The sequence below is a fragment of the Achromobacter sp. GbtcB20 genome, assembly GCF_019091095.1.
GTDB classification, from domain to species: domain Bacteria; phylum Pseudomonadota; class Gammaproteobacteria; order Burkholderiales; family Burkholderiaceae_B; genus Achromobacter; species Achromobacter mucicolens.
The window spans coordinates 285,048-341,749 of record NZ_JAGXJZ010000004.1; the positions used below are offsets into that span (position 1 = coordinate 285,048).

Annotated in this window: 51 protein-coding genes and 1 pseudogene (2 of these 52 cut by a window edge); 23 read left to right on the forward strand and 29 right to left on the reverse strand. The window is 65.8% G+C overall.

What is annotated here, in order from left to right; genetic code table 11:
* On the reverse strand, positions 1–875 hold the 5' portion of the coding sequence (locus tag KVT32_RS08725) for a branched-chain amino acid ABC transporter substrate-binding protein (RefSeq protein ID WP_056317555.1). The gene continues 253 nt to the left of window position 1, outside the view; the window shows 875 of its 1,128 coding nt (coding positions 1–875); its start codon is at positions 873–875; its stop codon lies off the left edge, out of view.
* A gap of 269 nt (positions 876–1,144) precedes the next feature.
* Here KVT32_RS08725 and KVT32_RS08730 point away from each other — a divergent pair, with 269 nt between their 5' ends.
* Positions 1,145–1,738 (forward strand): alpha/beta hydrolase, encoded by a 594-nt coding sequence (locus KVT32_RS08730; protein ID WP_217618042.1) that lies wholly within the window; start codon positions 1,145–1,147, stop codon positions 1,736–1,738.
* A 103-nt stretch (positions 1,739–1,841) separates the two neighbouring features.
* Here the strand turns inward: KVT32_RS08730 and KVT32_RS08735 are convergent, their stop codons facing one another.
* From KVT32_RS08735 to KVT32_RS08755, 5 genes are all read right to left on the reverse strand, one after another.
* Positions 1,842–2,342 carry a Dps family protein gene (locus tag KVT32_RS08735; protein ID WP_063954941.1) on the reverse strand — a complete coding sequence of 167 codons (501 nt, stop codon included), beginning with the start codon at positions 2,340–2,342 and terminating at the stop codon, positions 1,842–1,844.
* A gap of 144 nt (positions 2,343–2,486) precedes the next feature.
* Entirely contained in the window at positions 2,487–3,437 is a 951-nt protein-coding gene (locus tag KVT32_RS08740; RefSeq protein ID WP_056317544.1) for a LysR substrate-binding domain-containing protein, read from the reverse strand.
* 78 nt (positions 3,438–3,515) lie between these two features.
* Positions 3,516–5,606, reverse strand: coding sequence for an ATP-dependent DNA helicase RecG (recG, locus tag KVT32_RS08745; protein ID WP_217618043.1), 2,091 nt, complete (start codon positions 5,604–5,606; stop codon positions 3,516–3,518).
* A 39-nt stretch (positions 5,607–5,645) separates the two neighbouring features.
* The gene (locus KVT32_RS08750; RefSeq protein ID WP_056317538.1) at positions 5,646–6,032 is read right to left on the reverse strand and encodes a Rid family detoxifying hydrolase; all 387 of its coding nucleotides are present in this window, start codon (positions 6,030–6,032) and stop codon (positions 5,646–5,648) included.
* A 96-nt stretch (positions 6,033–6,128) separates the two neighbouring features.
* Entirely contained in the window at positions 6,129–7,055 is a 927-nt protein-coding gene (locus KVT32_RS08755) for a LysR family transcriptional regulator (RefSeq protein ID WP_217618044.1), read from the reverse strand.
* A gap of 94 nt (positions 7,056–7,149) precedes the next feature.
* Here KVT32_RS08755 and KVT32_RS08760 point away from each other — a divergent pair, with 94 nt between their 5' ends.
* The 3 genes from KVT32_RS08760 to KVT32_RS08770 are packed head-to-tail and all read left to right on the forward strand — an operon-like array spanning position 7,150 to position 9,888.
* A complete protein-coding gene (locus KVT32_RS08760) occupies positions 7,150–8,508 on the forward strand; it encodes an acyclic terpene utilization AtuA family protein (protein WP_217618045.1) in 1,359 nt (452 codons plus the stop codon).
* Entirely contained in the window at positions 8,505–8,888 is a 384-nt protein-coding gene (locus tag KVT32_RS08765; RefSeq protein WP_152384372.1) for a hypothetical protein, read from the forward strand. Before KVT32_RS08760 ends, KVT32_RS08765 begins: the two co-directional genes overlap by 4 nt.
* A gap of 37 nt (positions 8,889–8,925) precedes the next feature.
* Positions 8,926–9,888: a tripartite tricarboxylate transporter substrate binding protein gene (locus tag KVT32_RS08770; protein WP_056317529.1), complete on the forward strand. Its 963-nt coding sequence runs from the start codon at positions 8,926–8,928 to the stop codon at positions 9,886–9,888.
* Positions 9,889–9,988: 100 nt separating this feature from the next.
* Here the strand turns inward: KVT32_RS08770 and KVT32_RS08775 are convergent, their stop codons facing one another.
* The gene (locus KVT32_RS08775) at positions 9,989–10,765 is read right to left on the reverse strand and encodes a ferredoxin--NADP reductase (protein WP_056317527.1); all 777 of its coding nucleotides are present in this window, start codon (positions 10,763–10,765) and stop codon (positions 9,989–9,991) included.
* 349 nt (positions 10,766–11,114) lie between these two features.
* Here KVT32_RS08775 and KVT32_RS08780 point away from each other — a divergent pair, with 349 nt between their 5' ends.
* From KVT32_RS08780 to KVT32_RS08790, 3 genes are all read left to right on the forward strand, one after another.
* Positions 11,115–12,158, forward strand: coding sequence for a Fe(3+) ABC transporter substrate-binding protein (locus KVT32_RS08780; RefSeq protein WP_217618046.1), 1,044 nt, complete (start codon positions 11,115–11,117; stop codon positions 12,156–12,158).
* A 144-nt stretch (positions 12,159–12,302) separates the two neighbouring features.
* Positions 12,303–13,973, forward strand: a complete 1,671-nt coding sequence (locus KVT32_RS08785; RefSeq protein ID WP_217618047.1) for an iron ABC transporter permease — start codon at positions 12,303–12,305, stop codon at positions 13,971–13,973.
* 5 nt (positions 13,974–13,978) lie between these two features.
* Positions 13,979–14,755 carry an ABC transporter ATP-binding protein gene (locus tag KVT32_RS08790; RefSeq protein WP_152384370.1) on the forward strand — a complete coding sequence of 259 codons (777 nt, stop codon included), beginning with the start codon at positions 13,979–13,981 and terminating at the stop codon, positions 14,753–14,755.
* A 52-nt stretch (positions 14,756–14,807) separates the two neighbouring features.
* On the opposite strand, the gene KVT32_RS08795 is transcribed toward KVT32_RS08790, so the two are convergent.
* Positions 14,808–15,785 (reverse strand): tripartite tricarboxylate transporter substrate binding protein, encoded by a 978-nt coding sequence (locus tag KVT32_RS08795; RefSeq protein WP_062841199.1) that lies wholly within the window; start codon positions 15,783–15,785, stop codon positions 14,808–14,810.
* Positions 15,786–15,992: 207 nt separating this feature from the next.
* On the opposite strand from KVT32_RS08795, the gene KVT32_RS08800 reads away from it, so the two are divergent.
* Together KVT32_RS08800 and KVT32_RS08805 are read left to right on the forward strand one after the other, a co-directional pair.
* Complete coding sequence (locus tag KVT32_RS08800) at positions 15,993–16,739, forward strand: SDR family NAD(P)-dependent oxidoreductase (RefSeq protein WP_217618048.1); 747 nt, start codon at positions 15,993–15,995, stop codon at positions 16,737–16,739.
* Positions 16,740–16,794: 55 nt separating this feature from the next.
* Complete coding sequence (locus tag KVT32_RS08805) at positions 16,795–17,259, forward strand: RidA family protein (protein ID WP_217618049.1); 465 nt, start codon at positions 16,795–16,797, stop codon at positions 17,257–17,259.
* A gap of 6 nt (positions 17,260–17,265) precedes the next feature.
* On the opposite strand, the gene KVT32_RS08810 is transcribed toward KVT32_RS08805, so the two are convergent.
* The 5 genes from KVT32_RS08810 to KVT32_RS08830 all read right to left on the reverse strand — a co-directional run bounded on the left by KVT32_RS08810 (position 17,266) and on the right by KVT32_RS08830 (position 21,680).
* Entirely contained in the window at positions 17,266–18,171 is a 906-nt protein-coding gene (locus tag KVT32_RS08810) for a LysR family transcriptional regulator (RefSeq protein WP_217618050.1), read from the reverse strand.
* 54 nt (positions 18,172–18,225) lie between these two features.
* Complete coding sequence (locus KVT32_RS08815) at positions 18,226–19,098, reverse strand: alpha/beta fold hydrolase (RefSeq protein ID WP_175155426.1); 873 nt, start codon at positions 19,096–19,098, stop codon at positions 18,226–18,228.
* Positions 19,099–19,269: 171 nt separating this feature from the next.
* Entirely contained in the window at positions 19,270–19,860 is a 591-nt protein-coding gene (locus KVT32_RS08820; RefSeq protein ID WP_062841144.1) for an ABATE domain-containing protein, read from the reverse strand.
* A gap of 103 nt (positions 19,861–19,963) precedes the next feature.
* Positions 19,964–20,869 carry a pirin family protein gene (locus tag KVT32_RS08825; RefSeq protein ID WP_063954930.1) on the reverse strand — a complete coding sequence of 302 codons (906 nt, stop codon included), beginning with the start codon at positions 20,867–20,869 and terminating at the stop codon, positions 19,964–19,966.
* A gap of 112 nt (positions 20,870–20,981) precedes the next feature.
* On the reverse strand, positions 20,982–21,680 hold the full coding sequence (locus KVT32_RS08830) for a pirin family protein (protein ID WP_062841145.1): 699 nt from the start codon (positions 21,678–21,680) through the stop codon (positions 20,982–20,984).
* Positions 21,681–21,861: 181 nt separating this feature from the next.
* Between KVT32_RS08830 and KVT32_RS08835 the strand changes: the two genes are divergently transcribed.
* On the forward strand, positions 21,862–22,773 hold the full coding sequence (locus tag KVT32_RS08835; RefSeq protein WP_152384368.1) for a LysR family transcriptional regulator: 912 nt from the start codon (positions 21,862–21,864) through the stop codon (positions 22,771–22,773).
* A 30-nt stretch (positions 22,774–22,803) separates the two neighbouring features.
* On the opposite strand, the gene ntrC is transcribed toward KVT32_RS08835, so the two are convergent.
* The 5 genes from ntrC to rdgB form a co-directional block, all read right to left on the reverse strand.
* On the reverse strand, positions 22,804–24,312 hold the full coding sequence (gene ntrC, locus KVT32_RS08840) for a nitrogen regulation protein NR(I) (protein WP_152384367.1): 1,509 nt from the start codon (positions 24,310–24,312) through the stop codon (positions 22,804–22,806).
* Entirely contained in the window at positions 24,312–25,376 is a 1,065-nt protein-coding gene (gene glnL / locus KVT32_RS08845) for a nitrogen regulation protein NR(II) (RefSeq protein ID WP_056317491.1), read from the reverse strand. Before glnL ends, ntrC begins: the two co-directional genes overlap by 1 nt.
* 187 nt (positions 25,377–25,563) lie before the next feature.
* Positions 25,564–26,976, reverse strand: coding sequence for a type I glutamate--ammonia ligase (gene glnA / locus KVT32_RS08850; RefSeq protein WP_056317488.1), 1,413 nt, complete (start codon positions 26,974–26,976; stop codon positions 25,564–25,566).
* A 183-nt stretch (positions 26,977–27,159) separates the two neighbouring features.
* Positions 27,160–28,380 (reverse strand): radical SAM family heme chaperone HemW, encoded by a 1,221-nt coding sequence (gene hemW, locus KVT32_RS08855; protein ID WP_152384366.1) that lies wholly within the window; start codon positions 28,378–28,380, stop codon positions 27,160–27,162.
* A 34-nt stretch (positions 28,381–28,414) separates the two neighbouring features.
* The gene (gene rdgB, locus KVT32_RS08860) at positions 28,415–29,038 is read right to left on the reverse strand and encodes an RdgB/HAM1 family non-canonical purine NTP pyrophosphatase (RefSeq protein ID WP_056317482.1); all 624 of its coding nucleotides are present in this window, start codon (positions 29,036–29,038) and stop codon (positions 28,415–28,417) included.
* Positions 29,039–29,241: 203 nt separating this feature from the next.
* Between rdgB and KVT32_RS08865 the strand changes: the two genes are divergently transcribed.
* Positions 29,242–31,095 carry an EAL domain-containing protein gene (locus tag KVT32_RS08865; protein ID WP_223575590.1) on the forward strand — a complete coding sequence of 618 codons (1,854 nt, stop codon included), beginning with the start codon at positions 29,242–29,244 and terminating at the stop codon, positions 31,093–31,095.
* 150 nt (positions 31,096–31,245) lie between these two features.
* Here KVT32_RS08865 and KVT32_RS08870 read toward each other — a convergent pair.
* Positions 31,246–32,685 (reverse strand): annotated as a pseudogene (locus KVT32_RS08870) (methyl-accepting chemotaxis protein); the annotation flags it as partial.
* 225 nt (positions 32,686–32,910) lie between these two features.
* Between KVT32_RS08870 and KVT32_RS08875 the strand changes: the two are divergent.
* Positions 32,911–34,071, forward strand: coding sequence for an acyl-CoA dehydrogenase family protein (locus KVT32_RS08875; RefSeq protein ID WP_152384365.1), 1,161 nt, complete (start codon positions 32,911–32,913; stop codon positions 34,069–34,071).
* Between the two features lie 16 nt (positions 34,072–34,087).
* Positions 34,088–35,461 carry an MmgE/PrpD family protein gene (locus KVT32_RS08880; RefSeq protein ID WP_175155423.1) on the forward strand — a complete coding sequence of 458 codons (1,374 nt, stop codon included), beginning with the start codon at positions 34,088–34,090 and terminating at the stop codon, positions 35,459–35,461.
* Positions 35,462–35,680: 219 nt separating this feature from the next.
* Here the strand turns inward: KVT32_RS08880 and rph are convergent, their stop codons facing one another.
* The gene (gene rph, locus KVT32_RS08885) at positions 35,681–36,415 is read right to left on the reverse strand and encodes a ribonuclease PH (RefSeq protein ID WP_056317474.1); all 735 of its coding nucleotides are present in this window, start codon (positions 36,413–36,415) and stop codon (positions 35,681–35,683) included.
* 184 nt (positions 36,416–36,599) lie between these two features.
* Between rph and KVT32_RS08890 the strand changes: the two genes are divergently transcribed.
* Positions 36,600–37,532: a YicC/YloC family endoribonuclease gene (locus tag KVT32_RS08890; RefSeq protein WP_056317471.1), complete on the forward strand. Its 933-nt coding sequence runs from the start codon at positions 36,600–36,602 to the stop codon at positions 37,530–37,532.
* A 20-nt stretch (positions 37,533–37,552) separates the two neighbouring features.
* Here the strand turns inward: KVT32_RS08890 and KVT32_RS08895 are convergent, their stop codons facing one another.
* Entirely contained in the window at positions 37,553–39,112 is a 1,560-nt protein-coding gene (locus KVT32_RS08895) for an amino acid permease (RefSeq protein ID WP_152384363.1), read from the reverse strand.
* A 157-nt stretch (positions 39,113–39,269) separates the two neighbouring features.
* Positions 39,270–40,769 (reverse strand): AMP nucleosidase, encoded by a 1,500-nt coding sequence (locus tag KVT32_RS08900; protein ID WP_369818494.1) that lies wholly within the window; start codon positions 40,767–40,769, stop codon positions 39,270–39,272.
* Between KVT32_RS08900 and KVT32_RS08905 the strand changes: the two genes are divergently transcribed.
* Positions 40,738–40,941, forward strand: coding sequence for a hypothetical protein (locus tag KVT32_RS08905; RefSeq protein ID WP_217618072.1), 204 nt, complete (start codon positions 40,738–40,740; stop codon positions 40,939–40,941). The two genes, KVT32_RS08900 and KVT32_RS08905, sit on opposite strands and share 32 nt — an antisense overlap.
* A 202-nt stretch (positions 40,942–41,143) precedes the next feature.
* On the forward strand, positions 41,144–41,740 hold the full coding sequence (locus KVT32_RS08910) for a C40 family peptidase (RefSeq protein WP_056317465.1): 597 nt from the start codon (positions 41,144–41,146) through the stop codon (positions 41,738–41,740).
* A 118-nt stretch (positions 41,741–41,858) separates the two neighbouring features.
* Here the strand turns inward: KVT32_RS08910 and KVT32_RS08915 are convergent, their stop codons facing one another.
* Entirely contained in the window at positions 41,859–42,629 is a 771-nt protein-coding gene (locus KVT32_RS08915) for an SDR family oxidoreductase (RefSeq protein WP_056317463.1), read from the reverse strand.
* A gap of 166 nt (positions 42,630–42,795) precedes the next feature.
* Here KVT32_RS08915 and gmk point away from each other — a divergent pair, with 166 nt between their 5' ends.
* Genes gmk through KVT32_RS08930 form a run of 3 tightly spaced genes read left to right on the forward strand, consistent with a single transcriptional unit; the run spans position 42,796 to position 45,993 of the window.
* On the forward strand, positions 42,796–43,428 hold the full coding sequence (gene gmk, locus KVT32_RS08920) for a guanylate kinase (RefSeq protein WP_081101052.1): 633 nt from the start codon (positions 42,796–42,798) through the stop codon (positions 43,426–43,428).
* A 44-nt stretch (positions 43,429–43,472) separates the two neighbouring features.
* Positions 43,473–43,676: a DNA-directed RNA polymerase subunit omega gene (rpoZ, locus tag KVT32_RS08925; RefSeq protein ID WP_006219679.1), complete on the forward strand. Its 204-nt coding sequence runs from the start codon at positions 43,473–43,475 to the stop codon at positions 43,674–43,676.
* Between the two features lie 22 nt (positions 43,677–43,698).
* Positions 43,699–45,993: a bifunctional (p)ppGpp synthetase/guanosine-3',5'-bis(diphosphate) 3'-pyrophosphohydrolase gene (locus KVT32_RS08930; protein WP_056317456.1), complete on the forward strand. Its 2,295-nt coding sequence runs from the start codon at positions 43,699–43,701 to the stop codon at positions 45,991–45,993.
* Between the two features lie 54 nt (positions 45,994–46,047).
* Here KVT32_RS08930 and glnQ read toward each other — a convergent pair whose 3' ends face one another.
* From glnQ to glnH, 3 genes are all read right to left on the reverse strand, one after another.
* Complete coding sequence (glnQ, locus tag KVT32_RS08935; protein WP_152384361.1) at positions 46,048–46,776, reverse strand: glutamine ABC transporter ATP-binding protein GlnQ; 729 nt, start codon at positions 46,774–46,776, stop codon at positions 46,048–46,050.
* The gene (glnP, locus tag KVT32_RS08940; protein ID WP_056317451.1) at positions 46,773–47,429 is read right to left on the reverse strand and encodes a glutamine ABC transporter permease GlnP; all 657 of its coding nucleotides are present in this window, start codon (positions 47,427–47,429) and stop codon (positions 46,773–46,775) included. The genes glnQ and glnP overlap by 4 nt, the downstream gene beginning before the upstream one ends.
* Before the next feature lie 134 nt (positions 47,430–47,563).
* Complete coding sequence (glnH, locus tag KVT32_RS08945) at positions 47,564–48,316, reverse strand: glutamine ABC transporter substrate-binding protein GlnH (protein ID WP_152384360.1); 753 nt, start codon at positions 48,314–48,316, stop codon at positions 47,564–47,566.
* A 168-nt stretch (positions 48,317–48,484) separates the two neighbouring features.
* Between glnH and KVT32_RS08950 the strand changes: the two genes are divergently transcribed.
* Complete coding sequence (locus tag KVT32_RS08950) at positions 48,485–49,519, forward strand: C45 family peptidase (protein ID WP_217618051.1); 1,035 nt, start codon at positions 48,485–48,487, stop codon at positions 49,517–49,519.
* A gap of 25 nt (positions 49,520–49,544) precedes the next feature.
* Here the strand turns inward: KVT32_RS08950 and KVT32_RS08955 are convergent, their stop codons facing one another.
* From KVT32_RS08955 to nudC, 3 genes are all read right to left on the reverse strand, one after another.
* Entirely contained in the window at positions 49,545–53,168 is a 3,624-nt protein-coding gene (locus tag KVT32_RS08955; RefSeq protein WP_217618052.1) for a hydantoinase B/oxoprolinase family protein, read from the reverse strand.
* An 88-nt stretch (positions 53,169–53,256) separates the two neighbouring features.
* A complete protein-coding gene (locus KVT32_RS08960) occupies positions 53,257–53,766 on the reverse strand; it encodes a winged helix DNA-binding protein (RefSeq protein WP_056317441.1) in 510 nt (169 codons plus the stop codon).
* Between the two features lie 136 nt (positions 53,767–53,902).
* Positions 53,903–54,673 carry an NAD(+) diphosphatase gene (nudC, locus tag KVT32_RS08965; protein WP_217618053.1) on the reverse strand — a complete coding sequence of 257 codons (771 nt, stop codon included), beginning with the start codon at positions 54,671–54,673 and terminating at the stop codon, positions 53,903–53,905.
* A 293-nt stretch (positions 54,674–54,966) separates the two neighbouring features.
* Between nudC and KVT32_RS08970 the strand changes: the two genes are divergently transcribed.
* The 3 genes in view from KVT32_RS08970 to KVT32_RS08980 are tightly spaced (at most 7 nt apart) and all read left to right on the forward strand, a layout consistent with a single transcriptional unit that may run on beyond the window.
* Complete coding sequence (locus KVT32_RS08970; protein WP_056317437.1) at positions 54,967–55,941, forward strand: TRAP transporter substrate-binding protein; 975 nt, start codon at positions 54,967–54,969, stop codon at positions 55,939–55,941.
* Positions 55,942–55,948: 7 nt separating this feature from the next.
* Positions 55,949–56,449, forward strand: a complete 501-nt coding sequence (locus KVT32_RS08975) for a TRAP transporter small permease (RefSeq protein WP_056317434.1) — start codon at positions 55,949–55,951, stop codon at positions 56,447–56,449.
* Positions 56,442–56,702, forward strand: partial view of a TRAP transporter large permease gene (locus tag KVT32_RS08980; RefSeq protein ID WP_217618054.1) — the beginning only. The gene runs 1,041 nt beyond the window's last position; only the first 261 of its 1,302 coding nucleotides appear in the window; the start codon lies at positions 56,442–56,444; the stop codon falls past the right edge of the window. The genes KVT32_RS08975 and KVT32_RS08980 overlap by 8 nt, the downstream gene beginning before the upstream one ends.

Genomic DNA, 56,702 nt, shown 5'->3' on the forward strand with positions numbered 1-56,702 from the left:
TTGACGATGTCGGCGTTGGCGGCGTTCTGCGTGAAGTCGGCCGGCAGCGTCAGCAGCATGCCTTCGACGGCGTCGCCCGCGATGGCGTTGATGTCCGGGTTGCCCGTGCCTTCCGGACCCATCCATTTGGCCTTCACGCCCTGCTCGGCCGCCTGGCGCAGCAGCAGGCCCATTTCGGGGTGGTAGCCGCCGTAATAGACGAAGTCCACGCCCTGGCTCTTGAGCTTGGTGATGACGGCCGAGTAGTCGCTGTCGCCGGCGTTGATGCCTTCAAACACGGCGACGGTCACGCCGCCCTTTTCCAGGTCGTTCTTGACCGCGGTGGCGATGCCCTGGCCATACGACTGCTTGTCGTGCAGCACGGCGACCTTCTTGGGCTTGATCTTGTCCAGGATGAACTTGGCGGCGGCGGGGCCCTGCTGGTCGTCGCGGCCGATGGTGCGGAAGATGAACTCGTAGTTCTTGCCGTCGGTCAGGGCCGGCGACGTGGCCGACGGGGTGACCATGACCACGCCTTCGTTGTTGTAGATGTCGGCAGCGGCGATGGTGGCGCCCGAGCACACGTGGCCCACGACGAAACCGATCTTGCTGTTGACGACGCGGTTGGCGGCGTTGGGACCCTGCTTGGGTTCGCAACCGTCGTCGATCACCACGGTTTCCAGCTTCTTGCCATTGACGCCGCCGGCGGCGTTGATGCGCTCGACCGCGGTATCGACCCCTTCACGGACCATATCGCCATACTGCGTGACCGCACCGGTGGTGGGGCCGACGACGCCGATCTTGATGGTCTGCGCGTGCGCGGCCGCGCCAAACGTCAAACCAGCGGCGACGCCCAGCGCTGCGATGACCGGGGTCAGACGGAATACTGGCTTCATGAGTGGACTCCTCGAATGACTTGTAATCGTTGATCCATCAACGGGCTGACGGCCGGATAACGTAGATGTCATGCCCGTTGGCGGGTGCATTTGCACGGCAAGCATACACTGAAATATCGCGGCTTTTGGCCGGGTTTGCGCAGGGTTTTCCGCGGTTTTGTGATGCACTGCGGCATGCTGCGGGGCACCTCGGCTTATTCCAAACGCCGTATATGCAAAAGACCATTAATTCGTTTGAGTTACTAACGCGCGGCGGCATCATGTGCCGCATGAGACTCCAACCGATAATCGTCCCGGGCTGGAAAAACTCCGGCCCCGATCACTGGCAATCCCGGTGGCAGGCCCTGTTGCCAAACGCCCGGCGGATCGAGCAGCACGACTGGGAAAACCCCTGCGCGGCCGATTGGATATCCCGTCTGACGGCCGAGGTGGACGAAGCCCGCAGTCCAGTCCTGCTCGTGGCCCACAGCCTGGGCTGCCTGATCAGCGCTTCGCTGCCGGTGCCGCTGCGCGCCAAGGTCGCCGGCGCGCTGCTGGTCGCGCCCGCCGACGTCGAACGCCCGGACACCCCGGCGTGCCTGCGCGGCTTCGCGCCCATCGCACGCCAGTCGCTCTCGTTTCAAAGCGTGGTCGTGGCCAGCGACAACGACCCCTATTGCACGCTGGAACGCGCGCATGCGTTCGCCGCGGACTGGGGCAGCCGCATCGTCGTGCTGGCTGGCGCGGGCCATATCAATGCCGAAAGCGGACTCGCCGACTGGCCGCAGGGCTTGAAGCTGCTCGGGGCGCTTCGACGCCGGGCATCCTGGCGGATTCCCCCGCCGCCCAAGCGCATTCCGCCCGTGCCGCTGTACGACTTCTGACGCAAACCGCGCAAGCAAAAAAATGGCCGCCCGATCAGGACGGCCAATATATTGGCGCGTATCGCGACGGCCGCCTCCCCGTGACGGGAAAACGGCCATCGGATTACTGCAGCAGGCTGCGCAGCATCCACGCATTCTTTTCGTGCACGTCCAGACGCTGCGTCAGCAGGTCGGCCGTGGGCTGGTCGTTGGCGGCGTCGGCCTTTTCAAAGGCGGCGCGCGCGGTCTTGGCGACCGATTCGTTGCCGTCGACCAGCAGGCGCACCATTTCCAGCGCGTCCGGCACCGAGTCCGGCTCGGCGATCGAGGAAAGCTTGGCGTATTCGCGGTACGTGCCCGGCGCGTAGTGGCCCAGCGCGCGGATGCGCTCGGCGATGCTGTCCAGCGCATTCCATTCTTCGGTGTACTGCGTCATGAACATCAGGTGCAGCGTGTTGAACATGGGCCCCGTGACGTTCCAGTGGAAGTTGTGCGTCATCAGGTACAGCGTGTACGAATCGGCCAGCAACTTGGACAGTTCACCGGCAACCGCGGCGCGGTCCTTGTCCGAAATACCGATGTTGATGCGCGGAACGCTCGAGGTCTTCTTGGTGGACTTGGCCATTGCTAGCTCCTATGGAAAAAGGCGGAAATAAGAATACCACTGCAAACACGACAGAACGGGTGTTGAGACAAAGCCGTTCTCAATATGGCCTGCGACCGATTGACGCGGCGCAAAGACGCGCCGCGCACCGGCGGCCGCGGCCGCTCAATCCTGCACCGCAGCCGCTTCGCCGGCCAGCATCTTCACGCCCGGCAGATCGCATTCATAGACGGCTTGCGCCAGCGCCTCGATCGCCGCCAGACGCGGGAAGCTGCGCCGCCAGGCGAGCACCACGCGGCGCTCGGGCACATGACCTTCGAACGGCAGGTAGCGCAACAGGCTGTTGGAGGGCGGGTTCTCGGGCACGGCGGTCACGGGCAGCACGGTGACGCCGATCCCGGCCGCGACCATGTGGCGAATGGTTTCGAGCGAAGAGCCTTCGAAGGTACGCTGGATGCCGTCGCTGGCCGCCGAGAAGCGCGACAGTTCGGGACAGACTTCAAGCACCTGATCGCGGAAGCAATGGCCGCTGCCCAAAAGCAGCATGGTCTGCTGCTTCAGATCCTGGGCATCGATGGCCTTGCGCTTGGCCAGTTCATGATCGTTGGGCACCGCCACGACGAAGGGCTCGTCGTAGAGCGGCTGCATGACCAGGCCGGCTTCGGGCAACGGCAAGGCCATGATGGCGCAATCGATTTCGCCCTGGCGCAGCAGTTCCACCAGCCGCACCGTGAAGTTTTCCTGCAGCAGCAGCGGCATCTGCGGCGTGCGGCCGATCTGCACGGGCACCAGCTTGGGCAGCAGGTACGGACCGATGGTGTGGATGACGCCAACGCGCAGCGGGCCGGCCAGCGGGTCGTGGCCTTGCCGGGCGATCTCCTTGATGCTGGCGCTTTCTTCCAGCACCTTCTGCGCCTGCGCGACGATGCGCTGGCCGATGGGCGTCACCCCGACCTCGGAGCCGCCGCGCTCGAACAGGGTCACGCCCAATTCGTCTTCCAGCTTGCGGATGGCCACGGACAGCGTCGGCTGGCTGACGAAACAGGCCTCGGCCGCGCGGCCAAAGTGCCGCTCGCGGGCGACGGCGACGATGTACTTCAGTTCGGTGAGAGTCATGGTGGACTACGCCCCCGGGGTTATGCGCCGACTCCGAGGCCGGCGGTAGAGGATTCAAGGTGACTGTCGGGCCGCATGTCAGGTCCGCAGGAAGTCTTCGCGGCCGCGCATCCAGCGGGCCAGATGAGCCTGGACGGCGTCTGGATCCTCGGCGCGCAGCCACACCGCGGCATCGCGCGCGTCTTCGGCAATCGCGGCGTCGGTCTCCAGATCCGCAAAGCGCAGGAGCGCCATGCCGGACTGGCGCGTTCCCAGAAATTCGCCGGGACCGCGCTGCTCAAGGTCGCGCCGCGCGATCTCAAAGCCGTCGGAGGTCTCGAACATGGCGCGCAGGCGTTCTCGCGCAACCTGGGACAGCGGCGTCTGGTAGAGCAATACGCAAACGGACTCGGCCGTGCCGCGCCCCACCCGCCCGCGCAGCTGATGCAGCTGGGCAAGGCCGAAGCGCTCGGCGTGTTCGATCACCATCAACGACGCATTGGGCACGTCGACCCCGACTTCGATGACGGTTGTGGCGACCAGCAGATCGATCTCGCCGTCGCGGAAAGCCTGCATCACCGACGCCTTCTCGGCTTGCGGCAGGCGGCCGTGCACCAGTCCGATCCGCAGGTCCGGCAGATCGGCGCGCATGCCCTCGTAGGTGTCGACGGCGGTCTGCAGCTCGAGGGCCTCGCTTTCCTCGACCAGCGGACAGACCCAATAGGCCTGCCGGCCGCCGCGCGCCGCCTGCGCGATATGGGCAATGACCTCTTCCCGGCGCGCGTCGGAGACCAGCTTGGTCACCACGGGACTGCGTCCGGGCGGCAGCTCGTCGATCACGGACACGTCCAGATCCGCGAAGAACGTCATGGCCAGCGTGCGGGGAATGGGCGTGGCGCTCATGTTGAGCTGATGCGGCACGATGCGGCCGCGCACGGTTTCGCCCTTGCGCGTGAGGGCAAGGCGCTGGCCCACGCCGAAGCGATGCTGCTCGTCGACGATGGACAGGCCCAACCGGTGGAATTCGACATGGTCCTGGATCAGCGCCTGCGTGCCGACGACAAGCTGCACGCTGCCGTCAGCTGCCGCAGCGGCGGCTTCCCGGCGGGCCTTGGCCGAAAGGCTGCCGCTCAGCCACGCGACATTCACGCCCAGCGGCTGCAGCCAGGACACCAGCTTGCGAAAGTGCTGCTCGGCCAGGATTTCCGTGGGCGCCATCAGCGCCACCTGCGCGCCTCCTGCAATGGCCTGCGCGGCCGCGATGGCGGCCACGACGGTCTTGCCGCTGCCCACGTCGCCCTGCAATAGGCGATGCATGGGATACGGCTTGGCAAGGTCCGCCGAAATCTCCTGCACGACACGCTGCTGCGCGCCAGTCAGCTTGAACGGCAGCGTTTCGTACAACCGGGCGACCAGCCCCCCTGCCCCGTTCTGCGCCGGCAGCGACTCGGCTTCCTTGATGCGGCGCGCCGCGCGGGCGGCAGCAAGCGACAGCTGCTGCGCCAGCAATTCGTCGAACTTGATCCGCCGCCACGCCGGGTGCACGCGATCCAGCAAGGCCTGTTCGGATTCGCCCTGCGCAGGCGTGTGCAGCGCACGGATGGCGGGCTCGAAGGGCGGCAGGTCGTAGCGGGCGCGCGCCTCATCCGGAAGGGTGTCGGACAGGTCCGCGGTATTGAGCGCCTGCGCGATGGCGCGCCGCAACGCCGGCTGCGGCAATCCTTCAGTGGTGGGGTAGACGGGCGTCAGGGCCGTCGGAAGGGGCGAATCGGCGTTGGTCAGCCGCGGATGCACCATCTCGCGTCCGAACAACCCGCCGCGCACTTCGCCCCGGGCGCGCAGCCGTTTGCCAACCGTGACTTGTTTCTGTTGGCTGGGGTAGAAGTTCAGCCAGCGCAATTGCAGTTCGCCGCTGTCGTCCGCCAAGGTCGCGGTCAGTTGGCGCCGCGGCCGGTACAGGACCTCGGATTTGGTGATCTCGCCTTCAACCTGGCCGGCAAAGCCCGGGCGAAGCGAACTGATCGGGATGACGCGCGTTTCGTCTTCGTAGCGCAGCGGCAGGTGCAGCACGAAATCCTCGGGCAGCACCAAGCCCAGGTTACGAAGCTTGCGCTCCGTATCCGTCATCGCCTTGCCGGCGCCGTTCTTGTCGGCGCCGGTACGTTTGGAGGCCACGGCTGCGGCCGGCATGTAGGAACGAACCCCTGGTATGAAACGTCCGGGCGCGCCTTACAGGACCATGATCGCTTCGACTTCGAACTGGGCGCCCTTGGGCAGGCTGGCCACGCCGATCGTCGAACGCGCCGGGAACGGCTGCGGGATGATCTCGGCCATGATGGCGTTGGCCGCCGTGAACTTGCCCAGGTCGGTCAGGAACAGCGTGAGCTTGACCACGTTGTCCAGCGTGCCGCCTGCAGCCTTGATGACTTCCTGCATGTTGGCAAACGCCTGACGCACCTGCGCGTCGAAGTTTTCAGAGACCAGGTCGCCGGTGCCGGGCTCCAGGCCGATCTGGCCCGAGAGGTAGACAGTCTTGGTGCCGCTGACGGCAACCGCTTGCGAGTAAGGGCCGACGGCGGCAGGCGCGCTGTCGGTATGGATGATTTGCTTGCTCATGGGCGGAATCCTTCTGGTGACGGATAGAAGCTACAACTATCGAAGTTTAATCAGCAATAGACGTTTGCGAAAGTGGCGGATTGCCGTAAAGATGGCCTAGGTCTGATCCAGCGCACCCGCCGGATGACCGGCGCCGCCGATATCGCCCCGATGCGCGATCAGCAGATCGGCCAGCGCCTGCGCGGCCACCGACAGGCTGCGGCCCTTGCGGCGCACCAGGTAAAGCGGCCGCGTCAACGCGCGGCCCGCCAGCGGCACGATACGCAGATCGGCGCTGCGGAAATGAAAAAGCGTCATGGCGGGTACGACCGATACGCCAAGTCCTGCGCGCACCAGGCCCGTGACGGTCGCCAGGTGTTCGACCTCGAAAACCGGCAACGGCGCCTCAGCGCCCAACGCTTCGTCCAGATGTTTGCGCACACTGCTGCCGCGCGCAAGCTGGATGATTGGATGGCGCAGCACGTCGCGCAGCCGCACGCGCGGCTGGCCAGCCAGGGGATGGTCCGCGCGGCATACCAGAAAGTAACGGTCCGCGTGCAGGAATTCGCTGTCCAGATCCGTCATGTCCGGCCGCCGCGAGGCCACGGCAAAATCGGCCACGCCGCTTTGCACCATGTCCAGGCACGGATCGAGCAAGGCATCGCGCAGATCCAGCACGATGCCCGGGTGATCCATCTGGAACCGCGCCAGCAGATCGGGCAGCCAACCCGCCGCCAGCGACGGCAGCGCGGCCAGTGTCACCCTGCCCCGGCGCCGGTCCGCCAGGTCGCGCAAGTCGCCCATTGCCAGGTCCATGTCCGCCAGCAGCCGGCGCGCGGTCGCATCCAGCACACGGCCTTCGGCAGTCAGCTCCACGTGCCGCGTGTTGCGGTCAAAGAGCCGCACACCGGCGGCGTCTTCCAGCGACCGGATCAGCGCGCTGAACGCGGGCTGCGTCAGGTGGCAGCGCTTCGCGGCGCGCGTGAAGTGCCGTTCATCGGCCAGGGCCACGAAGGCGCGCAATTGGCGGGACGATAGATTCATGGTTTTCTTGTATTAATCGATCCGATTTTTCTATTTTACGGATGATCGCGCCTTGCCTATAGTCGTTCCAACCCTGAACGCGCCTGGACTGCTCATGTCTCAAACTCCCTTGCTCATCGGCTGCGCCTCCGGATTTTCCGGCGACCGCAGCGATGGCGCCGCGGCCGTGGTCCGCACCCTGGCCGCGCAAGGCGGCGGCACGTTGATCTTCGAGACGCTGGCCGAACGCACCTTGGCATTGGCGCAGCTGGCTCGCAACGACGACCCGAACCGCGGCTATGAACCGCTGCTGGACGAGCTGGTGGGGCCGATCCTGGCCGATTGCCTGCGCCACGGCATCAACATCGTCAGCAATTTCGGCGCGGCCAATCCGCCCGCCGCCGCGCGGCGTATCGCCGAACTGGCGTGCGAACAGGGCCTGCCCGTGCCGCGTATCGCCGTCGTGCACGGCGACGCGCTCAATGGCGCCGAACACCGCGATTTGTTGGCGCAGCGCCTGGGTGCGGCGCTGGACGGCCTGGACATCGTCAGCGCCACCGCATACCTGGGCGCCACCGAAATCGCCGAGGCGCTGGCCGCCGGCGCGCAGATCGTGGTCGCCGGCCGCGTGGCGGACCCTTCGCTGACGCTCGGCCCGGCGCTGGCGCATTTCGGCTGGGATCCGGCCGACTGGCCGCGTCTGGGCCGCGCCACCATGGCGGGCCACATGCTGGAATGCGGACTGCAGGTCACCGGCGGCTACTTCTGCGTCCCGGGGCTGAAAGAGGTTCCCGACGTACACGCGGCCGGTTTCCCGATCGCCGAGATCCAGGCCGACGGCGAGTTCGTGATCGGCAAGGCCGACGGCACGGGCGGCGCGGTCGATGCGCGCACGGTGAAGGAACAACTGCTTTATGAAGTGCACGATCCGGCGCGCTACCTGACGCCCGACGTGGTGGCTGACCTGAGCCAGGCGCGCGTGGTCGAGCTGGGCGGCAATCGGGTCGCGGTTCACGGCATCACCGGCCACGCGCGGCCGCCGGAACTGAAGGTGAACGTCTGCTATCGCGGCGGCTGGCTGGCCGAAGCGGAAATCTCGTATGCAGGCGTGCAGGCCGAGGCGCGCGCCCGCTTGGCAGCCGACATCGTCCAGAAGCGCCTGGGCGCGGATTTCAAGCTGCGGGCGGACCTGATTGGCGCCATCAGCATCCTGGGCGACGACGCCGGGGAAATGCGCCGCGCGCTTGCCGATAGCCATGCCCGCGACGTGCGGCTGCGGCTGGCCACTGAAAACGCCGACCGCGCACAAGCCGAACGCGTGCTACGCGAAGTGACCGCGCTTTATACCTGCGGACCGGCGGGCGGCGGCGGCGTGCGCACCGCCCTGCGCCCGCGCCTGAACATGATGTCCTGCACCATTCCCCGCGAAGCCGTAAAGAGCGGCTGGACCTTCCTGGAGGAGATCGCGCCATGAACCAGCCCCTGCTCGCCGTGCCGCTGTACCGGCTGGCTCACAGCCGCTCCGGGGACAAGGGCGATATCTCGAACCTGAGCCTCATCGCCTGGGACCCCGAATGCTTTGACGTGCTGACCGCGCAAGTGACCGAATCGCGCGTGGCGCAATGGTTCGCTTACCGCCACCCGAAACGCGTGACGCGGTATGCGCTGCCGATGCTCAATGCCATGAACTTCGTGCTGGAGGGTGTGCTGGATGGCGGCGTCAACGACGCGCTGAACCTGGACACCCATGGCAAGAGCCTGTCTTTCAGATTGCTGGACATGACGGTGGAGGTCAGCCCCGAGCTGGCGAGCCGGCTGCCAGACATACCCGGCGACCGTCCCGCGGCCGCCTGATTTCAGTTCCGATAAAAAAACACCACAGGAGACATACATGCGCATCACTACCAAGGGCCGGCTGGCCCTGCTGCTGGCCGCCGCCCTGCCCTTCTCGGCCATGGCGCAATTTCCCGCCAAGCCCATCACTTTCATCGTGCCGTTCGCGGCCGGCAGCGCGACCGACCAGATCGGCCGGGCCATCGGCCAGGGCGTCACCGAGCAGACCGGACAGGCGGTCGTGATCGAGAACAAGCCCGGCGCCAGCGCCATGATCGGCGCGGCCGCCGGCGCCCGCGCCACGCCCGATGGCTATACCGTGCTCATCACCACCAACACCACGCACGCGGCCAACGAGCACCTGTACAAGTCGCTGACCTACGATCCCGTCAAGGATTTCGCGCCCCTCACACTGCTGGGCAAGGGTGGGCAGATCATGGTGGTCAACCCCAGTTCGTCCGCCAAGACGGTGGGCGACTTCCTGGCGCAGGCCAAGCAGTCGCCGGGCAAGCTGAGCTTTGGCAGCGGCAGCTCCAGCAGCCGCATCGCCGGCGAGCTGTTGCAGCAGATGGCCAATGTGCAACTGCTGCACGTGCCGTACAAGAGCAATCCGCTCGCGGTTACCGACCTGCTGGGCGGCCAGATCGACATGATGATCACCGACACGGCCACGGGTCTGCCGCAGGTCAAGTCCGGCAAGCTTCGTGCGCTGGGCGTCACGGGCAAGGCCCGCTCGCCGCTGGCCCCCGACGTGCCCACCATCGCGGAAGCCGGCGTGCCCGGCTACGAAATGGGCTACTGGTTCGCCGCCTACGCGCCGGCCGGCACCCCGCCCGACGTGGTCAAGCGCCTGAACGAACTGCTGGTCAATGCCACCAAGGCCAAGGCCGCGCAACAGTTCTATGCGCAGACCGGCACGGACGCCGCCAGCTCGTCGCCCGAGGAACTGGCCACGTTCCAGCAAGCCGAGTCCAAGAAGTGGGGCGAGATCATCAAGAAGGCAGGCATTCAGCCCGAATGATTCACGCCAGGCGTGGCGTTGCCGCTTCACGCCAAAACAAACAACCCATCGCGATGTGCGATGGGTTGTTCGTTGAAGCCGTGAACGGAAGCCGTCTGGCTTATTTGTCCACGAAGGCGCGTTCGACGACGTAGTCGCCCGGCTGGCCCACGCCCGGCGACACAGTGAAGCCGCGGCTGTCGAGCATGGCGCTGATGTCGGCCAGCATGTGCGGGCTGCCGCAGATCATGGCGCGATCGGTTTCGGGGTTGATCTGCGGAATGCCGATGTCGGCGCAGAGCTTGCCGTTTTCAAGCAGTTCGGTGATGCGGCCTTGATTGCGGAAAGGCTCGCGCGTGACGGTGGGGTAGTACACCAGCTTGTCGCGCACGATATCGCCGAAGAATTCGTTGTTCGGCAGTTCGTTCTCGATGTAGTCGGCGTAGGCCAGCTCGCTGACCCAGCGCACGCCGTGCACCAGAATGACCTTGTCGAAGCGTTCGTAGACGTCCGGGTCTTTGATGATGCTCATGAAGGGCGCCAGGCCGGTGCCGGTGCCGAACAGGAACAGATGCTTGCCGGGCTTGAGGTCGTCGACGACCAGCGTGCCGACGGGCTTGCGGCTGACGAGGATGGTGTCGCCCTCTTTCAGGTGCTGCAGGCGCGAGGTGAGCGGGCCGTTCTGCACCTTGATGCTGAGGAATTCGAGGTTTTCTTCGTAGTTGGCGCTGGCGATGCTGTAGGCCCGCAGCAGCGGCTTGCCTTCGACTTCGAGGCCGATCATCACGAAGTGGCCATTGTGGAACCGCAAGGCCGCGTCACGCGTCGTGGTGAAGGAAAACAGGGTGTCGTTCCAGTGGTGCACGCTAAGTACGCGCTCTGTGTTGAAAGCAGCCATGTCGTATTCAGTAAGGGCGGACGGTGGTCGGACGGGGCCCGGCTGCGCCGCGGAGGTCATTCCGAGCCGCAAAAAAAGGCCGCGGTCGGCATTAGGGTTGTCCCTATTCTACAAGGTCTCGTTGATAACTGCTCTCATTATTCCGTAATACCCTTATTCCAAGTTGACGGGGATCAACGTCTTGCAGAGACGGCTGACGAGCAGTTGAACTGCGCAATGCTTCCTGTTATTGTCGCTCTCTCTTTTGATAATCATTTTCGTTAGCAGACTGCTTTGCGTGGCGGCGCCCCCCTTGAGCGCAGCAGGCGCGCGGCAAAAAATTCGTTTCGGCCCTAGCTGGAGTTCCCTCATGATCAATCGTCACCAATTGAATTCGCTGCTGCGCGCGCTCGCGCTGGCTGGCGCCGCTGCCTTCACCGCGTCGGCCAATGCCGCCGAGGAAGTCAGCCTGTACACCACCCGGGAACCCAAGCTGATCCAGCCGCTGCTGGATGCCTTCACCAAGGAAAGCGGCATCAAGGTGAACACCGTCTTCGTCAAGGACGGCCTGCTCGAGCGCGTGAAGGCCGAAGGCGCCAAGTCGCCCGCCGACGTGCTGATGACCGTGGACATCGGCAACCTGCTCGACCTGGTGGACGGCGGCGTGACGCAAGCCGTCAAGTCGGACACCCTCAATTCGGTCATTCCCGCCAACCTGCGCGGCGCCGATGGCAAATGGTATGCCCTGTCGTTGCGCGACCGCGTGCTGTACGTGGAAAAGGACCTGAAGCTCGAAGCCTTCCGCTACGAAGACCTGGCCGACCCCAGGTGGAAGGGCAAGGTCTGCATCCGCTCGGGCCAGCACCCCTACAACACCGCGCTGGTCGCCTCCATGATCGCGCATGACGGCGCCGAAGCCACCGAAAAGTGGCTGCGCGGCGTCAAGGCCAACCTGGCCCGCAAGGCCGCCGGCGGCGACCGCGACGTGGCGCGCGACATCCTGGGTGGCATCTGCGACATCGGTCTGGCCAACGCCTACTACGTGGGCCACATGAAGAACGCCGAGCCGGGCACCGACGCCCGCAAGTGGGGCGACGCCATCAAGGTCATCCGCCCGACGTTCGCCAACGCCAAGAGCGGTGGCACGCACGTGAACGTCAGCGGCGCGGCGGTCGCGGCGCACGCCCCCAACAAGGCCAACGCCGTCAAGCTGCTGGACTTCCTGGTGTCCGAACCCGCCCAGGCCATGTATGCCCAGGCCAATTACGAGTATCCCGTCCGCAAGGGCGTGAAGCTGGACCCGGTGATCGCAAGCTTCGGTGAACTGAAGGTCGATCCCCTGCCCCTGACCGAGATCGCCAAGCATCGCAAGCAAGCCAGCGAACTGGTGGACAAGGTCGGCTTCGATAACTGATAAGCTGCCGCACCGCGCTGCCGGCGTGCAGCGCGTGACCACGGCAACGACACGCGCGTGCCCCTGAACCGGGGCCGCGCGTAGGGCCTGTTCCCGCTTTTTGGGGGGAACAGGCCTTGCCTTTGATGCAACCGACTTTGAAGCATGTATACAGAATCCTTGCCCAGGCCGCTGCGGCTGCGCTGGTCTGAACGCGGAACCGGCTGGCTGGTCGGCGCCGGCCTGATCGCGTTGGCGGTGCTTGCGCCGGTCTTGACGCTGGGCTGGTGGGCGCTGGGGGGCAGCCTTGGGCACTGGCAGCACCTGGCCAGCTATGTGCTGCCGCAGGCGCTGGCGAACACGGTGATGCTGCTGGCCGGCGTGGGTATCGTCGTGACGTTGCTGGGCACCGGGGCCGCGTGGCTGGTGACCGCTTACGAATTTCCGACGCGCCGGATGCTGACCTGGGCGCTGTTGCTGCCCCTGGCCGTGCCGACCTACATCATCGCGTTCGCCTACCTGGACCTGCTGCATCCCATCGGCCCCATCCAGTCGGCGATCCGCGCCCTGCTGGGCTACGACAGCCCGCGCGAGTTCCGCCTGCCCGATTTGCGCTCCCTCTACGGCGCCATCTTCGTGCTGGGCTTCGTGCTGTATCCCTACGTCTACCTGAGCACCCGCGTGATGTTCATGACGCAGGCGGCGGGCCTGCTTGAAGCGGCCCGCACGTTGGGCGCGGGCCGTGTGGCGGTGTTCTGCCGCGTCGCCCTGCCCCTTGCCCGTCCCGCGATCGTGGTGGGCGTGAGCCTGGCGCTGCTCGAAACGCTGAACGATATCGGGGCCTCAGAATTTCTCGGCGTGCAAACGCTGACCGTCTCCGTCTACACCACCTGGGTGACCCGTTCGGACCTGGCCGGCGCGGCGCAGATTGCGCTGACCATGCTGGCGATCGTCATCGGGCTGATCCTGCTGGAACGCCACGGCCGCAAGCGGCAGCGCTATGCCAACACGCAGCGCATGCGTCCGATGCAGCCGCGCCGGCTGCGCGGCGCCGCTGCCGCGGTGGCGGCCGTGCTGGGCTGGATTCCGGTGCTGGTGGGCTTCGCCGCGCCGGCGCTGTATCTGGTCGTGGAAACCTACAAGCGCCTGCATCTGGTGGGCGGCGTCTCGGACCAGTTGATCGGCGGCCTGACCAACACCCTCATCGTCGCGTCCAGCGCCACGGTCGTCACCCTGCTGTGCGGCCTGATCGTTGCGTGGGCGGGCCGCAGCCTGCGCGAAAGCGCCGGGTTCAACCCGGGCCGCGCGTGCGCCCGCGTCGCCAGCCTGGGCTACGCGGTGCCCGGCACCGTGCTGGCCATTGGTCTTCTCACCCCGTTCGTGTGGATCGACACCGCCGTCGCGCGCGTCTTCGGCGGCACGGGCCTGTTCCTGATGGGCTCGATGGGCGCGCTGGTCTGCGCCTACGCCATCCGCTTCCTGGCGATTTCGACCGGGGCGGTGGAAGCCGGGCTGGCGCGCATCCCGCCGTCGCTCGAGCAGGCCTCGCGCCTCCTGGGCGAAACGTCGGCAGGCACCCTGCGCCGCGTCCACCTGCCCCTGCTGCGGCCGGCGCTGGCGGCCAGCGCGCTGCTGGTGTTCGTGGATGCCATGAAGGAACTGCCCGCCACGCTGCTGCTGCGCCCCATGAATTTCGACACCCTCGCCACGTGGCTGTACGCGGAAGCCGCGCGCGGCACGTACGAAGAAGGCGCCGTGGCCGCGCTGGCCATCGTCCTGGCCGGCCTGCTGCCGGTCATCCTGCTGGCGCGCACCAATCTGAAAATGGGACATTGATCATCGTGCCCGATCTGTTAGAAATCGACCATATCTCCCTCGCCTACGAGACGCCTGCGGGCGTCAAGCCGATCGTGCAGGACTTGTCGCTGGGCCTGCCCGCCGGCCACATCGGCTGCCTGCTGGGCGAATCCGGCTGCGGCAAGACCACCGTGCTGCGCGCCATTGCCGGCTTCGAGCCGGTGCGAGCCGGCCGCATCCTGCTGGACGGCACGGTCATCTCATCGCCCACTGAACAGGTTGCGCCCGAGCTGCGCCGCGTGGGCATGATGTTCCAGGACTACGCGCTGTTTCCCCATCTGACCGTCGGCCTGAACGTGGCGTTCGGACTGCGCAAGCTGTCGCGGCAGGATCGCGCCCGCCGCGTCGAAGAAATGCTGGAACTCGTCGGCCTGGCGCATGCTGCCAGCAGCTATCCCCACGAGATCTCCGGCGGCCAGCAACAACGCGTGGCATTGGCGCGCGCGCTGGCGCCGTCGCCCGACCTGCTGCTGCTGGACGAACCGTTTTCGAACCTGGACGTGGACACGCGCGAGCGCCTGGCCTTCGAGGTGCGCGAGATCCTGAAGGCCACGGGTCACACCGCGATCCTGGTCACGCACAACCAGGCCGAAGCCTTTGCCATCGCCGACCGCATCGGGGTGATGGCGAAGGGCCGTATCGCGCAGTGGGACACGCCCTACAACCTGCACCATCACCCCGCCGACGCCTTCGTGCGCGACTTCATCCGCCGCGAGGCGCTTGAAGAGCAGCGCGAACAGGCGCTGGCGCGCGGCCGCTAGCCGGGTCCCCGGCGCCCCCGGCGCCAGCCGTGCCGGGACCGCGCCTGGCGGTTCAGTCCGCCGACAGCTTCACCTTCTGCGACAAGGCCTTGAAGGCCTCATGCTGGCTTTGCGTCAGACGCTCGACTTCCTGCGGGGTCGAGCCATAGGGCATGAAGCCGGCCTTCTCAAGCTTGTCCTTGACGTCCGGCATGGCGAGCGCCGCCTGGAAGGCTTCGCTCAACGCGCGGGTCACCTCGGGCGACATGCCGGCCGGCCCATACACCGCAAACCACGGATCCACCACCGCCCCTGAATAGCCCAGTTCGGCCAGCGTCGGCACGTTTGGCAGCGCCGGCGCACGCTTGCTGCCCGTCACCGCCAGCGCGCGGATCTTGCCCGCATTGATGTGCGGCAGCGACGCGGGCAGATTGTCGAACATCACGGGCAGGTGCCCGCCCAGCAGATCGTTCAAGGCCTGGGCGCTGCCCTTGTACGGCACGTGCTGCATGCCTGCCCCGGTCACTTGGTCGAACATCACCCCCGCAAGGTGCATGGACGTACCCGTGCCGGGCGTGCCGTACGACGTGTTGGGATTTGCCTTGGCGTAGGCCACCAGATCCTTGACGCTGTCCACCTTCACGGACGGCCCCACCTCCAGCACCACGGACGAGGCACCCAGCATGCTGATTCCCGTGAAATCCTTGGTCGGATCGAACGGCATCTTCGGGTACACGAAGGGATTGAGCGCATTCGTCGAGATCGCGCCAAAGCCGATGACGTAGCCGTCCGGCGCCGCCTTGGCCACGGCATCCATCCCGATGTTGCCGCCCGCCCCGGGACGGTTCTCGACGATGACAGGCTGCCCGAGTTTCTCGGCCACCTTCTGTCCCGCCGTGCGCGCGACCAGATCGGTGGTCCCGCCGGCGGTATACGGCACGATGAAGGTGATGGGCTTGGCCGGATAGCCGGCGGCGTGCGCCGGCATGGCGCATTGGATCAACGCCAGCGCGGCCAATCCGCGCAGCGCATGATGGGTATTGCAACGCATGATGTCTCCCTCCCGTTTGTTGTTGATGCACGGGTAGCGCATCTTATCGCCGGACGGCGCCGCCGCCCAGCGGCGACGCCCGCGCTTGTTCCGCCACGTATCAATTCATGTTCCGCCACGGGCGTTTATTGCCCGGCCGCCGGCTCCTATAGTTCGTCTCACTGTCTGAGCGCGCAGGCATCCCAAAAGCCAAACCGGAGTATTGAAATGTCGAACAAGACTGTAGTGATCACGGGCGCGTCCAGCGGAATCGGATTTGCCCTGGCGCAGGCATACCTGCGCCGCGGCGACAACGTGGTGGGCAACGCCCGCAGCCAGCAGGGATTGGATGCGGCCGCGGAGCGCCTGGCGCACGAAGGACTGGGCCTGCCCGACCGCTTCCTGGCTGTCGCCGGCGACATCGCGCTGGCCAGCACCGCCCGCGCCATCGTGCGCCAGGCCACCGAGCGGTTTGGCCGCATCGACGTGCTGGTCAACAACGCCGGGATCTTCATTCCCAAGCCGCTGGGCGAGTACACCGACGAAGACCTGGACCGCATCATCGACACCAACCTGAAGGGCTTCTTTCACATCACCCAGCAGGCGGCGGGGCATATGTCCGAAAACCGCGAGGGCCACATCGTCAACATCACGGCCAGCATCGCCATGCAGCCCAGCAGCCGGGTCCCCGCTCTGCTGCCCGTGCTGATCAAGGGCGGCCTGAATCACGCCACACGGGCCTTGGCCATCGAATTGTCGGACAGGAACATCCGCGTCAACGCGGTGGCGCCCGGCATCATCGAGACGCCGATGCACGATCCGGCCACGTTCGGCTTCCTGAATTCGTTGCAGCCGGCCGGCCGCATGGGCAAGGTGGAGGACATTGTCGGGGCGGTGACCTACCTGACCGACTCGGCCTACACCACCGGCGCGATCCTTCCGGTCGATGGCGGCGCCGCCGCCGGCCACTGGTAGCAAACCCCAGCGGACGCCCGCCGCGCGGCGGGCGTCCCAATGCTAAGAGATCGCTATGACCATTGAAGCCAGACTGGCCGACCTAGGCCTGGCCCTTCCGCCCGCCCCTCAGCCACTGGGCCAGTACACCGCCGCCAGCCAGGCGGGCGACCTGCTGTTCATCTCGGGCCAATTGCCCCTGCGCGACGGGCGCGTGGTGTGGCAGGGCCGAGTGGGCGCGGAGCTTACCGTCGATCAGGGCCGGCAGGCCGCCGAACTTGCCGCGCTGAACGTGCTGGCGCAGATTCGCCAGCACACCGGCAGCTTCGACCGGCTGGACCACCTTGTCCGTGTCGAAGGCTATGTGGCCAGCGCGCCGGGCTTTCTGGATCAGCCCACCGTGCTGGATGGCGCATCCGGCCTGTTCGCGCGCGTGCTCGGCGATAAGGCCGGCCACGCGCGCACCGCCAATTCGGTTGCGCAGCAGCCGGGCAACGCGGCAGTGATCCTGGTGGTGATCGCGCAGTTGAAAGGCCGCTGACCTCGCTCAGTCCGCCAGCTTGTCGACCAGAAAATCGACAAACGCCCGCACCCGGCGCGATACGTGCCGGGCATGCGGGTACAGCAACACGAACGGCCGGGTGCTGCCGCCATGTTGCTGCAGCACTTCGATCAGCCTGCCCTCGCGCAGGTCGTCCTCGACCACGAAGCGATACGTCTGGAATAGCCCGGCGCCCGCCCGGGCCAACGTCACGCCGCCCAGCACATCCTCGCCCGTGCCATAGGCGCCGTCGGTCACGATGTCGACCGCTTCGCCGTCCACCTGAAACGTCCACGGAATGCGGCGGCCACTGCTGGGCCGGTCGAACTGGATGCAATCGTGCGCGGTCAGATCCTCCAGTGCTTGCGGCGTGCCGCGCCGGCGCAGGTACTCGGGCGCGCCGACCACCACCAGCTCCGCATCCTCCAGCTTGCGCGCGATCAGCGCCGAGTCGTCGGGCGCGCGCCCGCGCACCGACAGGTCATAGCCGTCATCGGCAAAATCGACATTGCGGTTGCTGATGTGGACGTGCACGTCCACGTTGGGATACTTGTCGCGAAACGCGGGCAGCAGCGGCAGGACGCGGTAATGCGCATAGGGCGTGGGCAAGCTGATGCGAAGGCGCCCCGCCGCGCCCTGCCCGCCCACCTGGCGTTCGGCGTCGACCAGTTGCGCAATGGCCGGGCGCACCTGCTCGAAGTAGGCGCGTCCTTCGTCGCTCAGGCGGATATGCCGGGTGCTGCGCACGAACAGCCGGATGCCCAGCCGCGCCTCCAGCCGCGAGACGCTGCGGCTGACGGCCGCCGGCGTCACACCCGCGGCGTTGGCGGCCGCGGTAAAACTGCTGAGTTCCGCCGCCAGGCAGAACATCTCGATGCTGCCCAGCTGCAGGTCGTCAAAGTGGCGCGTCATTCGGGCTCCTGCCGTGACATCCGGCCGGGGAAACCATCGAGCCGCCCTTGCCGGTCAGCGCCCCAACACATCGATGATGCGCTGGGCGATGTACTGGCCGTGAGTTTCCAGCGCGAAGTGGCCGGTGTCCAGCAGTTCAACCACGGCATCCGGATTGTCGCGCCGATAGGCCTCGGCGCCCGGCGGAATGAAGAACGGATCGTTGCGCCCCCAGATTGCCAGCGTTGGCACCTGGGCCTGACGGAAGAACGCCTGGAACGCGGGGTATTGCGTCAGGTTGTTCGCGTAGTCCAGAAACAGATCGAGCTGGATGTCCTTGTTGCCCGGCCGTTCAAGCAGGGCCGCGTCCAGCGTATACCCTTCGGGCGCGACGCTGTCCGGATCCGCCACGCCGTGCACGTACTGCCACTTGGTGCCTTCGAAGTTCAGGATGGCGTCGTGAATGGTCTGGCGGTTGGCGGGCGACGGGTCGTTCCAGTAGGCGCGGATGGGCGCCCACGCGTCGCCCAGGCCGTCGAGATACGCGTTCCCGTTCTGCGACACGAGGCCGGTCACGCGCTCGGGGTGCGCCACCGCAAGCCGCAATCCGGTCGGCGCGCCGTAGTCAAAGAAATACATCGCGTAGCGGGTCAGCCCCAGTTCGTCCACAAACGCTTCCAGCGATTTGGCCAGGTTGTCGAAGGTGTAGCGGTAGCCGCGCTCGGCCGGGACTTCGGTGAAGCCAAAGCCGGGCAGATCGGGCGCGATGACGCGAAAGTGCGCGGCCAGTTGCGGGATGACATTGCGGAACTGATGCGACGACGTGGGAAAGCCATGCAGCAGCAGGAGCACGGGCGCTTGCGGGTCGCCGGCTTCGCGATAGAAAAAGCGCAGGCCGTCGGCTTGCGCATGGCGGTAGTGGACGGTGTGGTCGGGCTGGGCGTTCATGAGGATCTCCGGTATTCGGGCAAGGAATGACGATGGGGTTTCGAAGCTTCACGGCACAGTCTACGCATTTTGCGTAACCTGTCAACATCGGCTTTAATGGTTACACAAGGATGATTTGGCGCGGCGATGAAAAAGCCCGGCATGAGCCGGGCTGGAAACCATCGATCGTTGTCATTTCGCCTTGGCGCTGGCGTCCGCCGCCTCGCGCTGCCGGAACGCCGCCACCTTGTGCCGGTTGCCGCACAACGCCATGCTGCACCAGCGCCGCTTGTGCGAGCGCGTTCGGTCGTAGAACCAGAGCGAGCACGCATCGCTTTCGCATTTGCGTACCAGGCCGAAGTCGCCATGCGCCAGCAGATCGGCGGCCGCCTCTGCCACCGGCAGCAGCCATTGCGCCGCCGTCTGCGAGGGATAACGGCGCGACACCACCAGGCTGCCATCGTCTGCCGGCGCAAGCTCGAGGTGACTGCCGCCCGCCGCCAGCGCGCGATTCAGCGCGGAAAGCGCCAGCGGTGCGTGCGCCTTGCGCTGGGCGACCAGCTCTCGCACGGTTTCGCGCAGGCCGCGCGCGCTTTCCAGCAAACCGGACGGCGCGGCGCCCTGCGCGGCGGCGACACCCGCTAGCGACAGCCAGCCCGCCACGTCCGCATCCGACTGCCATCGGTCGACGGGGCCGGCGCTGCTCTGCTCGACAGTGTTGATCATGTCCAGGGCGACGTGGTCGCCCAGTTGTCGGAATTCGGGTGCGTGGCTGGTGTTCATGGTGATCTCCGGCGACAGTGTAACCCTTAAAAATAAACTATAAAAGTTACACGATCATGGAGCGGCATTGCGCCGCCCTTCACGCATTGTCATCCCGCCCCGCTCAGTTGCGCGGTTCCGGCAGCGGAATGTATTCGGTCTCGTCGCCGGGCACGATCTGATCGAAGCGCGTGCGTTGCCAATCCTGCTTGGCCTGTTCGATCCGGTCCTTGCTGCTGGACACAAAGTTCCACCACACGAAGCGCGGACCGTCGAGCGGCTCGCCGCCAAGCAGCGCGAAGCGCGCGGCGGTCTTGGCCCGGATCTGCACCGGCTTGCCCGGGGCAAACACCACCAGGCGACCGCTCTCGTATTCCTGGCCGTCGATTTCCACCGTGCCACTGGCCAGATAGGCCGCGCGTTCTTCGTGCTCGGCCGGCAGCACCGTCGTGGCGCCCGGTTGCAGTTGCAGGTCGCCGTAGAAGAGAGGCGACAACGTCTTGACCGACGAGGTCTTGCCGAACATCGAACCGGCGACGACCTGGGCACGCACGCCCTCGCCTTCGACCACCGGCTGCGCATCCAGGCCGTAATGCACGAAACCCGGATCGGTTTCTTCGTGCGCCTTGGGCAGGCCAACCCAGATCTGCAGCCCCGAGAGCCGCTGCGGCGCTAGGCGGCTTTCCGGCGAGGAGCGTTCGGAGTGGACGATCCCGCGGCCGGCGGTCATCCAGTTCACTTCACCGGGCAGGATGGTTTGCGTGTTGCCTGCCCCGTCGCGGTGGACCATGGAGCCTTCGTACAGGTAGGTAACGGTGGACAGCCCGATATGCGGATGCGGCCGCACGTCGATGCCGGCGCCGATGTCGAAGTCCGCCGGACCCATCTGGTCCAGGAAGACGAACGGACCGACGCTGCGGCGCTGCATGGAAGGGATGGCGCGGCGGACGGAGAATCCGCCCAGGTCGCTGGTGCGCGGCACCACGACGGTTTCGATCTGGCTTTCGCCGGCTTGGGACAGGGTCGACATGGTGCAATGCTCCGCAATGGATTGGCCTGGGGCCATCTTAATGGCCTCGGTGCAGGTAATGGGGGTAATCGGGTAAGCCGGGCGGATTCCAGGATCCGCCCGCCGGATGGCGTCAGGCCAGGTCGAACACCAGCACTTCGGCGTCCTTGCCGCCCGACAGCTCGACGCTGCCGGTGTCGGTGATCGCCACGGCGTCACCGGCATTGAGCGCGGCGCCGTTGACGGTCACGCTGCCGCGGGCAACATGGACCCAGGCGCGGCGGCCGGCGGCCAGCGGCAGCGAGGCTGACTCGTCGCCATCGAACAGGCCAGCGTAAAGACGCGCGTCCTGATGGATCTTCATCGATCCATCGATGCCGTCGCCCGACACCAGGGCCTGGAGACGGCCACGCTTTTGCGCATCGCTGAAGGCGCGCTCTTCGTATTCCGGCGCAATGCCAGTCACGTTGGGCTCGATCCAGATCTGCAGCATGTGCGTTTCGGCATCGGGGCGGGGATTGAACTCCGAGTGCATCACGCCGCGGCCGGCGCTCATGCGCTGGACGTTGCCGGGCTGGATTTCCGAGCCGCTGCCCATGCTGTCCTTGTGGGCGATCGCGCCGTCCAGCACATAGGTGATGATCTCCATGTCCCGGTGACCGTGCGTGCCGAAGCCGCGGCCCGCGGCGATGCGGTCGTCATTGATCACGCGCAGCGCGCCAAAGCCCATGTGAGCCGGATCGTAGTAGTTGGCAAAGGAGAAGGTATGGAACGAATCGAGCCATCCGTGGTTGGCGTGACCCCGTTCAGCAGCGCGACGGATCGTAAGCATGGTGAACTCCTGTTTCAATAATATGAATGGTTAGGGCTGCGTCTTGGCTGGGCTTTCTGCCTTGCCGTTTGTCTGCAACCCCGGCATGAGTGATATTCTGCGCGCCCCGACCGCCGGTTTTGGCGCTACATTTTGATGACTTCATTCAAATTTTTTGAATCCCCACTTTGCGCCCCCTTCCATGCAGCCCATCACGCCCGAACTCCTCGTCCTCGTTGACGCCATCGCGCGCCACGGCAGCTTCGCCAAGGCCGCGCGCGAACTGGGCAAGGTGCCCTCCGCCGTCACGTATTCCATCCGCAAGCTCGAAGACGGCCTGGACGTCCTGCTGTTCGACCGATCGGGGCATCGGGCGCTCTTGACGCCAGCGGGCGAGGCGCTGCTCAAGGACGGCCGGCATCTGCTGCAGTCGCTGGACGAACTGGCCAGCCGGGTCAAACGCATCGCGACCGGGTGGGAGGTGCAGCTGCGCATTGCGGTCAGCGCGGTGCTGCCGTGGCGGCCCATCTATGACCTGATCGATGAATTCCATGCGGTGGGCAGCGCCACGACGCTGCGTTTCTCAACCGAAGTCCTGAGCGGCAACTGGGATGCGCTGACCTCAGGGCGCGCGGACCTGGTGATCGGTGCGGGCGCGGCGGGCGAGCCGACGGGCCCTTATCGCTCGCAGGCGATCGGCGTGATGCAATTCGGGTTCTGTGTGGCGGCGAACCATCCGCTGGCCGCCCTGCCCCAGCCGCTTAGCCGCGCCGAGATCACGCGCTACTGCGCGGTCGTTATTGCCGACACCTCACGCAACCTGCCCGTGCAGTCGCGCGGCATTCTGTCGGATCAGCCGACGCTGGTGATGCCGTCGATGCAGGCCAAGATCGAGGCGCAGGTGCGCGGCCTGGGCTGCGGCTATCTGCCGCTAACGCTGGCCGCGCCCTACCTGGCGCAGGGTCTGCTGGTGGTGTGTGAGACCGATGAGGGCATGTCCCTGACGGAACACGTAGCCTACGCCTGGCGGGCGGAGCCGCCGGGCGAGGCCATGAAGTGGTGGCTGCAGAAGCTGAAGTCCCCGCGTCTGTGCGAGAGCCTGCTCGGGCTATAGACCGGTCCACCGGACCGGCCCATTGCACGGCTATTCGTCTTCGATGCCCAGCTCGCGCAGCTTGCGCGTGATGGTATTGCGGCCGATCCCCAGACGGGAGGCGGCTTCCACCCGGCGCCCGCGGCTGGCGTCCAGCGCGCTTTGCAAGAGGATTTTCTCGAACTGGCGGGTCAGCGTCGCCATGACGGCCGGTTCGCCGCGCTCCAGCCGGTACTGCGCGTCGCGCAGCAGCGAATCCTGCCAATTGCGCGGCGCGGCGTCGCCTGCGGCTTGCTCGGCGTACGCGCCGGCTTGCACCACGGTGCCCACTCCCGCGACGGGCGGGGCGGCCCGCAAGGGCGCTGCCGCGCCCGGCTGCGGCTGGTGTTCCATGGCCCGGATCTCGGGCGGCAGGTCCACGCGGTCCACCGTCTGGCCGGGCGCCATCACCGTCAGCCAATGGCAGAAGTTTTCAAGCTGGCGCACGTTGCCGGGAAAGTCGAACTTGGTCAGCACGGCCAGCGCCTCGGGCGTCAGCCGCTTGACGGGCACGCCCAGCGTGCGCGCGCTGGCGGTCAGGAAGTGCTGGGCCAGCGCGGGAATGTCCTCGACACGCTCGCGCAGCGGCGGCAGCCGCAGCCGGATCACGTTCAAGCGGTGAAACAGGTCTTCGCGAAACAACCCCTGCTCGACCCGCTGCTCCAGTGGCTGGTGCGTGGCGGCCACGATGCGCACGTCCACGCGCACGGGTTGCGCGCCGCCCACGCGGTAGAAGCTGCCCTCGGCCAGCACGCGGAGCAGGCGCGTCTGCAGTTCGATCGGCATGTCGCCGATTTCGTCCAGGAACAAGGTGCCGCCGTGCGCCTCTTCGAAGCGGCCGCGGCGCAGATTGTTGGCGCCGGTGAAGGCGCCGCGCTCGTGGCCGAAGAGTTCGGCTTCCAGCAGGTCGCGCGGGATGGCCGCGGCGTTCAGCGCCACGAACGGTCCGCTGGCACGCACGCCGTGGCCGTGCAGCGCGCGGGCCACCAGCTCTTTGCCGGTGCCGGACTCGCCGGTGATCAGGACGGTGACCTTGGATTGGGCCAGCCGGCCGATCGCGCGAAAGACTTCCTGCATGGCGGTGGACGACGATTGCGTCATCATCCAGCGCTCGTTGTTCTGCGACGCCTCGCCCTGCCCCTCCGGGCTTTCGGGCTGCGCCGATTCCTGCATGGCGCGCTGGATCAGCGCGACCGCCTCGTTCACGTCGAACGGCTTGGCCAGGTAATCGAACGCGCCGCCCTGGAACGCGGACACGGTGCTGTCCAGGTCGGCGAACGCCGTCATCACGATGACCGGCAGGCCGGGATGGCGCTCTTTCAGTTGGCGCAACAGCTCCAGGCCGTTGCCGCCGGGCATGCGGATGTCTGACACCAGTGCCACGGGCGTTTCACGCGAAAGCGCCTCCAGCACGTCGGCCGATTGGGAAAAACTGCGGGTGGGGACGCCAGCGCGGGCCAGGGCCTTTTCGAGGACCCAGCGGATGGCCTGGTCGTCGTCGACGATCCATACGGGTTTCATCAGTTTGCGGGCTCCATCGGGAGGACCAGGCGAAACTCGGTGCGCCCCGGTCGGGATTCAAATTCGATGATGCCGCCGTGCTGTTGCACGAAGTCCTGCGCCAGGCTCAGGCCCAGGCCGGTGCCGCCCGCCCTGGCCGTGACCAGCGGGTGGAAGATGCGGTCGCGGATGTGTTCCGGCACGCCAGGACCGTTGTCGATGATGGACAGCACCAGCGCCAGGCGGTGCTGACGGTGCGCCAGCATGACCTGCCGCGCGACACGCGTGCGCAGCGTCACCACGCCGGGTTCGGTCTGCGGACCTTGCGGACGCGCCACCAGCTCCTGCGCGGCATTGCGTGCAACGTTGAGCACGGCCTGCATCAGGCGGGCGGCGTCGCCCTTCAGGTCCGGCACCGAGGCGTCGTAGTCGCGCTGGATCGTGACGTCGTTGCGGAACTCGGCCTGGATCAGCGCGCAGACGCGCTCGCAGATTTCATGGATATTCACCGGCCGCGCATTGAGCGGCACACGTTGCGGACCGCTCAGGCGGTCCACCAGCGCCTGCAGGCGGTCGGCTTCCGAAATGATGACCTGGGTGTACTCGGCCAGGGCCGCGCTGGGCAGCTCGGCCTCCAGCAACTGCGCGGCGCCGCGCAGTCCGCCCAGGGGATTCTTGACTTCATGCGCCAGATTGCGCAGCAGTTCGCGGTGGGCTTCGATCTCGTCCACCAGCCGGTGGTTGCGGTCGGCCAGCACGCGTTGCTCGATTTCGCGCGTTTCGATCAGTACCGGCCAGCGCTGGCCGGTCAGTCCCACGGTGGTCACCGAGACTTCCACGGATTCGGTGGCGCGGCGCAACGAGGCCAGTTGCCTCACGTCGGCGTACCTGCCGCCCGCGGCGCGGTCGATCGATGACTGGATATTCTCAGGGTTGTCGTACAGGGTGGCGGCTGAGTGCCCGCCTAGTTGCTTGCGCGAACGGCCGAAAAGGTCCTCGGCGGCTGCGTTGGCGTATTCGATGTGGCCGCGCTCGTTGACCAGGAAAACTGACGTGGCTAGCAGATCGAGAGCTTCAACATTCATTTTCAACGTACCCGAATGGACAGGGGAAAGCGGAACGCGTCCGCGACGGGCGAGCCGGCCCGACGCCCTGCCCGCCGGCGCGGCGCCGGGCGGGCAATTCATCGGGCGGCTACCTGGTGGTGCGCGTGGTGTGGGCCCTGGTTTCTGCCTACATCATCGCGCTCCCCCCAGCCACGGCCTCAAGACATCAGAGGCTGTAGTACATGTCGAATTCGACCGGGTGCGTCGTCATGCGCAGACGCGTCACATCGGCCATCTTCAGGTCGATGTAGGCGTTGAGCATGTCGTTGCTGAACACGCCGCCACGGGTCAGGAACTCGCGATCCTTGTCCAGGGCTTCCAGCGCTTCTTCCAGCGAGGCGCAGACGGTCGGGATCTTCGCGTCTTCTTCCGGCGGCAGGTCGTACAGGTTCTTGTCGGCCGGATCGCCGGGGTGAATCTTGTTCTGGACGCCGTCCAGGCCGGCCATCATCAGGGCCGAGAAAGCCAGGTACGGGTTGGCCAGGGGATCCGGGAAGCGCGTTTCGATGCGGCGGCCCTTCGGGTTGCCAACGTACGGAATGCGGATCGAAGCCGAGCGGTTGCGGGCCGAGTAAGCCAGCTTCACGGGCGCTTCGAAGTGCGGGACCAGACGCTTGTACGAGTTCGTGCCGGGGTTGGTGATGGCGTTCAGGGCACGGGCGTGCTTGATGATGCCGCCGATGTAGTACAGGGCGAATTCAGACAGGCCGGCGTAGCCGTTGCCCGCGAACAGGTTCTGGCCGTCCTTCCAGATGGACTGGTGGACGTGCATGCCGGAGCCGTTGTCGCCAACGATGGGCTTGGGCATGAACGTGGCGGTCTTGCCGTAGGCGTGGGCCACGTTGTGCACGATGTACTTGACGATCTGCGTCCAGTCGGCGCGCTGGACCAGCGTGCTGAACTTGGTGCCGATTTCGAGCTGGCCGGGGGCCGCCACTTCGTGGTGGTGCACTTCGACCGGCACGCCCATCTGTTCCATCAGCAGGCACATTTCCGAACGCATGTCCTGGAACGAATCGACCGGCGGAACGGGGAAGTAGCCGCCCTTCACGCCCGGACGGTGGCCGGTGTTGCCGCCTTCGAATTCCAGGCCCGTGGACCACGGCGCTTCTTCGGACTTGATCTTGACGAACGTGCCCGACATGTCGGTGTTCCAGGTCACGCCGTCGAACACGAAGAATTCGGGTTCCGGACCGAAGTAGGCGGTGTCGCCCAGACCGGAGGACTTCAGGTAGGCTTCGGCGCGCTTGGCCAGCGAGCGCGGGTCACGGTCATAGCCCTTCAGGTCCGACGGTTCGACCACGTCGCACGACAGGATCAGGGTCGGCTCTTCGCGGAACGGATCCAGGTTGGCGGTGGAGCAGTCGGGGATGAGGAGCATGTCGGAGGCTTCGATGCCCTTCCAGCCCGGAATCGACGAACCGTCGAAAGCCTGCCCGCTTTCCAGCTTGTCTTCATCGATAGCAGTGGTGGGCACGGAAACGTGGTGCTCACGGCCAACCGTATCGGTAAAGCGGAAATCCACGAATTTCACTTCGTTATCGGCGATCTGTTTCAGGACGTCTTTCGGGCTTGCCATGTCATCTCCATTAGATAAAAGGGTCGAGGGCTTTGCCCGTCGACTGGCATAAAAGAGGGAAGCAATAAGCGTGCCAGGTTTAACCCCGGTATTCCCGGGGGGAGGCAGGTCGGTCTTGAGGAAATGTAGCACCACTATGGTGCAAAAGGTGGGGCACGATCGCCCCATCTTGGTGCTTGCACCTTACAGGAACATTTCCTGAAGGTCATTGAGGAAGCGCCAGCCCAGCGGGGTTGCCCGCAGGCGGGTGGGATCGGCGTCTAGCAAGCCCCGTTTCGAGGCTGCCTCCAATTGGTGCGCAATGACGGCCAGCGACAAACCGGTGCGTTCGTTGAACGCCGTCGCCGCCACCCCGTCTTTCAGGCGCAACGCATTGAGCATGAACTCGAACGGCAGCTCGTCCGGACCGACGTGGCGGCTTTCGGCCAGGTGGCTGCCATCGCGCGCCATCGCGGCCTGCATCCAGGAATCGGGGTTTTTCAGGCGCGCCTCGCGCACGATGCGGTCATGGAACGACAGCTTGCCGTGCGCGCCCGGACCGATGCCCAGGTAGTCGCCGAATTCCCAGTAATTCATGTTGTGGCGGCTCCGGGCGCCGGGCTTGGCGTAGGCCGAGACCTCGTAGCGCGCCAGCCCCGCCGCGGCCAGCTCGGCCTCCACCGCGTCCTGCATGGCGGCGCTGGTGTCATCGTCGGGCAGGTCCTCGGGCGGAAACTTTGCGAAGACCGTGTTCGGTTCCATCGTCAGGTGGTACAGCGACAGATGCTCGGTGCCGAACGATATGGCCTCGCGCAGATCGGCCGTACAGGCCTCAAGCGTCTGGCCGGGCAAGGCAAACATCACGTCCAGGTTGACGCGGGGCGCCGCCCGCTGCGCCATGTCGATCGCCGCGCGGGCCTGCGCGGCATCGTGGATGCGGCCCAGCTTTTTCAACTGGGCGTCGTCAAAGCTCTGAATGCCCAACGAAAAGCGCGTGACCCCGCTGGCCGCGTAGTCCCTGAAACGGCCGGCCTCGGCCGTGCCCGGATTGGCCTCCATCGTGATCTCGGCGTCGGGCCACAGGTTCAGGTACGCCCGCAACATCGCCAGCAGCTCGTCCAGGCCGGCGGCCGACAGCAGACTGGGCGTGCCGCCGCCGATGAAGACGGATATCACCTGCCGGCCCCAGATGGACGGCAGCGACTGTTCCAGGTCGCTGCGCAGCGCGTCCAGATAGGCGCGCTCGGGAATTTCGCCTGGCGCGGCATGCGAGTTGAAATCGCAGTAAGGGCATTTGCGCACGCACCAGGGCACGTGGACGTAGACGGAAAGGGGCGGCAGGCTGGTCAGCGTGGCGCCAGCAGGCACGACGAGGCGCGACTTAGGCGCGCCCATGTCGTTGCGGATGGGAATGGTGATGGACATGCGGAAAATTCCTGGCGCCTTGCCGGCGCCGTGTTCAAGCGTTGCCCAGCTTGCTGAGCAGCTCGCGCAGCGCCCGGGCGCGGTGGCTGACCCGGTTCTTTTCGTCGGGATCCAGCGACGCGGCGGTCAGCGCCATGTCGGGCAGGTAGAAGTGCGGATCGTAGCCGAAACCGTTGGCGCCTTCGGGCACATCGATGATCTCGCCATGCCACAGGCCCTCGCCGATGAGCGGGCGGGGATCGTTCTCGGAACGCACCAGCGCCAGGACCGCCACATACCAGGCGCTGCGGTCCTCGACCGATGCCAGGTTGCGCACCAGCAACGCATTGTTGGCCGCATCGGACTTTTCGCCGCCGTGCATCTTGGCATAGCGGGCCGAATAGACACCGGGTGCGCCATCCAGCGATGCCACGCACAGGCCCGAGTCGTCCGCCAGCGCGGGCAGCCCGGTCAAGCGGCTGGCGTGGCGCGCCTTGGCCAGCGCGTTTTCGACGAAGGTGACGTGCGGCTCTTCGGCTTCCGGCACGCCCAGTTCGCCCTGAGGCACCAGCTCAATGCCCAGCGGCGCGAACAAGGCGGAGAACTCGCGCAGCTTGCCGGCATTGTTGGACGCCAGGACGACGCGGCGCAGGGAGTCGGGAATCTTGGGGGATGTCATAGGGCGGATTGTATAGGGGCGCGCCTGCGGCGGGCGCGCATTCCACGATGATGGCGCGGGTACCACGCCCGGGTGAATTGCTTGTTGACACTTTTGTAACAGCGCCCGAAGATTGCACGTCAACGATTCGGCGCAACAACGCAGACATATTTTGTTGTCAATATGACCCATCTTGTCACTGATCGTTTCTCAATGCCCCGGCGATGAACTCCATTCACGCTTTGCCACGGCCTGCGGCGGCCCGTGCTCCCCATCACCATCCCGGCGGAGCGCCCGCCCACGCCAGCCTGGCCGGCATCCTGCGCGAAAGATTGTTGCGTCCGCGCTTCCAGCCGGTGATCGACCTGTCCCACAGCCGGATCTATGGGCACGAAAGCCTGATCCGCGGTCCCGCCGACACGCCCCTGCACTATCCCGATGCCCTGTTCGCCGAGGCGCGCCGTCAAGGCTTGCACCCGCAGCTTGAACTGGCCAGTTTTCGCGCGGGCGCGCGGGGGTTCGAACAGAACGACGCCGCCGGCAAGCTGTTCCTGAACCTGTCCGGCTCTGCCCTGCTCCATTACTGGACCCTCTGGGGCTACGACATGCCCGCCCGGCTGCTCAAGGATTGCGCCCTGGAGCCCGCCAGCATCGTTGTCGAACTTACCGAACAGGATCCCCTGTCTGACCGCATGGCGGACCTGCACAACGCCTTTGCGTGCCTACGCGAAGCCGGCATGCGCATCGCGCTGGACGATTACGGGGTCGGCAATTCCAACCTGCAGCTCTGGGCGGAAACCCAGCCCGAGCTGGTCAAGATCGACCGTTACTTCTTTGACGGCATCGGCCACGACGAGCGCAAGCAGAACATGGTGCGGGCCATCCTGAAGGTGGCCCAGCATCTGGGCACATCGGTCATCGCCGAAGGCATCGAAACCGCCGAAGACCTGGCCGTCGTGCGTGAGCTGGATATCCGCTACGCGCAGGGCTGGTTCCTGGGCATGCCCGAGGAAATCCTGCTGACCGAACTGACGCCGCCGCTGCGGGATTCGCTGCGTTCCCGCACGTCGGCGCCCGTGTCGCAACGCGCCGCCGGCGGCACCGCCGTCAGCCTGCGCGTCGAAGCGCCGGCTGCGCTGCTGACCAAGCACACCAACGATGACGTGCATCGTCTTTTCATCGAGCACAAGAATCTGCACGCCGTGGCAGTGATCGACGCCGACAACCGGCCGGTCGGCATCATCAACCGGCGCGACTTCTCGGAACACTACGCCCAGCGCTACACGCGCGAGCTCTTCGGCCGCGACGCCTGCTCGACCTTCATGAACGCCGAGCCGGTGCTGGTGGATGTCAACGTGTCCATCGACCAGCTGAGCCACGTGCTGATTTCCGAAGACCAGCGCTACCTGATGGACGGGCTCATCATCACGCGCGACGGCCGCTACGACGGCCTGGCCACCGGCGAAACGCTGGTGCGCTCGGTGACCGAGATGCGGATCGAGGCGGCGCGCTACGCCAATCCGCTGACGTCCCTGCCCGGCAACATCCCCATCAGCCGGCACATCGCCACGCTGCTCGAAGACGCCGCCGACTTCACCATCTGCTACGGCGACCTGAACAACTTCAAGCCCTTCAACGACGTGTACGGCTATTGGCGCGGCGATGACATGATCATGCTGACCGCCGACGTCATCAAGCGGCACTGCGATCCGCAGCGCGATTTCGTGGGACACGTGGGCGGCGACGACTTCGTGGTGCTGCTGCGCAGCCCCGACTGGATGGCGCGCATCGAGCGCATCATTGCCGAATTCAACGAGGAAGCCGTGGCCCTGTATGACGAACAGGGCCGCCGCAACGGCGGCATCGAGGCCGAAGACCGTTACGGCGTGCCGCGCTTCTTTCCGTTCGTGACGCTGGGCGTGGGCGCCCTGACCGTCACGCCCTCGTTATGCGAGCGCATCCGCCCTGAGGACATCGCCTCGGCGGCCGCCCATGTCAAGCACAAGGTCAAACACGGGAATCTGTCGCTCGTGGCCGAGCGCTACACCGGCGCCGCCCTGCCGCAACTCACCGGCTGAGGCCTCGCGCGCCGCGGCCTGCGCACCCTGCGCGATCTGGAATTTGGCCACGGCCCGGCGCAGTCCTTGCGCCTGGGATTCCAGCGCCACCGCGGCAGCCGCCGTCTGCTCGACCATTGCGGCGGTTTCCTGCGTGGCACGTTCGATATCGGCCACCGCATGGTTGACCGACGCAATGCCGGCGGCCTGCTCGGCGGTGGCATTGGAAATCTCGGTCACGATCTGCGTCACGCGATCGACCGAGGCCACCATGTCGCGCATGGTGTCGCCCGCCAGATTCACATGACGCACGCCGGCATCCACGCGCGCGGCCGAATCCTCGATCAGGCCCTTGATCTCGCGCGCGGCCTGGGCGCTGCGTTGCGCCAGCGACCGCACTTCGCCCGCCACCACGGCAAACCCCTTGCCCTGCTCGCCCGCGCGGGCCGCTTCCACGGCTGCGTTGAGCGCAAGGATGTTCGTCTGGAACGCAATGCTGTCGACCACGCCCACGATCTCGCCGATGCGCCGCGCGCTATCGGCGATGCCCTGCATGCTGCGCACCACTTCATCGACGGCCTGGCCTCCGCGCTGCGCCAGCTGCGTGGCGCTCGCCGCCTGGCGGCTTGCCAGGTCCGCGTTGCCGGCGGTCATCTGAACGGTATGGGCCAGCTGGGTCATGTTGGCCGCCGCTTCCTGCAGCGAGCCAGCCTGGCGCGCCGCGCGGTCCGACATATCGGCGCCGCCCGCCGCAATCTCGCCCGAGCCGGTGTGGATCTCTTCCACACCCAGACGGACCGAGGCCACGGCGGCCGACAGCCCGGTCTGCATGCGGCGCATCGCCGAATACAGGACGCCGATTTCGTTGTCGCCGCGTTGCGTGATCACGCCCGTCAAGTCGCCGTCCGCAATGCGGTCAAAGTGCGCCCCGGCCTCGTTCAGCGGCCGCACGATGCTGCGGCGGAATCCCAGCCGGATCAGCACTGCCAGCACCAGGACGAAACCCAGCACGGCCGCCGCCACCACGGTCACCCGTTCAAGCGTGCGGCTTGCGCCGGCCACCGCCTCCTGCCCCTGTTCGCGGGCGTAAGCCTGGTAAGCCTCGGCCTGCTTCACATACGCAGCCCCGCTGGCCGGCAGCGCCTTGTCCGTCAGGCGGTTGACCTCGATGCCGTTCCACCCCTGGATCGCGGTGCGCATCGGCGCGAGCGTCTGGTCGGCAAAGGCGGCATACGCCGTCAGGACCTGGGCAAACAGCGGCGCGCCCTGGGCGCTGTCGTCCGGGTTGGCGCGCAGGCGCGCCAGACTGGCAGCCGCCTGCTTGAGCAGTCCATCGGCCTGAGCCAGCGACGCGTTGCGCGCGTCTTCCAGCCCGCCTTCCATCGCCGTCTTGGCGTCGGTCAGCGCCGCGCGCGCCTGGAACAGACGGCTGGTCATGTCGGCCAGATCGCTCGCCCTTTCGATGCTGCCCCGCCCCAGGGCCTCGATATCCGCGCGGTTGTCGCGCAGGACCGTGATGCCCGCTGCCGCGGCAAGCGCGAACAGCACAACGAACAAGGCAAGAATGGCCGACAGCGCCGTCGTTACCCTCAGATTTTTTCGCATATCCATCCGTGTGTTGCGTGGCCGCCCGTGCGGCAGTGCAACGGATTATGGACACCCAGTTTGGCAATTTCTTGACACAACCTCGGATGGGACGTGTCGCACTGCCGTCATGAACCGGCGCTTTTGCGATCAGGAACCCTGTATTAATGATTTGTGAATTGGCACATGCGCGGCCTTGCGGCACATTCGATCCTGTCCCGAACCATTCCTTCAATCAGAAAAGCCAGTCACATGCTCCAAGCCTCCCACGCCTACCAGGACATCCGCGAAGCCGTCCGCGACCTCTGCGCGCAGTTTCCCTCCGAGTATTTCCGCAAGGTCGACGAAGAACGCGGCTACCCCGAGGACTTCGTGCGCGCCCTCACCGAAGCCGGCTGGCTGGCCGCCCTGATCCCCCAGGAATACGGCGGCTCGGGCCTGGGCCTGACCGAAGCCTCGGTCATCATGGAAGAGATCAACCGAAGCGGCGGCAACTCCGGCGCGTGCCACGGCCAGATGTACAACATGGGCACGCTTCTGCGCCACGGATCCGAGGCCCAGAAACGCGAATACCTGCCCCGCATCGCCGCCGGCGAACTGCGGCTGCAGTCGATGGGCGTCACCGAGCCCACCACCGGCACCGACACCACCAAGATCAAGACCACCGCCGTCAAGCGCGGCGACCGCTATGTCATCAATGGCCAAAAGGTCTGGATCTCGCGCGTGCAGCACTCGGACCTGATGATCCTCCTGGCGCGCACCACGCCGCTCGATCAGGTCACGCGCAAGTCCGAAGGTATGTCGATCTTCCTCGTTGACCTGCACCATGCGGTCAAGCACGGCATGTCGATCCGCCCGATCCCCAACATGGTCAACCACGAGACGAACGAACTCTTCTTCGACAACCTGGAAATCCCGGAAGAAAACCTGATCGGCGAAGAAGGCAAGGGCTTCAAGTACATCCTGGACGGCCTGAACGCCGAACGCACCCTGATCGCCGCCGAATGCATCGGCGACGGCTACTGGTTCATCGACAAGGTCACCGCGTACGCCAAGGAACGCATGGTCTTCGGCCGCCCGATCGGCCAGAACCAGGGCGTGCAGTTCCCCATTGCGCGCGCGCACATCAACGTCGAGGCAGCCAGCCTGATGCGCTATGAAGCCTGCCGGCTGTTCGACGCCCACGAACCCTGCGGCGCCCAGGCCAACATGGCCAAGCTGCTGGCCGCCGACGCGTCCTGGGAAGCGGCCAACGCCTGCCTGCAGTTCCACGGCGGCTTCGGCTTTGCCACTGAATACGACGTCGAGCGCAAGTTCCGCGAGACGCGCCTCTATCAGGTGGCCCCCATTTCGACCAACCTGATCCTGTCGTACGTCGCCGAACACATCCTGGGCCTGCCCCGCTCCTTCTGACATGCCAACTTCCGACATGACCGCAGACAAAGACACCCCGCACCTGAGCGCCGAACTCGCCGCCTTTGCCGCCAACCTGCGCTACGAAGACATCCCTGCCCCGGTCCTGCGCCGCGCCGAAGACCTGCTCCTCGATTGCCTGGCGTCCATCCTTGCCGGCGCGTCGGCCCGCGCGGTACAGGCGATCGACCGCTATGCCGCCGCAATGGGTCCGGCCGATGGCCCCAGCGAAGTCCTGATCACCCGCCGCCGCACCACGCCGCTTTTTGCCGCCATGGTCAACGCGGCGGCCGCGCATGTGGTCGAACAGGACGACGTGCACAATGGCTCGGTCTTTCACCCAGCCGCCGTGGTGTTCCCTCCCGCCCTGGCCGTTGCGCAGGCGCTGGGGTCGTCGGGGCGCGATCTGCTTACCGCCGCCGTCGCCGGCTATGAGGTCGGCATTCGCGTGGGCGAGTTCCTCGGGCGCTCGCACTACAAGATCTTCCACACCACGGGCACGGCGGGCACCCTGGCTGCCGCCGTCACCACGGGGCGGCTGCTGGGCCTGTCCCCCGAACAGATGCTCCACGCATTGGGCTCGGCGGGCACGCAAGCCGCAGGCCTGTGGGAATTCCTGCGCGACGCCGCCGACTCCAAGCAGTTGCATACCGCCAAGGCCGCCGCCGACGGCATCACCGCGGCCTACCTGGCGCGCGAAGGCTTCACGGGCGCCCGCCACATCCTGGAAGGCCCGCAAGGCATGGCGGCCGGCATGTCCACGGACGCCGATCCCAGCCGCCTGTGCGACCGTCTGGGACAGCGCTGGGCGCTTGCCGAGACCTCATTCAAGTTCCATGCCTCGTGCCGGCACACGCATCCGGCGGCGGACGCGCTGCAACAGGCGCTGCGCGACAACGACCTCACCGAGGCCGACGTCGAGCGCGTCGTGGCGCATGTTCACCAGGGCGCCATCGACGTCCTTGGCCCCGTCGTCAATCCGCAGACGGTGCACCAATCCAAGTTCTCGATGGGCACGGTGCTGGCGCTGATCGCGCGCCAGGGCCGCGCGGGTCTCGCGGAGTTCGACGCAGGCCTCGACGACCCCGGCGTGGCCGCCTTCCGCGGCAAAGTCGAAATGGCCCTCGACCCGGAAGTCGACGGCGCCTATCCGCAACGTTGGATCGGCAAGGTCACGGTCTACACCCGCGACGGCCGCGTGCTGCATGGCCGCGTGGACGAACCCAAGGGCGATCCCGGCAACACGCTAAGCCGCCCCGAAATCGAGGACAAGACGCTGAGCCTGGGCCGCTACGCCGACGCGGCGACAGAGCAGGAACTGCGCGGCCTGATCGCGACGATCTGGGGGCTGGAGAAGCTAGGCAAGGTTGAGACGCTGCTGCCGCGGTAATTCGGGCGTCTCTGCAAGGTGTCTGACACCCTGCGGGCACAACCGTCAATTGCCGGCTGTCTCACCAGGGTGTCAGACACCGTGTCGTGATTGTGGGCGACGCTGCAAGGTGTCTGACACCCTGCGGGCACAACCGTCAATTGCCGACTGTCTCACAAGGGTGTCAGACACCGTGTTCGCACGAAACACCGTGCTCGCACGGCGCCCACTTCGCGTGGCTTACGCTAGCGCGGCGCGTTGCGCCTTCACCAGATTGGCGATGCCGTTTTCCGCCAGCACCAGCATCGTGTCCAGCTCCCCGCGCGTGAACGTGGCGCCTTCGCCAGTGCCCTGCACTTCCACGAAGGCGCCGCTGCCCGTCATGATGACATTCACATCAGCGTCGCAAGCCGAGTCTTCCAGGTAGTCCAGGTCCAGCACCACCTGCCCGCGCACCAGGCCCACGGACACCGCGGCCACCGCGTCGCGGATCGGGCTGGCGGCCAGGTCGCCGCGCTTCATCAGCAGCGCCACCGCGTCGGCAGCCGCCACCCAGGCCCCGGTAATGCTGGCGCAGCGCGTGCCACCGTCGGCCTGCAGCACATCGCAGTCCAGATGCAGGGTACGTTCGCCCAGCGCCTTCATGTCGAACACGGCGCGCAGGCTGCGTCCGATAAGGCGCTGGATTTCCTGCGTGCGGCCGCTTTGCTTGCCGCGCGCGGCCTCGCGGTCGCCGCGCGTGTGCGTGGCCCGCGGCAACATGCCGTATTCAGCCGTTACCCAGCCTTCGCCCTTGCCCTTCAGAAAAGGCGGTACCTTGTCCAGGACGCTTGCCGTACACAGCACGTGGGTGTCGCCCGCCTTCACCAGCACGGAGCCTTCGGCGTAACGCGTGAACCCGCGCTCCAGGCTGAACGGACGCAGTTGGTCGGCGGCGCGGCCCGACGGCCGGGCGATGGTGGGGATGGTGGTCACAACGGGCTCCAGACTTGGCTTCGATTCGCGGCATTGTACGGGCAGGCGCGCCGGGACAATCGCGCTTGGAGTATCCTGCCGCGATGTATCCGGTTGAAAACACAGACCCGCAGCCCAGACCCTGGGCGCCGCGGGCCCCGGCGCAACCGGCTCCCACCTCAGGAATTACCAGGACTCGCACACCATGATCCGCAGCATGACCGCCTTCGGCAACGCCCGAGCAGACTTAGAACAAGGCACTCTCGCCATAGAACTGCGCAGCGTCAACAGCCGTTTTCTCGACCTGTATTTCCGCCTGCCCGACGAGCTGCGCCACGTGGAAACGCCGCTGCGCGAACTGCTGACGGCCAATCTGGCACGCGGCAAGGTCGAAATCCGCGTGTCCTTCACCCGTGCGGCCAATACCGATCTGTCCAAGCTGGATCCCGCCTGGCTCGACAGCCTGGCCGAACAGCTGCAGGCGGCGCGCCGCATCATCCCGGACATCGCCTCCCCGCGCCTTGCCGAACTCTTCAACTGGCCCGGCCAGCGCGGCAACGATGCGCTGGATCCGCAGATCTGGGGCGCCGCCTGCCTGCAGGCCGCCCAGCAAGCGCTGACCCAGCTTCAGGAAGGCCGCGAGCGTGAAGGCGAGCGCCTGGCCGGCATGATGCGTGAATGCGCCGACGGCGTCGCGCGCGTGGTGGACATCGTGCAGGCGCATCTGCCGCAACTGCTGGCCGACCACCGCGATCGGCAGGCAGCCAAGCTGCGTGAAAGCGTGGAATCCGCATTCCCTGGCGGATTCACGCATATTTCCGGCGCCGAACTGTCCGAGCGCCTGTCCCAGGAGGCCAACCTCTTTGCCCTGCGCATCGACGTGGCCGAGGAACTGTCACGCCTGCGTTCGCACCTGGAAGAACTGCGTCATCTGCTCTCGGACGGCGGCGGCAAGGCGGCGGCCGGCAAGAAGAGCGCCGGCAGTGCGGGCAAGCGCCTGGACTTCCTGTTCCAGGAAATGAACCGCGAGGCCAATACGCTGGGCTCCAAGGCAGGCAGCATGGAAGTCACCCGCGCCGCCATGGACCTGAAGCTGCTGATCGAGCAGATGCGCGAGCAGGCGCAGAATATCGAGTAAGGGGCGCCACGCCCCCCGCTTTACCGGCTCTCGCCAATCGCCGGTTCGCCCCGCAGCGCCGAATCCAGGTATTCGCTGCGGGCGCGAGCGTCCGGAAAGCGCATGTCGCGGTAGCTGACGAACCGCGAACCGCGCGTCAGCCGGTAGCCGGCCCAGATCAGCAGGAAGAGCGGAATGCCGATGTAGGTGGCGACCACGCCGCCCCAATCGATCTTGTCCTGCAGGAACGCCTGATAGTTCTGGCCCAGCGTGATGATCAGGCACAGCACGAACGCGAAAATCGGTCCGAAGGGAAAGAACGGGGACACATAAGGCAGATCCGCGAGGCTGTTGCCCTGCTTCACGTAGCCGCGGCGGAAACGGTAGTGGCTGATGGCGATGCCCAGCCACGCGATGAATCCCGTCATCCCCGAGGTATTGAGCAGCCAGATATAGACGGCGTTGGGGCTGAAGATGAACGTGAAAAAGCACAGCGCCGCCACGACGGTGGTGGCCAGCAGCGCCCACAGCGGCACGCCGCCGCGCGAGATGCGGCCAAAGATGCGCGGCGCCTTGCCTTCCCGGGCCAGGCTGTAGAGCATGCGCGTGGCCGCGTACATGCCGGAATTGCCCGCGGACAGTACCGACGTCAGCACCACGGCGTTCATGACGGACGCGGCGCCCAACAGGCCGGCGCGCTCGAAGATCAGCGCGAACGGGCTGACGCTGATGTCCTCGACGTCGTTGCGCAGCAGGTGCGGATCGGTATACGGAATCAAGAGGCCGATGACCAGGATGGCCGCCACGTAGAACAGCAGAATGCGCCAGAACACCTGGCGCACCGCGCGCGGCAGATTGCGCGCCGGATCCTTCGATTCGCCCGCGGCGATGCCGATCAGTTCGGTGCCCTGGAAGGAAAACCCCACCACCATGGCCACGCCGATCAGCGCGGCGAAGCCGCCGGCGAACGGCGCGTCGCCCACCGTCCAATTGGCCAGGCCGCCCGTCTCGCCGCCCCGGATGATGCCCAGCAGCATCATCACGCCCATCGTGACAAAGGCCAGCACGGCGATCACCTTGATGAGCGCGAACCAGAATTCCGCTTCGCCAAAGCCGCGGGCGGACATGGCGTTCAGTCCGAATGTGATCGCCAGGAACAACGCGCTCCAGTAAAAGCCGGGCACGTCGGGAAACCAGTACGCCATGACGAGCTGCGCCGCCACCAGGTCGACCGCGACGGTCACCGCCCAGTTGTACCAATAGTTCCACCCCAGCGCGAAGCCGAAACCATCCTCGACATAGCGCGCGCCGTAGGTTGAAAACGAGCCCGACACGGGCATGGCGGCCGCCAGTTCGCCCAGGCTGGTCATCAGGAAATACACCATGATGCCGATCAGCACGTAGCCCAGCAGCGCGCCGCCGGGCCCGGCCTTGGCGATGGTCGCGCCGGACGCCACGAACAGGCCGGTGCCGATCGACCCGCCCACCGCGATCATGGTCAGGTGGCGTGCGGACAGCGTGCGCCGCAATTCGGACGGCCTGCCCGCCTGCGCGTTGCGCGTGCCGCCGGAGCGGCGGTCATCGTGTTCCGATGGAGCCAAAATGCGTTCCTTCACGTCTGGATGGCGCTCGCGCAACGCCGCGCGAACGCCCTGGGATTACCGAGCAACGCGCGAGAATAGCGCAATCGGCCCCGACATGAAAAATCGCAGGCTGCGGGGGACGGATCAGCCGTTCAGCCTTCCGGCAGCGGCCCCTTTATTGAAACGCTGTTTCCATGAACGTGCGCAGCTTGCGTGAATGCAGGCGTTCGGGCGGCATGTCGCGCAGGCGCTCCAGCGCCCGGATGCCAATCTCCAGATGCTGGTTGACCTGACGCCGGTAGAAAGCGCTGGCCATGCCTGGCAATTTCAGTTCGCCGTGCAACGGCTTGTCGGACACGCACAGCAAGGTGCCGTAAGGCACCCGGAAACGAAAGCCGTTGGCCGCGATGGTGGCCGATTCCATGTCCAGCGCAATCGCGCGTGACTGCGCAAAGCGTTCCACCAGATCGACGTGGTCGCGCAACTCCCAGTTGCGGTTGTCGATTGTGGCGACGGTGCCCGTGCGCATGATGCGCTTCAAGTCCCACCCGGACAGCCCGGCCACTTCTTCGACCGCCTGCTCCAGCGCCACCTGCACCTCCGCCAGCGCCGGGACCGGCACCCAGGTGGGCAGATCGTCGTCCAGGACATGGTCTTCCCGGACGTAGCCGTGCGCCAGGACATAGTCGCCCAGCCGCTGGGAATCCCGCAGGCCCGCGCAATGGCCCAGCATCAGCCAGGCGTGCGGGCGCAGCACGGCGATGTGGTCGGTGATTGTCTTGGCGTTGGACGGCCCCACGCCGATATTGACGAGCGTGATGCCGGAATGATCGCCGCGCACCAGGTGATAGGCGGGCATCTGCGGCAGGCGCACCGGCTGGACTTCATCGCCAGGACCGCTTTCGCCGCGCCGCGTGATGCGGTTGCCGGGCTCGACCAGCATTTCATAGTCTTCGTTGCCGCTGGCCATCAGGGCGCGGGCCCGGGCGCAGAACTCATCCACGTAAAACTGGTAATTGGTGAACAGCACGAAATTCTGGAAATGCGTCGGCGCGGTAGAGGTGTAGTGCTGCAGCCGGTGCAGCGAATAGTCCACGCGCTGCGCGGTGAACGGCGCGAGCGGCTTGGGCTCGCCGTCCTTGCCGCGCCACGAGCCATTGACGATGGCATCGTCCGTGACCGCCAGGTCCGGCACGTCGAACAGGTCGCGCAGCGGACGCTTGAGCGCCTCGAGGTGCTCGCCCTCCACGTAGGCGCCCTCGGGAAAGGCGAAATGCAGCGGAATCGGCGAATCGGACTCGCCCACTTCGACCGCGACCCGATGGTTCTGCAACAACTGGCCGACCTGCTCGATCAGGTAGTCGCGAAACAGCGCCGGCTGGGTGACAGTAGTTTGGTAGTAGCCCGGTTCGGCCACGTGGCCATACGAAAGCCGGGTGTCGATGGGGTCGTAGGTTTCCACCACGATGCGGATGGCCGGATAGTAGGCGCGGAATCGCGCGCTGCCGTTGCCGGTGCCTTTCAGGACCTCGCGGAACGCGGTACGCAGGAACGCGGTGTTGCGCGCATAGATTTCAACCAGCCGGTCGACGGCGGACACGGCGTCCTGGAAGGGTTCGAAGGGCAAGGCCTCGGGCCGGTTCATGGAGGACAAAGGGTGCACTGCGTTCATCATTGAGCTTTACTCCGCCTTCTTATTTGTCTTGCCTGCATCCTCGGCCGCGCGCGGCGGCAACGCCGCTGGGCCGATGCGGTCGATTATGCCCGAGGCGATGGGCATTGAAATGTCATGCGACGTTATTGGCGGGCGCATCGCCGCCGCCCAGCCGCGCACGCGCCAGAACTGACGATGCTGTTACGTCGCGCGGTGGGCGTGCGGTAACAGCGGGTGGCGGATTATGCTGCATTGCACTACAAATGTAATGAAACATTATTACACTATAATCATGAGGCGTTTCTTGCGTTCCGCCTGTAAACCGCTCCCCTTTCCGCCGGCTTGCCTATCAAGGCAAAGCCATGCCGCCCACTCCGATTTTTTGAAGTGACGTAATGACGCCGCCCACGCGAAAGTTTCGCTTTACCCAATTCCGCACGCCCGCATTTCTGTCAGCGCCCCTGTTGGCCCTGACGCTGTCCTGGATTCCCGGCGCCGCCCACGCCTCGCTGGCCGCCGAACAAGCCCGTCCCACCCTCAGCGGCCTGCGCCTGGCGCAAGAGCCCACGGTCCTGACGCTGCGCGAACGCGTCGTGCAGGCCGGCCTGGAGGCGATCGGCACGCCCTACAGCTGGGGCGGCGACGATGCCGACGGCTTCGATTGCAGCGGCCTCGTCCTGTATGTCTTCCGTGAAATCGCCGGCCTGGAGCTGCCCCGCACCGCGCGCGCCCAGCGCAGCGAAGGCAAGACCGTCTCGGCCAAGAAGGAATTGCGCCCCGGCGACCTGGTGTTCTTTGCCACCCGCGGACGCGGCGTGACGTCCCACGTCGGCATCTATATTGGTCAGAACAAGTTCGTCCACGCGCCGCGCCGCGGCACGAAAGTCCGGGTGGACGACATGAAGACCGCCTACTGGTCCAAGCGCTACCTGGGCGCCCGCGCCTACCTGGATACCCCTCCCAAGCAGTTGCTGGCCCAAGCCTCGCGCTAAGCGCGGGACGGTTGGACGGCGTCTGACCGGCGCCGGGGGAGATCAAAAAAAACGCCGGCATGCGCATGCCGGCGTTCTCGTGCCTGGCCGTCCTGGCCAAGCGTGCCGCCCAGCCGGTTCAACCCCGGCCCACGAAGGGCATGTTGGTGGCCATGAGCGTCATGAACTGCACGTTGGCATCCAGCGGCAGACGGGCCATCGCGGCTACCGCCTGCGCCACGTGAGCGACGTCCATGCGCGGCTCCACCTTGGTGCTGCCGTCCGCCTGCAGGATGCCCGCGGCCATGCGCTCGGTCATTTCAGTAGCGGCGTTGCCGATGTCGATCTGGCCGCACGCGATGTTGTACGGGCGGCAATCCAGGGAAATCGACTTGGTCAGCCCCGTCACCGCATGCTTGGTGGCGGTATAGGCGATGGAGAACGGCCGGGGCGCATGCGACGAAATCGAGCCGTTATTGATGATGCGGCCGCCGCGCGGATGCTGCGCCTTCATGATGCGGATGGCCGCCTGCGCGCACAGGAACATGCCGGTCAGGTTGGTGTCCACGACCTCGCGCCACACGGCAACCGGCAATTCCTCGATCGGCACGGCCGGCGCGCCCCGCCCCGCGTTATTGAACAGCACATCCAGGCGGCCGTATTCGCGCTGGGCGGTGTCGAAGAGATCGCGGACCGCCTGCTCGTCGGACACGTCCGTGGGCACGACCAGCGCCCGCAACCCGTCCTCGCCCGCCGCCGTGCGGGTCGCCTCCAGCGGCTCGCGCCGACGGCCAGCCAGCACGACCCGGTAACCCTGCGCCAGGAATTCCAGCGCGACTGCGCGGCCTATGCCGGTACCGGCGCCCGTGACCAGGGCGACGCGGGGCGGATCGATCTCGTTCGTGTTCATCGGATTCTCCGTCTTATGAATGCGCGAAATCCTACCCGAATCGCTTTACGGATGCTGCAAGCGAAGGTTCCAAGCGCAACACACTTTCAACATTCCGGCGCGCGCGGCCACCCGCGCGATTTGCTATTCTTCGAGTCTCAGCATCACACGCCGGTCACATTCATTCATGCACGCCACTCCCGGAAACGTCTTCATGGTCGTCGCGCCCAGCGGCGCCGGCAAGTCCAGCCTCGTGAAGGCCCTGCTTGCCCAAGACCCCTCCATCCTGCTTTCCATCTCCTGCACCACGCGCGCCCCCCGCCCCGGCGAGGAAGACGGCCGCGAATACCGGTTTGTGTCGCTGGACGATTTCAAGCGCATGCGTGAAGGCCAGAACCTGCTGGAATGGGCCGAGGTCCACGGCAATTTCTACGGCACCCCGCGCGACCGCATCGACGAGGCCACCGCCCAGGGACGCGACGTGCTCCTGGAAATCGACTGGCAAGGCGCGCGCCAGGTAAAGCAGCGTTTTCCCCGCGCGATCGGCATTTTCGTGCTGCCGCCGTCCATCGACGAGCTCGAAAGCCGCCTGAAGGCGCGCGGCCAGGATGAGCCGCACGTGATTGCCCGCCGGCTCATGGCGGCAGGCGGCGAAATCGCCCACGCGCCTGAATGCGAATATGTTATTATTAATCAAGAATTTAGCGTAGCCCTGTCGGAGCTGACCCAAATCGTCAGCGCCGCACGGCTGCGCTTTTCGTCTCAGGCCGCCCGCCACGCCGAGTTGTTTGCGCAACTTGGCATCCCGGCCGAACACTGAGCCGAACGCATTCTCTCCATCATCCATCAGCACCAGGTGACCTAATGGCTCGCATCACTGTCGAAGACTGTCTGAATCAAATCCCCAATCGTTTCAAGCTCACGCTGGCCGCGACGTACCGCGCCCGTGAATTGGCGCAAGGCCACGCCCCGCGCCTGGACAGCAAAGACAAGCCCACGGTCACTGCCTTGCGCGAAATCGCTGGCGGCCTCACCGGCGTTGAAATGCTGCGTAAAGTTCCCACCTGATACGCGCCGGGGGGCTGCAAGCATGGCTTTTCCCGGGCTGAAGTACGCTTCATCTGGTCTGCTTGCCGCACTGCGTGCCGGCTCCCGTCTCGGGCGCCGCACGGGCAAGAAAGACAAGAATTCCCCTACACCACCGTCCGTCGCCGCGCAAGAAGCGGCGGACGCGACCGGATCTCCGGTCGCTTCGCTGGCGCCGCTGACCGAAATCATCGGCAGCTATCTCGACAAGAACGATGTTGAGCGCGTGCGCGAAGCCTATCGCTTCGCGGACCAGGCGCATCTTGGGCAATTCCGCGCCAGCGGTTCGCCCTACATCTCTCATCCCATCGCCGTCACCGAAATCTGCGCAGGCTGGAAGCTCGACGTCAACGCGCTGTCTGCCGCCCTGCTGCACGACGTGATGGAAGACCAGGGCATCGCCAAGCACGAACTGGCCGAGAAATTCGGGCCGGAAGTCGCAGAGCTGGTCGATGGCCTGTCCAAGCTTGATCGCCTGGATTTCGCCACCAAGGCCGAGCAACAGGCAGAGAGCTTCCGGAAAATGCTGTTGGCGATGGCGCGCGACGTGCGCGTCATCCTCATCAAGCTGGCCGACCGCCTGCACAACATGCGCACGCTGGACGCGGTCAATCCCGAAAAGCGCCGCCGCATCGCGCGCGAAACGCTGGATATCTATGCGCCCATCGCGCATCGGCTTGGCCTGAATCTGCTGTTCCGCGAGCTGCAGGACCTGTGTTTTGCCGCGATGTACCCGAATCGCTACCAGGTGCTGTACAAGGCAGTCCTGGCGGCGCGCGGCAACCGCCGCGAGGTCATCACCAAGATCGCCGATTCCGTGCGCGCCGCCCTGCCGGCCGCCGGGATCGAAGCCGAGGTCAGCGGCCGCGAGAAGACCCTGTTTGGCATCTACCGCAAGATGGTCGACCAGAAGAAGTCTTTCTCGGACGTGCTGGACATCTACGGGTTCCGCATCGTGGTCCATACGCTGCCCGAGTGCTATCTGGCGCTGGGCACCCTGCATCAGCTGTTCCGCCCGGTGCCCGGCAAGTTCAAGGACTACATCGCCATCCCCAAGGTGAACGGCTACCAGTCCCTGCACACGACGCTGGTCGGCCCCTACGGCACCCCGGTCGAATTCCAGTTCCGCACGCGCGACATGCACCATGTCGCCGAGGAAGGCGTGGCATCCCACTGGCTGTACAAGGGCGCGGACCTGACGCTCAATGACCTGCAAAAGCGCACGCACCAGTGGCTGCAGTCGCTGCTGGACATCCAGAGCCAGACCGGCGATTCCGGCGAATTCCTCGAGCACGTCAAGGTCGATCTGTTCCCGGACGCCGTGTACGTGTTCACGCCCCGCGGCAAGATCATTTCCCTGCCCCGGGGCGCCACGCCCGTCGACTTTGCCTACGCCATCCACACCGACATCGGCAACCAGGCGGTCGCGGCCAAGGTCAACGGCGAATTCGTGCCGCTGCGCACCGAACTGAGCAGCGGCGACACCGTCGAGATCGTCACGTCGCCAGCCTCGCGTCCCAATGCGCAATGGCTGAACTATGTGCGCACGGGCCGCGCGCGCTCGGAAATCCGCCACTACCTGCGCACGGTCAAGTACGAAGAGTCCGTGGCCTTCGGCGAACGGTTGCTGGCCCAGGCCATGCAGGAACTGCACATGCCGCTGCCCGCCACCGACGACCCCGGCTGGCAAAAGCTGGCGCGCAGCACCGGCGCCAGCTCGCGCGAGGAAATCCTGGCCGACATCGGCCTGGGCAAGCGGCTGGCCGCGGTGGTTGCCCGCCGCTTCGCGCCGGAACACCAGCTTGTCGCCACCACGGCGGCCGCGGTGGACGAACTGACCTCGGCACGCAGCGCTCCCATCCTGATCCAGGGCAACGAAGGCCAGGCGGTGCAACTTGCGCCTTGCTGCGGCCCGCTGCCGGGCGACCCGATCGTGGCCGGCATGCGCATGGGTCATGGGCTGGTGGTGCACACGGCCGATTGCCCCGTCGCGTTGCGCCAGCGCCTGCGCGAACCCGAGCGCTGGATCAACGTGGGTTGGGATGCGCAAACGGCCAAGCATCTGGCCACGCGCCTGGACATCGTCACCCGCAACGAACGCGGCGTGCTGGGCCGGCTGGCGGCGGAAGTCACCGCGGCCGATGCCAACATCGTGCATGTCACGATGCACGACGACGCCGTCGCCACCGTGTCGCTGCACTTGACCATCCAGGTCGACAGCCGCAAGCACCTGGCGCAGGTCATCCGAGCCATCCGGCACGTGCCGCAAGTGCAGAAGATCGTCCGCGTGAAGGGTTGACGCGTGACCCCAAGAAAAAAGGCGTCCGGCCACAAACCGGACGCCTTTTTCTTTTCAGGTCACGTGCTGCAGGAAGTCTTTCAGACGCTGGCTGGGCGGATTGCTCAGCAATTCTTCCGGCGGTCCGTCGTGCGCGATCTTGCCTGCGTCGATGAAGATCAGCCGGCTGCCGACCTTGCGCGCGAATTCCATCTCGTGCGTGACGACCACCATCGTCATGCCCTCCTCGGCCAGATCGCGCATGACCTTGAGCACCTCGTGGCGCAGCTCGGGGTCCAGCGCGGACGTGGGCTCATCGAACAGCATCAGCTTGGGCATGATGGCCAGCGCGCGGGCGATGGCCACGCGCTGCTGCTGCCCGCCTGAGAGTTCGGCCGGATAGTGCTTCATGCGTTCGGCCAGGCCCACCTTGGCCAACAGGCTCTCGGCCAGCTCGCGCGCCTCGGCGCGGCTCTGGCCGCGGGTATGGATGGGTCCGAACATGACGTTTTCCAGCGCCGTCATCTGCGGGAACAGATTGAACTGCTGGAATACCATGCCGGCTTCGCGCCGGATCTCGCGCACCGTCGCCGCATCGCCCTTCACACTGAGACCATCCACCAGCAGATCGCCGTCGTTGATCGTCTCCAGCACGTTGATGCAGCGCAGGAAAGTGGACTTGCCCGACCCGGAGGGCCCGACCACCACCACGACCTCTCCGGCATCGATGTTGAGCGAGATGTCGTTCAGCACCGTCGAGTCGCCAAAGCGCTTGGTGACGTTATGAAATTCAACCATGCTCATATGATGCGCATCCTCTTTTCGACCAGATGCAGGGTCAACGCCATCAAGCCCGTGAGGATCAGGTAGATGATCGCCACCGCGGACCAAATTTCGACCGCCCGGAAATTGCTGGCCATGATTTCCTGCCCTTGCCGGGTCAGCTCCGCCACGCCGATCACGATGAACAGCGAAGAATCCTTCAGGCTGATGATGCACTGGTTGCCCAGCGGCGGAATCATGCGCCGGAAGGCGACCGGCCCGATGATGTGCAGCAGGATCTTGTAAAAGGGCAGGCCCATTGCCTGCCCTGCTTCCTTCAGTCCCTTGTGGACCGACAGCAGCGATCCGCGCACGATTTCCGAGATGTACGCCCCCGAGTTGATGATGAGGGTGGCGATCGCCGCGAATTCGGCGTCCACCCGGATGTCCGCCAACAGCGGCAGCGCAAAGTAGATGAACATGACCTGCACCACGATCGGCGTGCCGCGGATGACCGCGACGTACACCTGCGTGATGCCCGAGAGCACCGCGTTTCCGTAGGCCCGCGTCACGCCCGAAAGCGCGCCGAGCAGGAAACCGCCCGCCAGGCCCCAGAAGGTGATCTTGATGGTCATGAGCGTACCCGTCAGCAGATTGGGTAACGCGTCCTCGATGACAGCCCAGTCAAACTCCACGATCTTCCCCCAATGGCGCGCGCGGGCGCGCCCACATCATGGCGGACGCGCCCGCGGCAAGGGTGGCGGCTGTCGCCGCGCCCTTGCCGCGGTTCAGGCGGCGCGTCCGTAGAAAATGCCGCTTGCCGCGCCGGTCAGGGCTTCTTGCCGAACCACTTGGTGTAGATCTTGTCGTACTCGCCGTTGGCCTTCAGCGTGGCGAGCGCCTTGTTGACCTCGGGCACCAGTTCGCTGCCCTTGGGGAACGCAATGCCGTAGAAGTCGCCGCTCTTGACCGAGCCGACCACCTTCACGCGGCCCTTGCCCGCGGTATTGGCGTAATACTGGACGTTGGGCGTATCGTGCACGGCGGCGTCCACGCGGCCGGTTGCCAGTTCGAGATAGGCGTTGTCGATGTTCGGGAACAGCTTGAGCTTGGCATCGGGCACCTGCGCCTTCAGGAAGTCCACCGTCGCCGTGCCGGTCTTGACCGCAACGGTCTTGCCGGACAGGGACTTGGCGTCGTTGATGTCGGTATTCTTTTCGCCGACCAGGATGGCCAGACCGCTTTCGTAGTAGGGATCCGAGAAGTCGATGACCTTCTTGCGATCGTCGCGTATCGTGATACCGGCCAGCGCGGCGTCGATGTTCTTCGTTTGCAGGCCGGGAATGATGCCGGCGAAGTCCATCGGCTGCAGCTTGTACTTGAGGTTGAGTTCCTTCGCGATGGCCGCCCACAGGTCCACGTCGAACCCGACGTAAGTGTTGCCCTGCTTGAATTCGAACGGCACGAAAGCGGTATCGGTGGCCACCACCAATTCCTTGCCCTGGGCCTGGACGGCGGAAGTGGCGCCGAACAGGGTCAGGGACAGGCCCACCATTGCGGCGGCGACTTTACGTTTGATCATGAAACTCTCCTCTTGGGGAGCGCAGGGCACCCCGGGCTTGTTGTAAGGGCATGATTCCTGGGTCGCGCCGGGATCGCCAGCGCAACTTACCGACGATCTTAACGCAACAATCCACGCCCCGGCGGGTGGCGGACCCCTTACAATCCGCGAGACATCCGGAGGTTTTCGATGGCCTACAAGTATGTGCGCATCGCTGGAAACCGCCGCCAGGTCGGCCTGGCGCTGGGCAAGCTGGCCCGCCCCATCATGGGGACCTATCTGGACCAGAGCGGCACCTGGAGCGCCCTGCGCCCGTGGCGCGGCCACCCGTTCGTCGATGACCTGGCCCAACAGGCGCAGGCCGCCATGCCGCAGATCTGGGAAGAACTTGAAGGCCTGGCCGAAGGCTTGCGCATGCCGGTCAGCGACGTGCTGCTATGGCATTGCCGGGGCGATCTGCTGCACAGCACCACGGATGGCTGCACGTCGGTCGCCATGCGGGCGGCAGACGGATCGCGCTGGATCGGCCACAACGAGGACGGCGATCCCTTTCTGTATGGCCGCTGCCACCTGGTGGATGTCGCGCTGGACGATGCGCCCGGCTATCTGAGCTTCTATTACCCGGGCTCTCTGCCCGGCCACACCTTTGCCGCCAACCGCGCGGGCCTGGTGCAAACCATCAACAACCTGCGTACCCGGCAGCGGCATGCGGGCGTGCCGCGCATGTTCCTGGCGCGAGCCGTCCTGGACTGCACGACGCTGGACGAGGCCGTGACGCTATTGCGCGAGCAGCCCCACGCGGGCGGATTTCATCATCTGTTGGGCGCGGCGGGAGATGCGCGCGTGCTCAGCGCCGAGGTGACGCCGGGATCGGTGTCCATCCAGGAAGTCGGCCGGCGCTACGGCCATGCCAATCACATGGTGCACGCCGCCACGCGTGGCCAGGCGCAGCTCGTGACCGACTCGTCGCGGGCGCGGCAGAACCGGATCGAAGGCCTGGTGGATGGGTGGTTGCCGGAATCGACCCACGCCGACATGCTTGCCGCCCTGCTCGATACCCAGGGCCATTTGCCGATCCTGCGCACGGCAAAGGACGACCCCGACGACGAGAACACGCTGGCCACTGCGATGTTCGAAATCACCGATGAGGCCGTCGTCCTGCGTGTTTACGACCGCAAGGCGCGCGCGGATATCGCGCTGGACGTGATGTCCGATCCCGAATGAACGGGACCGGACATCGCGGCGGGCATTACTGCGCGCCGTAGCCGCCACCCCCCGGCGTTTCCACGACGAACACATCGCCCGGCCGCAGCTGCGCGCTGTCCTGGGGACCGAGTTCTTCGATGGTGCCATCCGCGCGTTCAACCGTATTGCGTCCCATGGCGCCCGGCTGGCCGCCGGCCAGGCCGAACGGCGCATAACGCCGGTTGTTCGACAGGATGGCCGCGGTCATGTCTTCCAGGAAGCGAATGCGGCGCACGCCGCCGTCGCCGCCCGGATACCGGCCCGCGCCGCCCGAGCCCTTGCGGATCTCGTAGGACTCCAGACGCACCGGGAATCGGAACTCCAGCACTTCCGGATCGGTCAGGCGCGAGTTGGTCATGTGCGCCTGCACCACCGACGTGCCGGCAAAGCCCTCGTCGTGCGGACCGGCCGCGTCGATACGGACCGGACCGGCGCCAGTGCCGCCCGAAATGGTCTCGTAGTACTGATGACGCGCATTGCCAAACGTGAAGTTGTTCATCGTGCCCTGGCTGGCGGCCAGCACCCCCAACGCCCCGTACAGCGCGTTGACGATGCACATGGAGGTCTCCACGTTGCCCGCGACCACCGAAGCGGGCGGGTTCGGGCGCAGCATCGACCCTTCGGGCAGGATGATGGTCAGCGGCACGAGGCAGCCGTCGTTCAGCGGGATATCGTCATTGACCATCGTGCGGAACACATACAGCACCGCGGCCACGGCAATCGCACCGGGCGCGTTGAAGTTGTTGTCCAGCTGCGGCGACGTGCCCGTGAAATCCACCACGGCGCTGCGCGCCTCGGTATCCACACGCACCGCCACGCGGATGACCGCGCCGTTGTCCAGCGGGTACTCGTAGCTGCCGTCCTTGAGCACCGAGATCACGCGACGCACCGCCTCTTCGGCGTTGTCCTGCACGTGGCCCATGTAGGCGCGCACAACCTCCAGGCCGAAGTGATCACACATGCGCAACAGCTCTTGCACGCCCTTTTCGTTGGCGGCGATCTGCGCGTGCATGTCGGCGATGTTCTGGTCCGGATTGCGCGCCGGCCAGCGGCCCGACCCCAGGATCTCGCGCGCGGCTTCTTCGCGGAACTCGCCGTTCTTGACGAGCTGGAAGTTCGTGAACAGCACGCCTTCGTCTTCGACCGTCTTGGAGTCCGGCGGCATGGAGCCCGGCGTGGTCCCGCCGATATCGGCATGGTGGCCGCGCGATCCCACGTAGAACAGGATCTCGCGCCCCGCCTTGTCAAACACCGGCGTGATCACCGTGACATCAGGCAGGTGCGTGCCGCCGTGGTACGGGTCGTTCACCACGTAAGCGTCGCCCGGCTGCATCTTGCCGGCGTTGGCGTTCATGACCGTGCGCACCGATTCGCCCATGGAACCCAGATGCACGGGCATGTGCGGCGCGTTGGCGATCAAGCGCGCCTGCGCGTCGAAGATGGCGCAGGAGAAGTCCAGCCGCTCCTTGATGTTGACCGAGTACGCCGTGTTCTGCAGGCGGTAGCCCATCTGTTCGGCGATCGACATGAACAGGTTGTTGAACACTTCAAGCATGACGGGGTCGGCCTGCGTGCCGACCTTGCGCTGCTCGGGACGCGCCTCGACGCGGCGGATCACGAAGTGATCCTGCGACGTCAGCTCGGCCTGCCAGCCCGGTTCCACGATCGTGGTCTGGTTGGGCTCGGAAATGATGGCCGGTCCCGCGACCACGTCGCCGCCAGCCATGTCTTCACGCACGTATAGCGGCGTATCGCGCCAGGCGCCCGCGCTGTACATGCTGACCACGCGGCGGGCCGCCAGCGCGCCTTCGCGGGTACGCGACGTGGCCGCTTCGCCCACGCGCTCGCCGCCACCCGTGGCCTCGACCGAAATGGTCTCGACCACCAGCTCGCGGTTGGGCATCAGGAACGAATAGCGCTGGCGATAGGCCGCCTCGAAATCGCTGCGCGCCTGCGCCAGATCCGAGAAGGCCACTTCCAGCGCGGTGTCGGTGCCGCGATACTTCAGGTGCAGGCGGCGCTGCACGGAGATGTCCGCCTCGGCCACATGCTGGCGGCGCAGTTCGCCGACCGCCTGGTCTGCCAGTACATCCAGTTCCGCTTTCAGTTCGCCCATCAGGGACGCGTCCAGCACCTTTTCGACGGTCTTCTGGCGCATGTCCGTCTGATCCGCCAGGCCCATGCCATAGGCCGACAGCACGCCGCCCAGCGGGTGCGCAAAGACGGTCGTCATGCCCAGCGCATCCGCGACCAGGCAGGCATGCTGCCCGCCCGCGCCGCCAAACACGGTCAGCGCGTATTCGGTCACATCGTGGCCGCGCTGCACCGAGATGCGCTTGATGGCTTCGGCCATGTTGCCCACCGCGATCTGCAGAAAGCCCTCGGCCAGCTGCTCCGGCGACATCTCGCGGCCGGTGGCGGCAAGCACGTCGGCGGCCATGGCGGAAAAGCGTTCGACCACGGCGTCGCGGTCCAGGGGCTCGTTTGCCTCGGGGCCAAACACGTTCGGGAAGAATTCGGGTTGAATCTTGCCCAGCAGCACGTTGCAGTCCGTGACGGCCAGCGGGCCGCCGCGGCGATAGCACGCCGGGCCCGGATTGGCGCCCGCGGAATCGGGCCCGACGCGCAGTCGCGCGCCGTCAAAATGCAGGATGGAGCCGCCACCGGCCGCGACGGTGTGAATGCTCATCATGGGCGCGCGCATGCGCACGCCGGCCACCTGGGTTTCGAATTCGCGTTCGAACTCGCCCGCATAGTGCGACACATCGGTGGACGTGCCGCCCATGTCAAAGCCGATCACCTTCGGAAAGCCTGCGATTTCGCTGGTCCGAACCATGCCGACGATGCCGCCGGCCGGCCCGGACAGGATCGCGTCCTTGCCGCGGAAACGGTGGGCATCGGTCAGGCCGCCGCTGGACTGCATGAACATGAGACGGATGCCGGGCAGTTCGCCGGCCACCTGGTCCACGTAGCGCTTCAGGATGGGCGACAGATACGCGTCCACCACGGTCGTGTCGCCGCGCGAGACGAACTTGATCAACGGGCTGACCTCGTGCGACACGGACACCTGTGTGAATCCGATCTCGGCGGCGATGCGCGCGGCCTGCTGTTCGTGGCCGGTGGCGTGCCACGCGTGCATGAACACAATGGCCACCGCGCGGATCCCGCTGTCGAACGCAGCCTGCATGTCACGGCGAAGGCCGGCTTCGTCCAGCGGACGAATCACTTCGCCGTCGGCCGCCACGCGCTCGTCCGCCTCGACGACGGATTCGTACAGCATCTCGGGCAGCAGCACGTTGCGGTCAAAGAGCCGCGGGCGATTCTGGTAGGCGATGCGCAAGGCATCGCGGAATCCACGCGTGGTGACCAGCAAGGTGCGCTCGCCCTTGCGCTCGAGCAGCGCATTGGTGGCCACCGTGGTGCCCATCTTCACGCACTCGACCTGATCGGCGGGCACGGGCTGTCCGGGCGCGATGCCCAGGAGCTTGCGGATGCCGGCAACGGCCGCATCGCGGTATTGCTCGGGGTTTTCCGACAGCATCTTCGCCGTGGTGGTCGTGCCATCGGGGAGTCGCGCCACGATGTCGGTGAAGGTGCCCCCACGGTCAATCCAGAATTGCCACTTCATAGGTATCCTCGAAAACAAGAGACCGCCGCAGCGCGTTCGGCCGCGGTCGGGTTGCGGATGAATCGGGGCCCTGCCCCGGATGTTGGATTCAGAGAGAGGTCGCGGCCCTGGCCGCCTGGTCATACAGGCCGGACAGCGCGCGCAGCGTGTGCGCCAGTTGCCGGCTGAATTCAAGACCGCCCCCGCCCGGGCCGTCCAGGCCGGCGGTCAGGCATTGCTCGCGGATTTCGCCATAGCGCTTCAAGATCGCCGCGCCTTCGGGGGTGACGCTGTAGAAGACTTCCTTGCTACTGCGCTCGCCGCGCACCACGCCAAGACGTTCCAGCTTCTTGAGCGCATAGCTGACGATATGGGTGTCTTCGACATTGAGCGTGAAGCAGATATCGGCCAGCTTCTTCGGACGCTCACGATGGTAGACATGGTGGAACACCATCACGTCGGTGGGCGTCAGGTCGGGCAGACCCGCCGCCGCCATGCATCGCACCGTCCAGCGGTCGAAGGCGTGGCTGGCGATCATGAGCCCGAATTCCACTTCGGAAAGATCGGGCGCGCTGCCGCCGGCAAGATGTGCCGACGACGCTATCAAGGTGGGGCTCATAAGGGCGCAAGCGAAGATTAAGTGGATGAAATACTAATAATTTATCTATATTTCATCAATAAAAAATGGCAGCGGACGGCAAAAAATCCCTCGTTTCGAGGGAATACCCCTAGCGATTAAGGTCGCGGTGAAGCCGTCAGGGCGCGTTCCACCCCATGGGCAGATTGGCCCGGATCATCCAGCCGGCAATCGAAATGCGCGCCGCGATCTCGGGCATGGCGTCGCCCGGCCCGAACCAGCGGGCGTCTGCAATTTCGTCTTCCTGGACCCGGATGTCGCCAGAGACGTAGTCCGCAGTGAACGCCACCATCAGCGAATGCGGAAACGGCCAGGGCTGGCTGCCGAAGTACTGCAGGTTGCCAACTTTCAACCCGACCTCTTCGAAGACCTCGCGATGGACAGTCTGCTCGATGCTTTCCCCGGGCTCGACGAAGCCGGCCAGCGCGGTGTAGCGGGCAGTCGGCGCGTTGGCGTGACGCGCCAGCAGGATGCTGTCTCCCTTGCGGATCAGCACCATCATCGCCGGCGAGATGCGCGGGTATGCGGACAGGCCGCACGCGGGGCAGCGCAGGCAGAATTCGTGCGCGACACGCTCGGCAGGCGTGCCGCAAGCGCCACAGAACCGGTGGGTTCGCGCCCATTCGGCGATTTGATAGGCGCGGCCGGCCAGCGCCATGCCTTCGTCGTCGAACACGCCGAACAGCGAGCGCAGCTTCTTGAAGGCGTAACCCTCGGGCGCTTCGAGGCCGGGGTCGACACAGACCGTGCGATACGGCGACCCCGCCTGCATCCAGACCGGCTGCAAGGCCGAGGCGCCAAGCCCGATGCGTTCACACAACGCGGAATCCGGCAACACACTGGACGACATCTCGACCAGCAATTCATCACGGCGAAAAACGAAATTCACACGACCCTCTTCGGCGCGTCATCGATCCCGCAATCTTAGAAGAAAAACACGCTGACAGCCGGTCTGAGCACCGCACCAGGCGCGGACCTCTCGGCGTCATTGAACCTTCAACCAATGAACAACATTCCCTTCCTAGGAATTACCCGTAAAACGCCGATTTCCCGCGCTTTGTTACCGCACAGCAACATAGAATGGCACGGCGCTCGGGCGGCGCGATGCCGCGCCGCGCATGCTTTTTTTCGCAATGCCTATCGGGTCAGACCCGACTTCACCATTCGCAAAGAAGGACCACCATGTACAAGAAAATCTCGCTGCTCACCGGCAGCATCGTCCTGGCATTCAGCGCGGGCGCACAGGCCCAGACCAAGTGGGACCTCCCCAGCGCCTACCCGGCAAGCAACTTCCACGTCGAGAACCTGACGACCTTCATCAAGGACGTCGACTCGCTGTCGCAAGGCAAGCTCAAGATCACGCTGCACAACAATGCCTCGCTGTACAAGGCGCCGGAAATCAAGCGCGCGGTGCAAGGCAACCAGGCTCAGATCGGCGAAATCCTGCTGACCAACTTCGCCAACGAAGACCCGATCTACGAACTGGACGGCCTGCCCTTCCTGGCCACCGGCTACGACGCATCGTTCAAGCTGTACCAGGCCCAGAAGCCGTTCCTGGAAAAGAAGCTGGCTTCGCAAGGCATGACCTTGCTGTACGCCGTGGCATGGCCGCCCCAAGGCATCTTCGCCAACAAGGACATCAAGCAGATCAGCGACATGAAGGGCCTGAAGTGGCGCGCCTACAGCCCGGTCACGGCCAAGATCGCCGAACTCGTCGGCGCCCAGCCCGTCACCGTGCAGCAGGCCGAACTGGCGCAGGCCTTGGCCACCGGCGTGATCGATTCGTACATGTCGTCGGCGTCCACCGGCTACGACACCAAGACGTACGAGTACATCAAGAAGTTCTACGACACCCAGGCCTGGTTGCCCAAGAACGCCATCATCGTCAACAAGAAGGCGTTTGACGCGCTGGACCCCGCCACGCAGGAAGCGCTCAAGAAGGCTGCCGCGCAAGCCGAAGAGCGCGGCTGGAAGCTGTCGCAGGAAAAGAACAAGTGGTATCAGGCCGAACTGGCCAAGAACGGCATGGAAACCATCCAGCCCACGGTTGAGCTCAAGGAAGGCCTGAGCGTGATCGGCAAGCGCATGCTGGACGACTGGCTCAAGAAGGCCGGCGCGGACGGCCAGGCCATGATCGACGCCTACAAGAAGCAGTGATATCGCCATGCGCCGTTTTCTAGATAACCTGTACGGCGCGGCCGGCCTTCTGGCCGGCCTGTGCACGATAGGTGTACTCGTCTCGGTGCTGGCGGCGATCATCGCCCGCCAGCTCAGCTTCAACATTCCCGGCACTGACGCCTATGCCGGCTACTTCATGGCCGCCGCGGGCTTTCTTGCGCTGGCCAGCACGTTCAAGCACGGCGAGCACATCCGTGTGACGCTGCTGCTCAATTCGCTGAATCCCGCTGGCAGCCGCCGGCTGGACATCTTCGCCCTGGCCGTGGGTTGCCTGCTGGCCGCCGCCTTCGCCTTCTTCAGCGTCAAGCTCACCTACGACTCCTGGCTGTTCAACGACATTTCCACGTCGAACGACGCCACGCCGCTCTGGATCCCGCAAACGACCATGGCCGTGGGCACGATCCTGTTCTTCATCGCACTCGTCGACGAACTGGTCCGCCGTTCGCGCGGCGTCGCCGCCGCAACCTCGCAGCAAACCCATGAATGAACTTCTCGTCATCACCTTATTGGTCGTCTCGATCTTCGTCCTGCTCGGCTGCGGGGTCTGGGTCGGCCTGACCCTGGCGGGCACCGCCTGGATCGGCATGGAGATCTTCTCCAGCCGCCCGGCGGGCGACGCCATGGCCGTCACGATCTGGGGCGCCTCGTCCAGCTGGACGCTGACCGCCCTGCCGCTCTTTCTGTGGATGGGCGAAATCCTGTTCCGCACGCGGCTTTCCGAAGACCTGTTCAAAGGCCTT

Coding starts and splice junctions, on each gene's coding strand:
- KVT32_RS08755 (WP_217618044.1), bottom strand. CDS start 7,055: ATGAATCTATCGTCCCGCCAATTGCGCGCCTTCGTGGCCCTGGCCGAT.
- KVT32_RS08865 (WP_223575590.1), top strand. CDS start 29,242: ATGAACTCCATTCACGCTTTGCCACGGCCTGCGGCGGCCCGTGCTCCC.
- glnH (WP_152384360.1), bottom strand. CDS start 48,316: ATGATCAAACGTAAAGTCGCCGCCGCAATGGTGGGCCTGTCCCTGACC.
- KVT32_RS08820 (WP_062841144.1), bottom strand. CDS start 19,860: ATGAACACCAGCCACGCACCCGAATTCCGACAACTGGGCGACCACGTC.
- recG (WP_217618043.1), bottom strand. CDS start 5,606: ATGCCGGCCGCAGCCGTGGCCTCCAAACGTACCGGCGCCGACAAGAAC.
- KVT32_RS08930 (WP_056317456.1), top strand. CDS start 43,699: ATGGCTTTTCCCGGGCTGAAGTACGCTTCATCTGGTCTGCTTGCCGCA.
- KVT32_RS08960 (WP_056317441.1), bottom strand. CDS start 53,766: ATGAGCCCCACCTTGATAGCGTCGTCGGCACATCTTGCCGGCGGCAGC.
- KVT32_RS08795 (WP_062841199.1), bottom strand. CDS start 15,785: ATGCGTTGCAATACCCATCATGCGCTGCGCGGATTGGCCGCGCTGGCG.
- KVT32_RS08760 (WP_217618045.1), top strand. CDS start 7,150: ATGTCTCAAACTCCCTTGCTCATCGGCTGCGCCTCCGGATTTTCCGGC.
- glnL (WP_056317491.1), bottom strand. CDS start 25,376: ATGAATGTTGAAGCTCTCGATCTGCTAGCCACGTCAGTTTTCCTGGTC.
- KVT32_RS08890 (WP_056317471.1), top strand. CDS start 36,600: ATGATCCGCAGCATGACCGCCTTCGGCAACGCCCGAGCAGACTTAGAA.
- glnA (WP_056317488.1), bottom strand. CDS start 26,976: ATGGCAAGCCCGAAAGACGTCCTGAAACAGATCGCCGATAACGAAGTG.
- glnQ (WP_152384361.1), bottom strand. CDS start 46,776: ATGAGCATGGTTGAATTTCATAACGTCACCAAGCGCTTTGGCGACTCG.
- KVT32_RS08825 (WP_063954930.1), bottom strand. CDS start 20,869: ATGTCGACCCTGTCCCAAGCCGGCGAAAGCCAGATCGAAACCGTCGTG.
- KVT32_RS08765 (WP_152384372.1), top strand. CDS start 8,505: ATGAACCAGCCCCTGCTCGCCGTGCCGCTGTACCGGCTGGCTCACAGC.
- KVT32_RS08835 (WP_152384368.1), top strand. CDS start 21,862: ATGCAGCCCATCACGCCCGAACTCCTCGTCCTCGTTGACGCCATCGCG.
- KVT32_RS08915 (WP_056317463.1), bottom strand. CDS start 42,629: ATGAACACGAACGAGATCGATCCGCCCCGCGTCGCCCTGGTCACGGGC.
- KVT32_RS08775 (WP_056317527.1), bottom strand. CDS start 10,765: ATGGCTGCTTTCAACACAGAGCGCGTACTTAGCGTGCACCACTGGAAC.
- rpoZ (WP_006219679.1), top strand. CDS start 43,473: ATGGCTCGCATCACTGTCGAAGACTGTCTGAATCAAATCCCCAATCGT.
- KVT32_RS08730 (WP_217618042.1), top strand. CDS start 1,145: ATGAGACTCCAACCGATAATCGTCCCGGGCTGGAAAAACTCCGGCCCC.
- KVT32_RS08900 (WP_369818494.1), bottom strand. CDS start 40,769: ATGATGAACGCAGTGCACCCTTTGTCCTCCATGAACCGGCCCGAGGCC.
- KVT32_RS08830 (WP_062841145.1), bottom strand. CDS start 21,680: ATGCTTACGATCCGTCGCGCTGCTGAACGGGGTCACGCCAACCACGGA.
- KVT32_RS08740 (WP_056317544.1), bottom strand. CDS start 3,437: ATGACTCTCACCGAACTGAAGTACATCGTCGCCGTCGCCCGCGAGCGG.
- KVT32_RS08785 (WP_217618047.1), top strand. CDS start 12,303: ATGTATACAGAATCCTTGCCCAGGCCGCTGCGGCTGCGCTGGTCTGAA.
- KVT32_RS08875 (WP_152384365.1), top strand. CDS start 32,911: ATGCTCCAAGCCTCCCACGCCTACCAGGACATCCGCGAAGCCGTCCGC.
- rdgB (WP_056317482.1), bottom strand. CDS start 29,038: ATGACATCCCCCAAGATTCCCGACTCCCTGCGCCGCGTCGTCCTGGCG.
- KVT32_RS08970 (WP_056317437.1), top strand. CDS start 54,967: ATGTACAAGAAAATCTCGCTGCTCACCGGCAGCATCGTCCTGGCATTC.
- KVT32_RS08750 (WP_056317538.1), bottom strand. CDS start 6,032: ATGAGCAAGCAAATCATCCATACCGACAGCGCGCCTGCCGCCGTCGGC.
- gmk (WP_081101052.1), top strand. CDS start 42,796: ATGCACGCCACTCCCGGAAACGTCTTCATGGTCGTCGCGCCCAGCGGC.
- KVT32_RS08950 (WP_217618051.1), top strand. CDS start 48,485: ATGGCCTACAAGTATGTGCGCATCGCTGGAAACCGCCGCCAGGTCGGC.
- KVT32_RS08800 (WP_217618048.1), top strand. CDS start 15,993: ATGTCGAACAAGACTGTAGTGATCACGGGCGCGTCCAGCGGAATCGGA.
- KVT32_RS08955 (WP_217618052.1), bottom strand. CDS start 53,168: ATGAAGTGGCAATTCTGGATTGACCGTGGGGGCACCTTCACCGACATC.
- KVT32_RS08770 (WP_056317529.1), top strand. CDS start 8,926: ATGCGCATCACTACCAAGGGCCGGCTGGCCCTGCTGCTGGCCGCCGCC.
- KVT32_RS08880 (WP_175155423.1), top strand. CDS start 34,088: ATGACCGCAGACAAAGACACCCCGCACCTGAGCGCCGAACTCGCCGCC.
- hemW (WP_152384366.1), bottom strand. CDS start 28,380: ATGTCCATCACCATTCCCATCCGCAACGACATGGGCGCGCCTAAGTCG.
- KVT32_RS08910 (WP_056317465.1), top strand. CDS start 41,144: ATGACGCCGCCCACGCGAAAGTTTCGCTTTACCCAATTCCGCACGCCC.
- KVT32_RS08780 (WP_217618046.1), top strand. CDS start 11,115: ATGATCAATCGTCACCAATTGAATTCGCTGCTGCGCGCGCTCGCGCTG.
- ntrC (WP_152384367.1), bottom strand. CDS start 24,312: ATGAAACCCGTATGGATCGTCGACGACGACCAGGCCATCCGCTGGGTC.
- KVT32_RS08810 (WP_217618050.1), bottom strand. CDS start 18,171: ATGACGCGCCACTTTGACGACCTGCAGCTGGGCAGCATCGAGATGTTC.
- KVT32_RS08815 (WP_175155426.1), bottom strand. CDS start 19,098: ATGAACGCCCAGCCCGACCACACCGTCCACTACCGCCATGCGCAAGCC.
- KVT32_RS08805 (WP_217618049.1), top strand. CDS start 16,795: ATGACCATTGAAGCCAGACTGGCCGACCTAGGCCTGGCCCTTCCGCCC.
- KVT32_RS08975 (WP_056317434.1), top strand. CDS start 55,949: ATGCGCCGTTTTCTAGATAACCTGTACGGCGCGGCCGGCCTTCTGGCC.
- KVT32_RS08905 (WP_217618072.1), top strand. CDS start 40,738: ATGGAGGACAAAGGGTGCACTGCGTTCATCATTGAGCTTTACTCCGCC.
- KVT32_RS08735 (WP_063954941.1), bottom strand. CDS start 2,342: ATGGCCAAGTCCACCAAGAAGACCTCGAGCGTTCCGCGCATCAACATC.